55 protein-coding genes, 1 pseudogene, 1 riboswitch and 1 other annotated feature (2 of these 58 cut by a window edge) are annotated in these 57,671 nt (G+C 45.9%); of the genes and pseudogenes, 24 read left to right on the forward strand and 32 right to left on the reverse strand.

Annotation, left to right across the window (positions count from 1 at the left end):
• Window positions 1-1,192: the 3' portion of an MFS transporter gene (locus WA279_RS10140; RefSeq protein WP_103803649.1), read on the forward strand. Its footprint begins 11 nt before the window's first position; the window shows 1,192 of its 1,203 coding nt (coding positions 12-1,203); the start codon falls outside the window, past its left edge; it ends in the stop codon at window positions 1,190-1,192.
• A 33-nt stretch (window positions 1,193-1,225) separates the two neighbouring features.
• Window positions 1,226-1,423, forward strand: coding sequence for a YwbE family protein (locus WA279_RS10145; RefSeq protein WP_003227367.1), 198 nt, complete (start codon window positions 1,226-1,228; stop codon window positions 1,421-1,423).
• A gap of 34 nt (window positions 1,424-1,457) precedes the next feature.
• Here WA279_RS10145 and WA279_RS10150 read toward each other — a convergent pair whose 3' ends face one another.
• Entirely contained in the window at window positions 1,458-2,645 is a 1,188-nt protein-coding gene (locus WA279_RS10150; protein ID WP_336155327.1) for a class I SAM-dependent rRNA methyltransferase, read from the reverse strand.
• 120 nt (window positions 2,646-2,765) lie between these two features.
• On the opposite strand from WA279_RS10150, the gene glxA reads away from it, so the two are divergent.
• Window positions 2,766-3,146 (forward strand): glyoxalase GlxA, encoded by a 381-nt coding sequence (gene glxA / locus WA279_RS10155; protein WP_336155328.1) that lies wholly within the window; start codon window positions 2,766-2,768, stop codon window positions 3,144-3,146.
• A gap of 240 nt (window positions 3,147-3,386) precedes the next feature.
• Here the strand turns inward: glxA and WA279_RS10160 are convergent, their stop codons facing one another.
• On the reverse strand, window positions 3,387-4,064 hold the full coding sequence (locus WA279_RS10160) for a DUF2711 domain-containing protein (protein WP_336155329.1): 678 nt from the start codon (window positions 4,062-4,064) through the stop codon (window positions 3,387-3,389).
• A 78-nt stretch (window positions 4,065-4,142) separates the two neighbouring features.
• Window positions 4,143-5,478 (reverse strand): annotated as a pseudogene (celB, locus tag WA279_RS10165) (PTS cellobiose transporter subunit IIC).
• 227 nt (window positions 5,479-5,705) lie between these two features.
• Here celB and epr point away from each other — a divergent pair.
• From epr to sacY, 3 genes are all read left to right on the forward strand, one after another.
• On the forward strand, window positions 5,706-7,643 hold the full coding sequence (gene epr / locus WA279_RS10170; protein ID WP_336155330.1) for a minor protease Epr: 1,938 nt from the start codon (window positions 5,706-5,708) through the stop codon (window positions 7,641-7,643).
• A gap of 428 nt (window positions 7,644-8,071) precedes the next feature.
• Window positions 8,072-9,451, forward strand: a complete 1,380-nt coding sequence (gene sacX / locus WA279_RS10175; RefSeq protein ID WP_003243800.1) for a SacY negative regulator SacX — start codon at window positions 8,072-8,074, stop codon at window positions 9,449-9,451.
• A gap of 53 nt (window positions 9,452-9,504) precedes the next feature.
• Window positions 9,505-10,347, forward strand: a complete 843-nt coding sequence (gene sacY / locus WA279_RS10180) for a transcription antiterminator SacY (RefSeq protein ID WP_336155331.1) — start codon at window positions 9,505-9,507, stop codon at window positions 10,345-10,347.
• Between the two features lie 50 nt (window positions 10,348-10,397).
• Here the strand turns inward: sacY and WA279_RS10185 are convergent, their stop codons facing one another.
• Both WA279_RS10185 and WA279_RS10190 read right to left on the reverse strand, forming a co-directional pair.
• Window positions 10,398-11,258: a glycosyltransferase family 8 protein gene (locus WA279_RS10185; protein WP_128740831.1), complete on the reverse strand. Its 861-nt coding sequence runs from the start codon at window positions 11,256-11,258 to the stop codon at window positions 10,398-10,400.
• A gap of 110 nt (window positions 11,259-11,368) precedes the next feature.
• Window positions 11,369-12,082, reverse strand: a complete 714-nt coding sequence (locus tag WA279_RS10190) for a YwaF family protein (RefSeq protein WP_336155332.1) — start codon at window positions 12,080-12,082, stop codon at window positions 11,369-11,371.
• A gap of 149 nt (window positions 12,083-12,231) precedes the next feature.
• Between WA279_RS10190 and ywaE the strand changes: the two genes are divergently transcribed.
• From ywaE to ywaD, 3 genes are all read left to right on the forward strand, one after another.
• Window positions 12,232-12,747, forward strand: a complete 516-nt coding sequence (ywaE, locus tag WA279_RS10195; RefSeq protein ID WP_003227345.1) for a tyrZ transcriptional regulator YwaE — start codon at window positions 12,232-12,234, stop codon at window positions 12,745-12,747.
• Window positions 12,742-12,956: a binding site (T-box leader), on the forward strand. (Overlaps the previous gene by 6 nt.)
• Window positions 12,957-12,995: 39 nt before the next feature.
• Window positions 12,996-14,237, forward strand: coding sequence for a tyrosine--tRNA ligase (gene tyrS / locus WA279_RS10200; RefSeq protein ID WP_336155333.1), 1,242 nt, complete (start codon window positions 12,996-12,998; stop codon window positions 14,235-14,237).
• A gap of 156 nt (window positions 14,238-14,393) precedes the next feature.
• A complete protein-coding gene (gene ywaD, locus WA279_RS10205; RefSeq protein WP_336155334.1) occupies window positions 14,394-15,761 on the forward strand; it encodes an aminopeptidase YwaD in 1,368 nt (455 codons plus the stop codon).
• 29 nt (window positions 15,762-15,790) lie between these two features.
• On the opposite strand, the gene ywaC is transcribed toward ywaD, so the two are convergent.
• The 3 genes from ywaC to WA279_RS10220 all read right to left on the reverse strand — a co-directional run bounded on the left by ywaC (window position 15,791) and on the right by WA279_RS10220 (window position 17,796).
• Window positions 15,791-16,423, reverse strand: a complete 633-nt coding sequence (gene ywaC / locus WA279_RS10210; protein WP_003244564.1) for a GTP pyrophosphokinase YwaC — start codon at window positions 16,421-16,423, stop codon at window positions 15,791-15,793.
• Window positions 16,424-16,563: 140 nt separating this feature from the next.
• The gene (locus tag WA279_RS10215) at window positions 16,564-17,499 is read right to left on the reverse strand and encodes a 1,4-dihydroxy-2-naphthoate polyprenyltransferase (protein ID WP_009968370.1); all 936 of its coding nucleotides are present in this window, start codon (window positions 17,497-17,499) and stop codon (window positions 16,564-16,566) included.
• A gap of 162 nt (window positions 17,500-17,661) precedes the next feature.
• Window positions 17,662-17,796 (reverse strand): hypothetical protein, encoded by a 135-nt coding sequence (locus WA279_RS10220; protein ID WP_021480955.1) that lies wholly within the window; start codon window positions 17,794-17,796, stop codon window positions 17,662-17,664.
• A gap of 149 nt (window positions 17,797-17,945) precedes the next feature.
• On the opposite strand from WA279_RS10220, the gene WA279_RS10225 reads away from it, so the two are divergent.
• The 7 genes from WA279_RS10225 to WA279_RS10255 all read left to right on the forward strand — a co-directional run bounded on the left by WA279_RS10225 (window position 17,946) and on the right by WA279_RS10255 (window position 24,320).
• The gene (locus tag WA279_RS10225) at window positions 17,946-18,095 is read left to right on the forward strand and encodes a teichoic acid D-Ala incorporation-associated protein DltX (protein WP_003227330.1); all 150 of its coding nucleotides are present in this window, start codon (window positions 17,946-17,948) and stop codon (window positions 18,093-18,095) included.
• Window positions 18,096-18,112: 17 nt separating this feature from the next.
• Window positions 18,113-19,624 carry a D-alanine--poly(phosphoribitol) ligase subunit DltA gene (gene dltA / locus WA279_RS10230; RefSeq protein WP_336155335.1) on the forward strand — a complete coding sequence of 504 codons (1,512 nt, stop codon included), beginning with the start codon at window positions 18,113-18,115 and terminating at the stop codon, window positions 19,622-19,624.
• Complete coding sequence (dltB, locus tag WA279_RS10235) at window positions 19,621-20,808, forward strand: D-alanyl-lipoteichoic acid biosynthesis protein DltB (protein WP_003227327.1); 1,188 nt, start codon at window positions 19,621-19,623, stop codon at window positions 20,806-20,808. Before dltA ends, dltB begins: the two co-directional genes overlap by 4 nt.
• 16 nt (window positions 20,809-20,824) lie before the next feature.
• Window positions 20,825-21,061: a D-alanine--poly(phosphoribitol) ligase subunit DltC gene (gene dltC, locus WA279_RS10240; RefSeq protein ID WP_003227325.1), complete on the forward strand. Its 237-nt coding sequence runs from the start codon at window positions 20,825-20,827 to the stop codon at window positions 21,059-21,061.
• Window positions 21,061-22,239 carry a D-alanyl-lipoteichoic acid biosynthesis protein DltD gene (gene dltD / locus WA279_RS10245; protein ID WP_336155336.1) on the forward strand — a complete coding sequence of 393 codons (1,179 nt, stop codon included), beginning with the start codon at window positions 21,061-21,063 and terminating at the stop codon, window positions 22,237-22,239. Before dltC ends, dltD begins: the two co-directional genes overlap by 1 nt.
• 90 nt (window positions 22,240-22,329) lie before the next feature.
• Complete coding sequence (locus WA279_RS10250; protein WP_192858094.1) at window positions 22,330-23,088, forward strand: SDR family oxidoreductase; 759 nt, start codon at window positions 22,330-22,332, stop codon at window positions 23,086-23,088.
• A 140-nt stretch (window positions 23,089-23,228) separates the two neighbouring features.
• Window positions 23,229-24,320: a branched-chain amino acid aminotransferase gene (locus tag WA279_RS10255; protein WP_336155337.1), complete on the forward strand. Its 1,092-nt coding sequence runs from the start codon at window positions 23,229-23,231 to the stop codon at window positions 24,318-24,320.
• 33 nt (window positions 24,321-24,353) lie between these two features.
• Here the strand turns inward: WA279_RS10255 and licH are convergent, their stop codons facing one another.
• From licH to WA279_RS10290, 7 genes are all read right to left on the reverse strand, one after another.
• Window positions 24,354-25,682 carry a 6-phospho-beta-glucosidase LicH gene (gene licH, locus WA279_RS10260; protein WP_336155338.1) on the reverse strand — a complete coding sequence of 443 codons (1,329 nt, stop codon included), beginning with the start codon at window positions 25,680-25,682 and terminating at the stop codon, window positions 24,354-24,356.
• The gene (gene licA, locus WA279_RS10265) at window positions 25,679-26,011 is read right to left on the reverse strand and encodes a PTS lichenan transporter subunit IIA (RefSeq protein ID WP_003227313.1); all 333 of its coding nucleotides are present in this window, start codon (window positions 26,009-26,011) and stop codon (window positions 25,679-25,681) included. Before licA ends, licH begins: the two co-directional genes overlap by 4 nt.
• A gap of 18 nt (window positions 26,012-26,029) precedes the next feature.
• On the reverse strand, window positions 26,030-27,388 hold the full coding sequence (gene licC, locus WA279_RS10270; RefSeq protein WP_015250911.1) for a PTS lichenan transporter subunit IIC: 1,359 nt from the start codon (window positions 27,386-27,388) through the stop codon (window positions 26,030-26,032).
• Between the two features lie 15 nt (window positions 27,389-27,403).
• Complete coding sequence (gene licB, locus WA279_RS10275) at window positions 27,404-27,712, reverse strand: PTS lichenan transporter subunit IIB (protein ID WP_003218755.1); 309 nt, start codon at window positions 27,710-27,712, stop codon at window positions 27,404-27,406.
• Between the two features lie 128 nt (window positions 27,713-27,840).
• Complete coding sequence (gene licR, locus WA279_RS10280) at window positions 27,841-29,760, reverse strand: transcriptional regulator LicR (protein WP_063334872.1); 1,920 nt, start codon at window positions 29,758-29,760, stop codon at window positions 27,841-27,843.
• Between the two features lie 162 nt (window positions 29,761-29,922).
• Window positions 29,923-30,081: a hypothetical protein gene (locus WA279_RS10285; RefSeq protein ID WP_009968374.1), complete on the reverse strand. Its 159-nt coding sequence runs from the start codon at window positions 30,079-30,081 to the stop codon at window positions 29,923-29,925.
• Window positions 30,082-30,109: 28 nt separating this feature from the next.
• Entirely contained in the window at window positions 30,110-30,700 is a 591-nt protein-coding gene (locus tag WA279_RS10290; RefSeq protein ID WP_003227303.1) for a DNA-3-methyladenine glycosylase, read from the reverse strand.
• Window positions 30,701-30,828: 128 nt separating this feature from the next.
• Here WA279_RS10290 and katX point away from each other — a divergent pair, with 128 nt between their 5' ends.
• Both katX and WA279_RS10300 read left to right on the forward strand, forming a co-directional pair.
• Window positions 30,829-32,472 (forward strand): catalase KatX, encoded by a 1,644-nt coding sequence (gene katX / locus WA279_RS10295; RefSeq protein WP_336155339.1) that lies wholly within the window; start codon window positions 30,829-30,831, stop codon window positions 32,470-32,472.
• Between the two features lie 103 nt (window positions 32,473-32,575).
• Window positions 32,576-33,778 carry an MFS transporter gene (locus WA279_RS10300; RefSeq protein WP_336155340.1) on the forward strand — a complete coding sequence of 401 codons (1,203 nt, stop codon included), beginning with the start codon at window positions 32,576-32,578 and terminating at the stop codon, window positions 33,776-33,778.
• Here WA279_RS10300 and WA279_RS10305 read toward each other — a convergent pair.
• Genes WA279_RS10305 through sigY form a run of 6 tightly spaced genes read right to left on the reverse strand, consistent with a single transcriptional unit; the run spans window position 33,775 to window position 36,679 of the window.
• Window positions 33,775-34,551 carry an ABC transporter permease gene (locus tag WA279_RS10305; RefSeq protein WP_021480961.1) on the reverse strand — a complete coding sequence of 259 codons (777 nt, stop codon included), beginning with the start codon at window positions 34,549-34,551 and terminating at the stop codon, window positions 33,775-33,777. The genes WA279_RS10300 and WA279_RS10305 overlap by 4 nt on opposite strands.
• Window positions 34,548-35,435, reverse strand: a complete 888-nt coding sequence (locus WA279_RS10310) for an ABC transporter ATP-binding protein (RefSeq protein WP_032725109.1) — start codon at window positions 35,433-35,435, stop codon at window positions 34,548-34,550. Before WA279_RS10310 ends, WA279_RS10305 begins: the two co-directional genes overlap by 4 nt.
• A 6-nt stretch (window positions 35,436-35,441) precedes the next feature.
• Complete coding sequence (gene yxlE / locus WA279_RS10315; protein ID WP_003227293.1) at window positions 35,442-35,630, reverse strand: sigma Y negative regulator YxlE; 189 nt, start codon at window positions 35,628-35,630, stop codon at window positions 35,442-35,444.
• Complete coding sequence (gene yxlD / locus WA279_RS10320; RefSeq protein ID WP_060399803.1) at window positions 35,627-35,833, reverse strand: sigma Y negative regulator YxlD; 207 nt, start codon at window positions 35,831-35,833, stop codon at window positions 35,627-35,629. Before yxlD ends, yxlE begins: the two co-directional genes overlap by 4 nt.
• Entirely contained in the window at window positions 35,830-36,150 is a 321-nt protein-coding gene (locus tag WA279_RS10325) for a YxlC family protein (protein ID WP_336155341.1), read from the reverse strand. The genes yxlD and WA279_RS10325 overlap by 4 nt, the downstream gene beginning before the upstream one ends.
• Entirely contained in the window at window positions 36,143-36,679 is a 537-nt protein-coding gene (sigY, locus tag WA279_RS10330) for an RNA polymerase sigma factor SigY (protein ID WP_336155342.1), read from the reverse strand. Before sigY ends, WA279_RS10325 begins: the two co-directional genes overlap by 8 nt.
• A 211-nt stretch (window positions 36,680-36,890) precedes the next feature.
• Here sigY and WA279_RS10335 point away from each other — a divergent pair, with 211 nt between their 5' ends.
• The gene (locus tag WA279_RS10335) at window positions 36,891-38,264 is read left to right on the forward strand and encodes a cytosine permease (RefSeq protein ID WP_003244111.1); all 1,374 of its coding nucleotides are present in this window, start codon (window positions 36,891-36,893) and stop codon (window positions 38,262-38,264) included.
• 14 nt (window positions 38,265-38,278) lie between these two features.
• Here WA279_RS10335 and WA279_RS10340 read toward each other — a convergent pair whose 3' ends face one another.
• The 5 genes from WA279_RS10340 to cydA form a co-directional block, all read right to left on the reverse strand.
• Window positions 38,279-39,109 carry an NAD(P)H-hydrate dehydratase gene (locus WA279_RS10340; RefSeq protein ID WP_125121047.1) on the reverse strand — a complete coding sequence of 277 codons (831 nt, stop codon included), beginning with the start codon at window positions 39,107-39,109 and terminating at the stop codon, window positions 38,279-38,281.
• Window positions 39,110-39,451: 342 nt separating this feature from the next.
• Entirely contained in the window at window positions 39,452-41,179 is a 1,728-nt protein-coding gene (gene cydC, locus WA279_RS10345; protein WP_336155343.1) for a thiol reductant ABC exporter subunit CydC, read from the reverse strand.
• Complete coding sequence (gene cydD / locus WA279_RS10350; RefSeq protein WP_336155344.1) at window positions 41,176-42,879, reverse strand: thiol reductant ABC exporter subunit CydD; 1,704 nt, start codon at window positions 42,877-42,879, stop codon at window positions 41,176-41,178. The genes cydC and cydD overlap by 4 nt, the downstream gene beginning before the upstream one ends.
• Window positions 42,879-43,895 carry a cytochrome d ubiquinol oxidase subunit II gene (gene cydB, locus WA279_RS10355; protein ID WP_336155345.1) on the reverse strand — a complete coding sequence of 339 codons (1,017 nt, stop codon included), beginning with the start codon at window positions 43,893-43,895 and terminating at the stop codon, window positions 42,879-42,881. Before cydB ends, cydD begins: the two co-directional genes overlap by 1 nt.
• Window positions 43,879-45,285, reverse strand: a complete 1,407-nt coding sequence (cydA, locus tag WA279_RS10360; RefSeq protein ID WP_003243795.1) for a cytochrome ubiquinol oxidase subunit I — start codon at window positions 45,283-45,285, stop codon at window positions 43,879-43,881. The genes cydB and cydA overlap by 17 nt, the downstream gene beginning before the upstream one ends.
• Before the next feature lie 553 nt (window positions 45,286-45,838).
• Here cydA and cimH point away from each other — a divergent pair.
• The 3 genes from cimH to WA279_RS10375 all read left to right on the forward strand — a co-directional run bounded on the left by cimH (window position 45,839) and on the right by WA279_RS10375 (window position 49,256).
• Window positions 45,839-47,191, forward strand: a complete 1,353-nt coding sequence (gene cimH, locus WA279_RS10365; RefSeq protein WP_336155346.1) for a citrate/malate transporter CimH — start codon at window positions 45,839-45,841, stop codon at window positions 47,189-47,191.
• A gap of 121 nt (window positions 47,192-47,312) precedes the next feature.
• Entirely contained in the window at window positions 47,313-49,001 is a 1,689-nt protein-coding gene (locus WA279_RS10370; protein WP_336155347.1) for a M56 family metallopeptidase, read from the forward strand.
• Between the two features lie 57 nt (window positions 49,002-49,058).
• A complete protein-coding gene (locus WA279_RS10375) occupies window positions 49,059-49,256 on the forward strand; it encodes a hypothetical protein (RefSeq protein ID WP_336155348.1) in 198 nt (65 codons plus the stop codon).
• 13 nt (window positions 49,257-49,269) lie between these two features.
• On the opposite strand, the gene WA279_RS10380 is transcribed toward WA279_RS10375, so the two are convergent.
• The 3 genes from WA279_RS10380 to WA279_RS10390 form a co-directional block, all read right to left on the reverse strand.
• Window positions 49,270-50,109 (reverse strand): polysaccharide deacetylase family protein, encoded by an 840-nt coding sequence (locus WA279_RS10380; protein WP_336155349.1) that lies wholly within the window; start codon window positions 50,107-50,109, stop codon window positions 49,270-49,272.
• 105 nt (window positions 50,110-50,214) lie between these two features.
• Window positions 50,215-51,312 carry a maltodextrin ABC transporter ATP-binding protein MsmX gene (gene msmX, locus WA279_RS10385; RefSeq protein ID WP_003242648.1) on the reverse strand — a complete coding sequence of 366 codons (1,098 nt, stop codon included), beginning with the start codon at window positions 51,310-51,312 and terminating at the stop codon, window positions 50,215-50,217.
• A gap of 120 nt (window positions 51,313-51,432) precedes the next feature.
• Window positions 51,433-52,326, reverse strand: a complete 894-nt coding sequence (locus WA279_RS10390) for a PucR family transcriptional regulator (protein WP_336155350.1) — start codon at window positions 52,324-52,326, stop codon at window positions 51,433-51,435.
• 183 nt (window positions 52,327-52,509) lie between these two features.
• Here WA279_RS10390 and WA279_RS10395 point away from each other — a divergent pair, with 183 nt between their 5' ends.
• Window positions 52,510-53,967: an aldehyde dehydrogenase family protein gene (locus WA279_RS10395; protein ID WP_336155351.1), complete on the forward strand. Its 1,458-nt coding sequence runs from the start codon at window positions 52,510-52,512 to the stop codon at window positions 53,965-53,967.
• 41 nt (window positions 53,968-54,008) lie between these two features.
• Here WA279_RS10395 and WA279_RS10400 read toward each other — a convergent pair whose 3' ends face one another.
• Complete coding sequence (locus WA279_RS10400; protein WP_003242615.1) at window positions 54,009-54,845, reverse strand: YitT family protein; 837 nt, start codon at window positions 54,843-54,845, stop codon at window positions 54,009-54,011.
• Window positions 54,846-54,921: 76 nt separating this feature from the next.
• Window positions 54,922-55,024, reverse strand: a riboswitch (guanidine-I (ykkC/yxkD leader).
• A gap of 270 nt (window positions 55,025-55,294) precedes the next feature.
• On the opposite strand from WA279_RS10400, the gene WA279_RS20865 reads away from it, so the two are divergent.
• A complete protein-coding gene (locus WA279_RS20865; protein ID WP_442894663.1) occupies window positions 55,295-56,224 on the forward strand; it encodes a zinc ribbon domain-containing protein in 930 nt (309 codons plus the stop codon).
• A gap of 34 nt (window positions 56,225-56,258) precedes the next feature.
• On the opposite strand, the gene galE is transcribed toward WA279_RS20865, so the two are convergent.
• Window positions 56,259-57,281, reverse strand: coding sequence for a UDP-glucose 4-epimerase GalE (gene galE / locus WA279_RS10410; protein ID WP_336155352.1), 1,023 nt, complete (start codon window positions 57,279-57,281; stop codon window positions 56,259-56,261).
• Window positions 57,282-57,395: 114 nt separating this feature from the next.
• Window positions 57,396-57,671: the 3' portion of a YbhB/YbcL family Raf kinase inhibitor-like protein gene (locus tag WA279_RS10415; protein ID WP_015385045.1), read on the reverse strand. 231 nt of this gene lie beyond the right edge of the window; 276 of the gene's 507 nt are visible here — the last part of the coding sequence; its start codon lies off the right edge, out of view — the gene reads right to left on this strand; it ends in the stop codon at window positions 57,396-57,398.

Genomic DNA, 57,671 nt, shown 5'->3' on the forward strand with positions numbered 1-57,671 from the left:
GCAGGTGAGGCGGCATTACGCCGCGTTAAAAGGATTTTATTTATTTGCTTTTCTCGGTACGGGCAGCATAATTCCCTTACTCAGTATGTATTTAACGAAGGAACAGCATTTAAGCGGATCACAGGTCGGCTTGATCATGTCGCTGGGCCCGATTGTGATGATTTTCTTTCAGCCGTTTTGGGGCATGCTGAGCGACTATACGCAAAAAACGAAAGGCCTGCTGGCGGTTTGCACATCAATCACAGGCATCATTGGATTAGCCTATATTGCATTTGACAGTTTCCCTCTGTTTATTTTGATTGCGGCCTGTTTTGCAGCCTTTCAAAGCACGATTATTCCACTTTCGGACAGCATTTCACTAAGGTACACACAAGAAACAAACGGCAACTACGGCGGAATCCGCCTGTTTGGTTCTCTCGGCTTCGGTGTCGCGGTGTTTGCCATGGGACAGGTGACGAACCAGCTGTACCCCATTCACGTGATCTTTATCTTTGGCTGTGCCTTTCTGTGCATTGCCGCCATATTGGCTTCACAAATGCCCGGCCAGCAGAAAACAAAAACAAAGGTCAATATCCGCAAAGGATTCCGGGAGCTTATCAGCAACAAAACTTTCCTCATCTTTATGATCATCACCTTTACGACATTTGCTCCAAACTTAGCGAACAATACGTATTTCAGTCTTTTTCTGGACAAAAGCGGCGCGTCACTTTCCGCTATCGGCATTTTATTTTTCATCGGTGTCATTTCAGAAATACCATTTATGAGATTCGCCCAAACATTTATAGATAAAATGGGGCTGCTCAACGTCATTATGCTGTCAGGCGGAGTCTCATTATTCAGGTGGGCGCTCTATTTCACGGCGCCTTCACTATGGATCATTTATGCGACGGTCTTTCTTCAGGGAGTGGCCATCGGTTTATTTATCCCGGCAGCGCTTCAATATGTGAAAAAGATTACCCCTAGACACGTTGAAGCGACGGCGCTGACCATGTACGCCGCCATCGGCAACGGGTTCGGCAACTGGTTCTGCACATTTGCAGGCGGGTACATTTTTGACTACGTGTCGATCTTCGCAGTCTACTTGCTTTTTGGCATTCTGAGCATAGCAGGCTTTGGCCTGACATTATATTTAATGAAGGCTGAAAAAAACAAACATACACTTCATCAGCCGGCTGTTACTTTTAAACCATAATGACTATAATGAACAAAAGAAAGGATGTGCGTTATGAACGGGCAAGAGCGAAACAGCATTTCGAAAGGGTTGCAGGTTGATATTGTATTGAAAGCAGATCAAAAAACAGGAAAACTGACGAGAGGGACAGTGAAGGATATTTTGACGAAATCAAACTTTCATCCGCATGGCATTAAAGTCCGTCTTGAAGATGGCCGCATCGGCCGCGTCCAGCAGATCATTTCTACATAAAAAAAAGCTGCCCCTGAACAGGGCAGCTTTTTCATTATTTTTTCTGCAGAAGGACCACTTTTAGGTAGTTGCCTTCAGGAAATGCCGAAATCGTTTTGAAATCCTCCGGCAGCGTAAATTCCTCAATGATGCTGTAGCGTTCGTTTGTTTCTTTAAATGCGGCATCGATAAAGCCTTTGAATTTCTTCATGCCAAAAGCGCTGCTGTTTGTAGAGGCAACAATGACACCCTTGTCAGCAGTGATGGCGATCGTTTCCTTCAGCAGGTTTTTATAATCCTTGGCCGCGCTGAAGGTGCGTTTTTTTGTGCGCGCAAAGGAAGGCGGATCGAGAATAATCAGATCAAAGCGCAAATCCTTTTTTGCAGCATATGAAAAATAGTTAAACACGTCCATCACTTTAATGTCGTGCGCTTCGTAATCCAGCTTATTCACGCTGAATTGCTCGATCGTTTTGGCCAGGCTTCGATTTGCCACGTCGACGCTTGTTGTTTTCTCCGCTCCGCCAAGCGCCGCTGCCACGGAGAATGCACCCGTATAAGAAAACGTATTTAAAACGGTTTTCCCTTTTGCATAGCGGTCTCTGATCGCCTTGCGCACATGTCTCTGATCCAAAAAGATGCCCGTCATGGCGCCTTCATTCAGATCCACCGCGTATTGAATGCCATTCTCTTGGATGATGATCGGGAACTCGCCCTTTCTCCCTTTCACGAAGTCATCATCTTCTACGTATTGTCCAGCCGTGTCGAAGCGTTTCTTCTCGTAAATCGCTTTATAATCAAGATCCATCTCATCCAATGTGGAAATCAGCATGTCTTTAAAGGTGTAAATCCCCTTGCTGTACCATTGAATCAGCAGGTAGCCGTCATAATAGTCGATGGTGACGCCGCCGACACCGTCGCCCTCACCGTTGAACAGGCGGAAAGCTGTTGTATCTTGAGCCTCAAATAGTTTGGCGCGCGCTTGGGCCGCTTTTGTTAATTTGGTGAGAAAAAATGCCTGGTCAACCTGTTCATGTTTATTGCGGGTAAGCGTCCAGCCGACCCCTTTGTTTTGCAGGCCATAATAGCCCCGCGCGAGAAACTCGCCGCTCTCAGACACGATATCAACGAGGTCTCCTTCTTTCATGTGCCCCGCACTCCCTGCGAGAGCTTCTTTTTCAATAAGGGGATAGCCTTTTTTTATTTTGGCAGCGTGTGCTTTTTTTAGGGTGAGTAGCTTCATATATGTCGTCCTCTTTCCGTTTGCTTTCTCTTATGGTACCACAAAACGCCAAGATGTCTGCATTGACAGAAAGGAAAGGTTTTTCTACGATAGACAAAAAGAGTTACGAGGAGGAGCAGCATGGCAAAACGAATTGACCATACAGGCATCATGGTAAGAGATATTAACGCGTCCATCACATTTTATGAAGAGGTACTAGGCATGAAATTGAAGGATCGCATCACTCACACGAACGGTGTAATCGAGCTTGCTTTTCTTGGCTTTGAAGACGGCCCGGAAACAGAAATTGAACTGATTCAAGGCTACAGCAGCGAGCTTCCCGCTGAAGGAAAAGTGCACCACATTGCCCTGCTGACTGATGACATCGCGGCTGAATATACAAAAGCGGAAAGAATGAACGCGAAATTTATCGACGAAGAGATTACAACTCTACCAAACGGGTACCGTTACTTTTATATCGAAGGTCCTGATGGTGAGTGGATTGAGTTGTTTCAGCGATAAAAATAAAGAACGTACATTTTGTGATGTACGTTTAGATTGTTGATAAAATCATAAAATGGTTTTCATTTTATGATTTTGTCATCTATTCAACGTGATTGAAAACCCTTGAAGTCTAGGAAGGACGAGCATCGGAGCACAGCGAATGTTCTAATTCGTGAGCACCGACGCGCAGGCCTGACAACGAATGCGAGGGTTTGTCGACACGCGCTGAACGTACATTTTGTGATGTACGTTCTTTTTTTATCTATACCAACTGATATACGTTGACTCATCGCAAATCATAGCTTCCCAGCCCATATGCTCAACCAATTCATGGATGTTTTTATCTTTGGCTAAAAAGACATTAATGAATGAGTCATATACACTCATAAACACAAAATCCATTTTCTCATCAGTTAAAACGAGCTCTGCTGCGGCTTCATCAAGAACCGTCCGCAAGTTGGCCTCAGTTATGTCCAAAACGCCGCGGTTTTCCACAATCGGTTCTGCGTAATAAAACCGATTGGATCCGTTCGCACCTAACATCTTTACCAAACTCGGAATATGAAAATTTGAAATATGATCCTCACTGGGATAATAGAGGTCTCCATTTATGTTTTCATGTAAAAGCTCAGCCAAATCCTCTCTCGCGCACTCGTCCCTTAAGGCGCCTATCGATGTCATTAAAGCCAGCGCCAGCTCAGCATGTGTTTGCAAGCCGCAAGAGGACATAACCTTCTTCCAGGAAACAGCCTTGCCTTTTCCTCTTATTTCATCATCGTTTGGATAAATATGCTCATAATCATGTTTTCTTTTTGCTTTCTCCCATCCTTCAGGCATTTGGATAAAAGGAGAAAGGATAAGAGCGGCAGATGAGTATTCAACTGGTACTTGTTGTAAGATCGGTGATTCGTCATCTAACCATATATAATCTAGCATGCGCACCTCCTTTACATATTCTAACATTCCCTTTCAATTGAAAGAAGATGATCAGCCCTATGACAGGCTGATCATCTATCACATCACATTTTTATCCCCCAGATTCAACCGCACTCTCTTCCCGCCATTTTTGATGATCCCATATTCTGAAAAACGGATAGTAGATGGCACAGGTGATCAGCAGATTCACCAGCTGCATAACGGCTCCCGACACCTTTCCGCCTGTCGCCAGGTAACCTGATATGAGTGGCGGCATCGTCCATGGCACCGCGATTCCGGCCGGTCTTGCCACCAGCCCGGTGCTCATGCCGATATAAGTCGCGGTAATCGTGAGGAGCGGTGCGATGATAAATGGGACAATAAGGAGCGGATTCATGACAATCGGCATGCCGAAAATGATCGGCTCGTTGATATTAAATAGCGCAGGGCCGATTCCTAATCGTCCAAGCTGCTTCATTTGTTTGCTCCGGGAGCGCACCAGCATCGTCAGGACAAGCGCCAGCGTCGCCCCGCTCCCGCCGACATTGATCCAAATTTGAAAGAACTGAGTCGTAAAAATACTCGGCAGCGCCTCGCCCGCTTGGAAGGCAAGACGGTTGGCATCCATCGCGCCATACCAAATCGGCGCCATGATTCCGCCAATGATGGAAGCCCCGTGAATCCCGCACGACCAAAGCAGCATCTGCACAAATTCAGCGATCAGGCTTCCGCCGAGACTGCCGCCAAGGATGGAAAGCGGTGTGCCAAGCAGGTCTCCTACGACATTGTGCAGACTCTGAAAAGGTGTCATTTCAATCAGAAGGCGCGCCAGCCACACAAGAAACACAATGATAAAGCCGGGAATCAGCGCGACAAACGATTTGCTTACCGCAGGCGGCACACCGTCTGGCATTTTGAAGACGATATTTTTTTGAATAATGTACCGATAGATTTCGGTTGAAAACAAGGCGATCAGCATGGCGACAAATAAGCCCTTGCTGCCGAGCAGCGTGATCGGGATTCCGCCCCCTACCATGATGGACTCCGTTGAGCCATGCGGTGTAAACGGCACCTCAAACGGCGTTGCCAGCAGAAATGCGGCAATTGAAATCGCTCCGGCAGAAAGGGCATCGACACCATAGCTTTCTGCCAGCCGATAGGCGATCCCAAAAGCGGCAATCATCGCCATAATATCAAACGAAGCGTTAACAGGATATCCGAGCTTATCGGCCCACTCGTTCCCAAACACACTCGCCATGAAATCAGCATACCCCGGAATCGGCAGGCTCGTTAAAATCAAGAAGACAGACCCGATAATAATCAGCGGCATGGTCAGGATAATTCCGTCACGCAAAGCGCTGAGATGCCGCTGCCCGGCAATTTTCCCGGCGACAGGCATTATTTTTTCCTCCATCACCCGAGTGAATGTGCTCATCTTAAAAGCCCCCTTTTCTCATTGCTTTGTGAACAACCTCCGCAATGTTTTCTTTATCTTATTTTGAAAACGCTTACAAATTCATTTGGAAAATTTCCTTTTCATGCGGAAAAAATCTGTATTTTGCTAAACAACCCTGCCCATGAAAAATTTTTTCCTTCTTACTATTAATCTCTCTTTTTTTCTCCGATATATATATCAAACATCATAGAGTAAGGAGATGAATCATGAAAAACATGTCTTGCAAACTTGTTGTATCAGTCACTCTGTTTTTCAGTTTTCTCACCATAGGCCCTCTCGCTCATGCGCAAAACAACAGTGAGAAAGAGGTTATTGTGGTTTATAAAAACAAGGCCGGAAAGGAAACCATCCTGGACAGTGATGCTGATGTTGAACAGCAGTATAAACATCTTCCCGCGGTAGCGGTCACAGCAGACCAGGAGACAGTAAAAGAATTAAAGCAGGATCCTGATATTTTGTATGTAGAAAACAACGTATCATTTACCGCAGCAGACAGCACGGATTTCAAAGTGCTGTCAGACGGCACTGACACCTCTGACAACTTTGAGCAATGGAATCTTGAGCCCATTCAGGTGAAACAGGCTTGGAAGGCAGGACTGACAGGAAAAAATATCAAAATTGCCGTCATTGACAGCGGGATCTCCCCCCACGATGACCTGTCGATTGCCGGCGGGTATTCAGCTGTCAGTTATACCTCTTCTTACAAAGATGATAACGGCCACGGAACACATGTCGCAGGGATTATCGGAGCCAAGCATAACGGCTACGGAATTGACGGCATCGCACCGGAAGCACAAATATACGCGGTTAAAGCGCTTGATCAGAACGGCTCGGGGGATCTTCAAAGTCTTCTCCAAGGAATTGACTGGTCGATCGCAAACGGGATGGACATCGTCAATATGAGCCTTGGCACGACGTCAGACAGCAAAATCCTTCATGACGCCGTGGACAAAGCATATGAACAAGGTGTTCTGCTTGTTGCCGCAAGCGGTAACGACGGAAACGGCAAGCCAGTGAATTATCCGGCGGCATACAGCAGTGTCGTTGCGGTTTCAGCAACAAACGAAAAGAATCAGCTTGCCTCCTTCTCAACAACTGGAGATGAAGTTGAATTTTCAGCGCCGGGGACAAACATCACAAGCACTTACTTAAACCAGTATTATGCAACGGGAAGCGGAACATCTCAAGCGACACCGCACGCCGCAGCCATGTTTGCCTTGTTAAAACAGCGTGATCCTGCCGAGACAAACGTCCAGCTTCGCGAGGAAATGCGGAAAAACATCGTTGATCTTGGTACCGCAGGCCGCGATCAGCAATTTGGCTACGGCTTAATCCAATATAAAGCACAGGCAACAGATTCAGCGTACGCGGCAGCAGAGCAAGCGGTGAAAAAAGCGGAACAAACAAAAGCACAAACCGATATCAACAAAGCGCGAGAACTCGTCAGCCAGCTGCCGGGCTCCGACGCCAAAACTGCCCTGCACAAAAGACTGGATAAAGTACAGTCATACAGAAATGTAAAAGATGCGAAAGACAAAGTCGCAAAGGCAGAAAAATATAAAACACAGCAAACCGTTGATACAGCACAAACTGCCATCAACAAGCTGCCAAACGGAACAGACAAAAAGAACCTTCAAAAACGCTTAGACCAAGTAAAACGCTACATCGCGTCAAAGCAAGCGAAAGACAAAGTTGCGAAAGCGGAAAAAAGCAAAAAGAAAACAGATGTGGACAGCGCACAATCAGCAATTGGCAAGCTGCCTGCAAGTTCAGAAAAAACGTCCCTGCAGAAACGCCTTAACAAAGTGAAGAGCACCAATTTGAAGACGGCACAGCAATCCGTATCTGCGGCTGAAAAGAAATCAACTGATGCAAATGCGGCAAAAGCACAATCAGCCGTCAATCAGCTTCAATCAGGCAAGGACAAAACGGCATTGCAAAAACGGTTAGACAAAGTGAAGAAAAAGGTGGCGGCGGCTGAAGCAAAAAAAGTCGAAACTGCAAAGGCAAAAGTGAAGAAAGCGGAAAAAGACAAAACAAAGAAATCAAAGACATCCGCTCAGTCTGCAGTGAATCAATTAAAAGCATCCAGTGAAAAAACAAAGCTGCAAAAACGGCTGAACGCCGTCAAACCGAAAAAGTAACCAAAAACCTTTAAGACTTGCATTCCAGGTCTTAAAGGTTTTTTTTACATTCTAAGAACACCACACACAACCTTTTTCCCATCCATTGTACAGGCTTTTCATACTATTGCTATACAGCCATGAACAGCATAAAATGAACGTTATTACAGTTATCACCACATATGGCGGGATTGTGACTGGGCAGGCAGGCAAGACCCAATGATGCAAAGGGAGTATTAGTGCCTAAAAAGCAGGGCATTTTAACTCTTCTTTTCGTGTTGGGCTCATAACGGCGCCTTGGACAACCCCTATTCTCATGCTCCGTCGTCGACGCGGGCATTTTTGTCATTTTCAGCCGGTATTTCTCACTTTTTTCATTTTGATTGTCAACTTTTCATTTGATACGATGAACAAGCCGACTTTTCTTCAGCAAAGGAGGTTTTGATTGCTTGCATAAAGAGATTGCAAAAGAATTACTGCTGCTCGCAGGAGGAAAAAACAATATTATCAGCATCAGCCATTGTACGACCCGTCTTCGTTTTGATGTAAAGGACGAGACGAAAATTGATATACATGCCATTGAGAACCTGCAAGGTGTGCAGGGCACCTTTTTCCGCTATGGGCTTTTCCAGATTATCTTCGGAGCAGGCGTCGTCAACAAAATATATAAAGAAGTCGTTCATGTATGGGAGACCGCGCCTTCTGAAGAGCCTGTCCACCAGAAAAAAGCCAGCCGGAAACTGAACCCTGCCGCAGCTTTTGCGAAAACACTGTCCGATATTTTTGTGCCGATCATTCCGGCAATAACAGCAAGCGGCCTGCTCATGGGGCTGATCGGCATGATTAAGGTGTTTCATTGGTTCGCTGCCGGCAGCCCATGGATTAAAATGCTCGACCTCGTGTCCAGCACAGCCTTTATTTTACTGCCGATTTTAGTCGGCTTCAGTGCTGCACGGCAATTTGGCAGCAACCCATACCTAGGGGCAGTGATTGCAGGGCTTTTGACGCATCCTGATCTGCTGGACCCGTCTATGCTCGGCAGCAAAACCCCGTCTTCTTTAGACATATGGGGGCTTCATATCCCAATGATGGGCTATCAGGGTTCCATGATACCGATTCTTCTTTCCGTTTTTGTCATGAGCAAAATTGAGAAGCTATTAAAATCGATTGTGCCGAAGTCGCTTGATGTCGTGATCATTCCCTTTATTACGGTCATGGTGACAGGGTGCCTCGCGCTGATTGTGATGAATCCCGCCGCGTCCATCATCGGCCAGATCATGACACAATCGATCGTCTATATTTATGATCACGCCGGCATTGCCGCCGGAGCTCTTTTCGGCGGCATCTACTCCACCATCGTCCTATCTGGATTGCATCATAGCTTTTATGCAATTGAGGCAACGCTGCTTGCTAATCCGCATGTCGGTGTCAACTTTTTAGTGCCGATATGGTCGATGGCGAATGTGGCCCAAGGCGGAGCGGGGCTTGCGGTATTCCTCAAAACGAAACAATCAAGCCTGAAGAAAATTGCGCTCCCCGCTTCTCTGACCGCGTTTTTAGGCATTGTTGAGCCGATTGTATTCGGGGTAAATCTCAAATTGATCCGTCCCTTTATCGGAGCAGCCATCGGCGGTGCTATTGGCGGAGCATACGTGGTTGCGGTACAAGTTGTGGCAAATTCCTACGGGCTGACAGGCATTCCGATGATTTCAATTGTGCTGCCGTTTGGCGCCGCGAATTTTGTTCATTATATGATCGGTTTCTTGATCGCAGCCGTCTCTGCTTTTATAGCTACATTGTTTCTCGGGTTTAAAGAAGAGACAGAATAACTGGATTTATTCGTTTTCATTCATAAAACGGGGGATGAAAGGACAAAAAAGCTATGAAAATTAAAAGAATCTTAAATCATAATGCTATCGTCGTAAAGGATCAAAATGAAGAGAAGATTCTCTTGGGTGCAGGAATTGCGTTTAACAAAAGGAAGAATGACATTGTCGATCCGTCAAAAATAGAAAAAACCTTTATCAGAAAAGATACACCTGACTATAAGCAGTTCGAAGAGATTTTAGAAACATTGCCTGAAGACCACATTCAGATTTCTGAGCAAATTATCTCTCATGCCGAAAAAGAGCTGAACATCAAAATCAACGAGCGCATTCATGTCGCTTTTTCAGACCATCTTTCTTTTGCGATTGAACGCTTGAGCAATGGGATGGTTATCAAAAATCCGCTGCTGAATGAAATCAAAGTCCTTTATCCAAAGGAGTTCCAGATCGGCTTATGGGCCAGAACACTGATTAAAGATAAACTGGGGATTCACATTCCTGATGATGAAATCGGCAATATCGCCATGCATATCCACACAGCAAGAAACAATGCCGGCGATATGACACAAACGCTTGATATTACAACAATGATCCGTGATATTATCGAGATTATCGAAATTCAATTGTCTATTAATATCGTTGAAGATACCATCTCTTATGAACGGCTTGTGACCCATCTCCGCTTTGCCATTCAGCATATCAAAGCAGGCGAATCCATTTACGAGCTGGACGCAGAAATGATCGACATCATTAAAGAGAGGTTTAAGGATGCCTTCCTGTGTGCCCTAAGCATCGGCACCTTTGTGAAGAAGGAATACGGCTTTGAGTTTCCTGAAAAAGAATTGTGCTACATCGCCATGCATATTCAGCGGTTCTACCAACGGTCAGTCGCACGCTGAGACAAACAAAAAACGCTTTTGATCATCTCAAAAGCGTTTTTTTATCTGATTTATTGGTTGATTGCCGGATTCCCAATCGTATTCCACTTCGTATAGGACATGTAATGGAAATACTCATCGCGATACGGATGTTTTGTATTGGAGTTCCAAGGCTTTTCTCCGCCGCAGAAGTGCACGATTGCCGGGTTTTCTCTCGTTTCATTATATTGCTTCCGCCCTAACAGAGTCGATGGGGTTTTCAGCTTTAACATGATATAGGTTTGAGCGTTCCAGCGCGGATGAAGTTCATACCACTGATCATACAAGATCGCATTCAGTGCATCTTGGTCATGCAGCACAAGAAAGTCTTCGTCTGGGTGTTCATTGATAAAGTTGATGACTTTTTCTGTGATGTTTTGCTTTCTCCAAGACTCAAAATCAATAATCATGATACCTGAGTTAAAATACTTCCCTGTATCAGTGACGTTCATTTCTTTCAGGCGTTCATGCTGCCCCGCATCCTCAACAGCGGCTACGGTGTATGGCGCAATGTCTAAGTCCCATAGCTTAGAAATATCCTCTAGGACAAGCGCATCACAATCGATGTAAATCATTCGTTTGATGCTTTCATCCTTAATTAAGTCGGGAATCGAAATGCGGTAATACGCGGCTTTTGTAATATGGCTGCTCTCTACCGCATGTTCATACATGTTGGTATCCACTTCTAAAAACTCAATCGGCACTCCGAATTTCAAAGTGGTTTCTTCCAGTCTTTTTTTGTTATCAGGCTTAATTCCGCCATCAATGACGTATAATTTTACCTCTCTCTCCTGATCCATGTTAGTCAATAAAGAAACGAACATCCCACCTAAATGACGAGCATAATTATCATCTGCGCATGATACGATATGCATAACTTCATCTTTCTTCAATGATATTCATCTCCCTTTGTGTTGTACAAATTACATTCCCGATTTCAGAAAATTAAACACTATTCTTCAATATTTTTTTAGACAGAATGTGCTATACAACAAAAAAGGTGTCATTTTTTGAACATGCGATAAAGCCAATAAAGGATGTAAAAGCTGGCGATCGTTATGGCTTCAGCCGAAGCGATGTACCACGGCCAAGGCCCGAGAACATCTAAAAGAGAAGAGCCGCCCGGTTTTTTCGTCAAATACATATAATTCGCGCCAAGCCACCGATCAAGCAGATAAATGCAGATGCCGTACACATTGACAATCAGGACTGTCACCCATAAAGAGCGCTGGCCCATTCTGTAGGTGCCAATCACAGCCATCAGCAGACAGGATAAAAACACAGACCCGTGAGAAATAAAAAAGAGGATATATCGGATATGCGGAAATGAAAACATACCGAGGTCAGGAGTGGCAAGAGCCTGAATCGAACTGCCGATGCCGACAAAAAACAAAAACACAAACAGCTTTCTGCTTTTTGTCACTAACATAATAGCTGACAAATACACCGACAGGTCACTAAGCTGGAGAGGCAATGAAGTGCGCACCGACCACCTGCCCGTGGCGACCATCCATATTTGATAGCCGATTTGCGAACCAAGCAAAAGAAACACAAACAGAGAACGCAAAAACCGGCTGGCCCTCGGCTGCTTGACCCCATCTTGGAACAAAAACAACAGAATGGCCAAAAGGGCGATAATCGCTAACGTCACTACATGCTCTGTCGAAAACAGATGAAACGGATCATGCTTATAGACGGATTGAACATATTTTTGCAAGATTGCACCCCGTTTGCGAGTTTTTGTTTATTTTGGCGTTGTTTGGGCTTTTTTTATTCAACCGATATATGGGCTTGAAGTTCACATCAGACTCTGTTACAATTCGTTTCATAGCTAATGATTCTGATAATTTAAGGCAGGCCTAAAAAATGGAACGTTCACATCAACATCAGCAGCTTCGGAAGGAAGAACACGATACACTTTCTAAGCTCAAACAAATGCCCGTCGAGTCACTCAACCTGGAAGCCATTTCGATCGCTACGAATCTGTATCGGTCTGCACAAAGGCTCCGTGTCAAAATGGAGACTGAGGTTCTTTCTTCCTATAACCTTTCTTGGACCGCTTTCTCCATTCTTTATGATCTATGGGTATGGGGAGCGCTCGAAACGAGAAAAATCGCTGAGCTGTCAGGGATATCTACAGCTACAGCAAGCAACGTGATCAAAACGCTCGAAAAAAAGAGTTTTTGCCGTAAAAGCATCGACACAAGAGATCGGCGACTCGTGTTTGTCTCCATCACCGATTCCGGCAAACAAGCGATCGAAGAACTCTACCCGGAGTTTCACAAAGGGGAAACAGAGCTCATTGCGGGAATGACGAAGGACGAACAGAAAATATTGACAGGGCTGCTTAGAAAGGTAGCTGACAATCTTCATACAACATAAGCTTTGACGGGAATCCAGTAGCGGTTTGTCTCCCTGTTTCAGAGAGCCGGCGGAAGGTGCGAGCCGGCACACAGCAAACGTGAATTACCTCCCTGAGCTTTCTTTGTGAACCTTAAACGTAGCAAAGAACGGGAAACCGTTATTCGAATGAGCGGAAGACGATGTCTTCAACCAGGGTGGTACCGCGTGCATTGAGCCACGTCCCTTATCGGGATGGGCTCTTTTTGTGTTTGTAAAAAGGAGGAAGAATGATGAAAACATTTGAGCAGCTCACAGCAGCACAGCAAAAAGAGGTAGAAAGACAGCTACAGCTATACATGACAGGCGCCCACGAAGTCATACCGCCGGAGGAATTAAAGGCAAAGCTCGTGAAATCAATTTCCACGGGCACGCCGCTTAAAATTAAGCTCGGATTAGATCCGTCTGCACCGGATGTACATTTGGGCCATACGGTTGTGTTAAATAAGCTTCGCCAATTTCAAGAAAACGGCCACATTGTCCAGCTGTTAATTGGGGATTTCACAGGAAAAATTGGTGATCCGACCGGAAAATCGGCAGCCAGAAAGCAACTGACTGATGAAGAAGTTCAGCACAATGCCAAAACCTACTTTGAGCAATTCGGAAAAGTGCTTAATCCAGAAAAAGTCGAGCTTCACTATAACTCAAAATGGCTGAAAACATTGAATCTGGAAGATGTCATTGAATTAGCAGGGAAAATAACGGTAGCCCGCCTGATGGAGCGCGACGACTTTGAAGAACGCATCGCCATGCAAAAACCAATCTCACTGCATGAATTCTTTTACCCATTGATGCAGGGATATGATTCTGTCGTTCTCGAAAGTGATATTGAATTAGGCGGAACGGATCAGCATTTCAATGTCCTCATGGGACGGCATTTCCAAGAACGATACAACAAAGAAAAACAAGTCGTCATCCTGATGCCGCTCTTGGAAGGCTTGGATGGCGTCGAGAAAATGTCGAAGTCGAAACACAACTACATCGGCATTGACGAACATCCAAACGACATGTACGGAAAAACGATGTCACTGCCCGACAGCCTGATGAAAAAATACATCCACTTGGCGACAGACTTAGAGCTTGAAGAGAAAAAACAGCTCGTAAAAGACTTAGAAACCGGCGCCGTTCATCCGCGTGATGCCAAAATGCTTTTAGCCAAAACAATCGTCCGAATGTATCACGGAGAGAAAGCAGCAGAAGCTGCCGAACACTCGTTTAAAACAGTCTTTCAGGAAAACAGCCTGCCGGAAGATATACCGGCCGTAAACTGGAAAGGCGAAAAAACGATAGCGATGATTGATCTGCTCGTCAAGCTAAAGCTCCTCTCTTCGAAGAGCGAGGCGCGCCGCATGATTCAAAACGGAGGTGTCCGCATCGACGGAGAGAAAGTAACAGATGTTCACGCCAAAGCAGAGATAAGAGAGAATATGATCATCCAAGTCGGCAAACGCAAGTTTTTAAAGCTCCAATAATCTGATATTCCGAAACGCTTATGACCCTTCATTCATAAGCGTTTTTTTTGCAGGTATAAAGCACTGTCTTTTCAAAAACGCTCTCCATCTTGCAGGAAACTCCTTTAGCATCCCGAAATATTCCCCAACCATACATTTAGGGGAGGTTTATTTTTGATGAAAAAGCTTTTGACTGTCATGACGATGGCTGTTTTAACTGCCGGCACACTGCTCTTGCCGGCACAGAGTGTCACCCCTGCCGCGCACGCTGTACAAATATCAAATAGCGAGCGCGAGCTTCCATTCAAAGCAAAGCATGCGTACTCTACCATTTCTCAGCTAAGTGAAGCAATCGGCCCCAGAATAGCCGGAACTGCATCTGAAAAAAAGAGTGCCCTATTGATCGCCTCATCCTTGAGAAAATTAAAGCTTGATGTGAAGGTTCAACGATTCAACATTCCTGACCGACTTGAGGGAACACTGTCTTCAGCAGGACGCGATATTCTTCTCCAAGCGGCGTCCGGTTCAGCTCCGACTGAAGAACAAGGGCTGACGGCCCCGCTTTACAATGCGGGATTGGGCTATCAAAAGGACTTTACCGCTGACGCCAAGGGCAAAATCGCCTTAATTTCCAGAGGAGACCTGACTTATTACGAGAAAACCAAAAATGCCGAAGCCGCCGGAGCAAAAGCTGTCATCATTTATAACAACAAAGAAAGCCTAGTTCCTATGACGCCAAACCTGTCGGGAAATAAAGTCGGCATTCCGGTCGTCGGCATTAAGAAAGAAGACGGCGAAGCACTTACCCAGCAAAAAGAAGCCACCTTAAAACTAAAAGCATTCACAAACCAAACCTCCCAGAACATCATCGGAATCAAAAAACCAAAGAACATCAAACATCCAGACATTGTGTACGTGACGGCCCATTACGACAGTGTTCCTTTTTCACCCGGAGCAAATGACAACGGCTCAGGAACCTCTGTTATGCTGGAGATGGCGCGTGTCTTAAAAAGCGTTCCATCTGATAAAGAAATCCGCTTTATCGCTTTCGGCGCCGAAGAGCTCGGCCTGCTCGGCTCCTCTCACTATGTAGATCATCTATCGGAAAAAGAGCTGAAACGAAGCGAAGTGAACTTCAACTTAGATATGGTAGGCACAAGCTGGGAAAAAGCGTCTGAGCTGTATGTCAACACATTGGATGGCCAATCTAACTATGTTTGGGAATCCAGCCATACGGCTGCTGAAAAAATTGGTTTTGACAGCCTGTCTCTGACACAGGGAGGATCATCTGATCATGTGCCATTCCACGAAGCCGGCATTGATTCCGCGAACTTTATTTGGGGAGACCCGGAAACAGAAGAAGTTGAGCCGTGGTATCATACCCCTGAAGACTCGATCGAACATATCAGCAAAGAACGCCTCCAGCAAGCAGGCGATCTTGTGACAGCCGCTGTCTATGAGGCTGTGAAAAGAGAGAAGAAACCAAAAACCATTAAGAAACAAATGAAAGCCAAAGCAACTGACATTTTTGAAGATATCAAATAAAAAAAGACGGCACTTGGGTGCCGTCTTTTTTAATCCACTTCTTTCTTAATCCCCAGCATTTTCTCATCTAGGTAATGGGCAATCTCCGCGGCTTCCTTCAGCTCATCTGTTAATTGCTTAGGAACGTCATTGTTCAATTTATAATAAATTTTATGTTCAAGGCTCGCCCAGAAATCCATCGCGATTGTCCGGATTTGAATTTCTGCTTTGACGTATTCCACACGGTTCGTTAAATTCACAGGCATCTCAATGATTAAATGCAGGCTTCGATAGCCATTCGGTTTGGGTGTCTGGATATAATCCTTTACCTTTACGATTCTCAAATCTTCATGCTGCTTCAACACATTCACGACATTATAAATGTCAGAAATAAAGGAACAGATGATGCGCACGCCGGCAATGTCGTGAATATGCTCCTTCATTTCCTTCGTCGTAATCTCACAGCCCTTTCTCATTAACTTATTCACGATGCTTTCAAAGCTTTTGACACGGGATTTTGTATGTTCAATCGGGTTGTGTCCGTGAATGAGGTTATATTCCTGGCTGATAATTGAGAACTTTGTATCGAGCGCATCTAGCGCAAATTTATAAACTAATAATTCATTTTTCCAATCTTCCATTACTGTTTTTAAATCGTCCATATGTGTTACAGATAAATCCATGTTCGTCATCTCCTTTAACGGAACTTTATCCGCTGTCCATGTACTAGACGTCCCTGTCTGCTGCAAGGTTCTATGAATTTTTTTACAAAATGCGGTCGATTGTAACAAAAAAGACCGCACGAAACGAGCGGTCTTTTTTATTATCGGAAGTAGCTGATCAATAATCCGATCGAGAGCAGGAATCCGAAAAATGTATTTGTTTGGGCTGTTGATTTCATTGCGACAATCATATTCATCGGCATTTCGTTCTGGACGAAGCCCTTCACTGCCTGAACCGGCTTAGGCACGCTCAAAAAGACGACAAACAGCCATGGGCTTGCGGCACCGGTAATCACCAAGCCGACAACCCAGATATAAGCGACGGCAAACGACGCAGCTAACAGAGTAACAGCTCCCTTATGCCCCATCAAAATCGCCAATGTTTTGCGGCCGCCTTTTTTGTCCTCTTCAATATCGCGAATATTGTTCGACAGGTTAATCGCGCCGACAAGAATCGCAATCGGGATGGAAATCAAAATGCTCTGCATATTGATCTTATCTGTCTGAATAAAAAACGAAATCAGCACAAACACCGAACCCATGCAAATGCCTGAGAATAATTCACCGAACGGCGTGTACGCAATCGGCAGCGGCCCGCCTGTATACAGGTAGCCGATCGCCATGCCGACAAGGCCGATCAGCGCAAGCCACCAGCTGCTGCTCGCACAAATATAGACACCGAGCAAAATGGCAATCCCGTATGATGCGAGAGCTAATTGCAAAATCGTTTTAGGCTTCATTCCGTGGCGTACAATTGCCCCTCCGATTCCGACTGATTCTGCTGTATCTAACCCGCGTTTAAAATCATAATATTCATTAAATAAGTTCGTCGCGATCTGGATCCATAGGCAAGAAAACAGCATAGCCAAAAACAGCAGCAGATCAACCTTCACATAAAACATCGCCAAAACGGTTCCGAGCAGCACAGGCACAAACGATGCGGTTAACGTATGAGGACGGGTTAACTGCCAAAGGATCTGCCCCATGCTTTCTTTTTGCGGCGCTGTCTGACCCTCACCCTTATTTGTTTGGTTCATCTTCCTCTTCCTTTCTATTAAAAGGCTTACTTTTTTTCAGCCGGCAGCTTAATAAAAAACTCCTTTTGCTTCCTTATCTATCATAATGACTTCTCCCTTATTTCACAAGATACCGCAAGAAGGCGTTTTCTTTCTTATTATACGCTTCTCGCCCTGATTTCATTAGGTTTCTGCTTTCACTTGAACGAACAGGTACAGAAAAATTTTTTTAAGTACATTACACTTTTTAAAAGTTAAAAAGATCTTTTGACTCCAGCTATCTTTTCCTTTATTATGAATCAGCTCGAAACATTCCATTCTTGCCCTTGCAGGTATAAAGATTCATTTTCAAAAACATACGCCGATATATTAATTTGAGGGAGATTAGGGAAAAAATGAAACTTTTTGAGCATCTGATCGTCAAATAATCATGTGATTGTCGAAAAAACGGGAAGGGAATTTTTGATATGCTGCAATTAATGAAACAGCTGTATGAAAAACCCGCTGTCAAGTGGACATGTCATACAGGCTTTTATTTGATGATACTGCTTGTTTTGTTTTTTATGTATGGTTTTCACACCGCGAATACCGGTTCATATATTTATAACGATTTCTAATTGGAGAGAGAATAACTATGAAACTTTTACATGCTATTCAAACACATGCGGAAACGTATCCGCAAACCGATGCCTTCCGCTCTCAAGGCCAGTCGCTCACGTATCAGGAATTATGGGAGCAGTCTGACCGCGCGGCTGCCGCGATCCAAAAACGCATTTCTGGGGAAAAGAAATCTCCTATCCTTGTGTACGGCCACATGGAGCCGCACATGATCGTTTCCTTCTTGGGAAGTGTCAAAGCGGGACACCCTTATATTCCGGTTGACCTGTCCATTCCGTCCGAACGGATTGCGAAAATTATCGAAAGCTCTGGAGCAGAATTGCTGATCCATGCAGCAGGACTCTCAATTGATGCAGTCGGCCAGCAGATTCAGACAGTTTCTGCGGAAGAACTGCTGGAAAACGAAGGCGGCACTGTCAGCCAAGATCAATGGGTCAAAGAACACGAAACGTTTTATATCATTTACACTTCCGGAAGCACAGGAAATCCGAAAGGCGTGCAGATTTCCGCTTCGAATCTTCAAAGCTTCACAGACTGGATTTGTGCAGACTTTCCAGTCAGCGGAGGAAAAATATTTTTAAACCAAGCGCCGTTCTCATTTGATTTGTCTGTCATGGACCTATATCCGTGCCTTCAATCAGGAGGGACATTACATTGCGTGACAAAGGATGCTGTGAACAAGCCGAAAGTCTTATTTGAAGAGCTGAAGAAGTCCGGACTGAATGTGTGGACATCAACACCTTCCTTTGTGCAAATGTGCCTGATGGATCCGGGTTTTTCACAGGATCTGCTGCCTGGTGCGGACACATTTATGTTTTGCGGAGAGGTTCTTCCGGTTTCTGTGGCAAAAGCGCTGCTTGAGCGTTTTCCGAAAGCGAAGATTTTTAATACGTACGGCCCGACTGAAGCGACAGTGGCTGTCACATCGGTTGAAATTACGGATGACGTCATCAGCCGCAGCGAATCGCTTCCAGTGGGCTTCGCCAAACCAGATATGAACATTTACATTATGGATGAACAGGGACAGCCGCTTCCTGATGGAGAAAAAGGAGAAATCGTCATTGCAGGGCCGAGTGTAAGCCGAGGCTACCTTGGTGAGCCAGAGCTGACGGAAAAAGCGTTTTTCTCTCATGAAGGCCAGTGGGCATACCGAACTGGCGATGCCGGCTTTATTCAAGACGGTCAGATTTTCTGCCAAGGACGTTTGGATTTTCAGATTAAACTTCACGGCTATCGAATGGAGCTTGAGGAAATCGAGTTCCATGTCAGACAGTCACAGTACGTTCGCTCTGCTGTCGTGATTCCTTATCAGCCAAACGGAACAGTTGAGTACCTGATCGCTGCTATTGTGCCTGAGGAGCATGAGTTCGAGAAGGAATTCCAGCTGACAAGCGCTATTAAAAAAGAGCTTGCCGCTTCTCTTCCGGCATATATGATCCCGAGAAAATTTATCTATCAGGATCACATTCAAATGACGGCTAACGGCAAAATTGACCGAAAACGCATTGGCGAAGAGGTTCTTGTATGACGCCTTACAGCTCGTTTTTATTCTTTATACTGCTTGGCATTCTTCTTCTGCCGACGATCATTCTCGGCTTAAACGGAAAAAGATTTCAAGCATACAACATGTTCATATCTATCATTATATTGGCTTTAATTTTTTCGCACGACTTACACGGGGTCATCGCGCTGTGCCTGTTTACAATATGGCAGGTGCTCCTGATCAGCGGCTATCTGGCATACCGGCAGAAAGCGAACAGCGGCTTTGTCTTTTGCGGAGCTGTTATCGCGTCTATTCTGCCTTTATTTCTGTCAAAAATATGGCCGTTTCTTTCACACCCGCAGCCGCATCATCCGCCACATAACCTGATCAGCTTTTTAGGTATCTCATATTTAACCTTTAAAGGCGTTCAGCTGATTATGGAAGCAAGAGACGGACTGCTGAAAGAACAGCTGCCATTGCACCGCCTGCTGTATTTCATCCTGTTTTTCCCGACGATTTCCTCCGGCCCGATCGACAGATACCGCCGGTTCGTCAAGGATGAACAGAAGGCTTGGACGAAAGAAGAATACGCCGACCTGCTGTATACGGGAATCCATAAAATCTTCATCGGTTTCCTGTATAAATTTATTATCGGCTACGCGATCAATACGTACTTCATCATGAATCTTCCCGCAATCACGCACAATAAGATTCTTGGGAACCTGCTGTACATGTACGGCTACAGCATGTATTTATTCTTTGATTTCGCCGGCTACACGATGTTTGCCGTCGGGGTCAGCTACATTATGGGTATTAAATCACCGGAAAACTTTAATAAACCATTTATCAGTAAAAATATTAAAGATTTCTGGAATCGCTGGCATATGTCTCTGTCATTTTGGTTCAGAGATTATGTGTTTATGAGATTCGTATTTTGGATGACTAAGAAAAAGTGGATCAAAAACCGTATGGCCGTCTCAAACATCGGGTATTTCCTGCTGTTTATGCTGATGGGGGTTTGGCACGGGCTCGCGCCGCAATATATCATTTACGGCCTCTATCATGCCGTTCTGATGACGTGTTACAACTTTTTCGAGAAGTGGAATAAGAAATATAAATGGCTGCCGTCCAACCGCTGGACAACCATTCTCGCGATTGTGATCACATTCCATTTCGTTTGCTTCGGGTTTTATATTTTCTCAGGAAAACCATTTCATCACCACCATTAAAGGAGATTAGAAAGCTATGGATTTTAAACAAGAGGTATTAGACGTTTTAGCAGAGGTTTGCCAGGATGACATCGTAAAGGAAAATCCTGATATTGAAATTTTTGAAGAAGGTTTGCTTGATTCTTTTGGAACAGTAGAATTGCTGCTTGCGATTGAAAACCGTTTTGATATTTTAGTGCCGATCACTGAATTTGACCGGGACGTTTGGAATACACCTAACAACATTGTAAATCAGCTGTCTGAGTTGAAATAATGAAAAAGCGTTTTTTCGGTCCAATTATTTTGGCGTTTATTCTATTCGCAGGCGCCATCGCAATTCCATCTTCATGGCTGACAGGCTTCATCACCGATAAACGTGTGAAAGAGTCAGCAACAGCCTTGAATCCGAGTATGTTTCAAGGGCTATATTTACAAGATCAGATGCTCAAAGATCCGACATATCTTCCGATTTACGGGTCTTCTGAGCTTTCTCGGCTGGACGAGTTCCACCCATCTAATTATTTTCAGGTAAACAATGAGGGATTCACGCCATACCTTGTCGGCAAAGGCGGATCCCAGTCATTGATTCATTCTTTAAACTTCGCTGCCCATATGGATCAGCTGAAGGGCAAAAAAATCGTATTCATCGTGTCTCCGCAATGGTTTATTAAGCGCGGGTCTGATGAACAGCATTTCGCGCCGAACTATTCTGCGCTGCAAGGGCTTGATTTGGCATTTAACGATCAGATCGACCCTGAAATTAAAAAGAAAATGATGAAACGCATGCTGCGCTTCAAGGCTGTGCAAAACGATGCCATTCTTTCTGAGCTGTACAAAGCAATAGTAAACGGCCAGACGTGGAAAGTGAACGCGCTGAAGCCGGCGGCGAAAGTGTATTACAGCATGCTGGAAAAGAAAGATCTGTATTATTCAACGACAGAATCATCCGGGCCAAAGCGTTATATCTCGCAGTCAGTAAAGGATAAGTCATGGTCTGAATTGAATAAACTGGCGGATCAATCAGGCAAACGCCACTCCGGGTCTAACGATTTTCACATCGACAACCCTGTCTATAAAAAGCTGAAGCCGAAAGTGCCTAAGCTGAAAGGGAAAAACAAAGGAAGATCGTATGCGGTGTCACCGGAATATGGCGACTTTGAAATGATGCTCGATATCCTGAAGGATGCGGGCGCAGAGCCTATGTTTGTCACCATTCCGGTTAACGGGAAATGGTACGATTACACGGGCTTCCCGAAAAAAGGACGCACTGACTATTACAAAAAGGTAAATAAACAAATCAGAGCGAAGGGCTTCCAGGTTGCTGATTTCTCAAGGCATGAATATGACCCGTATTTCATGAAAGACACCATCCACATCGGCTGGAAAGGCTGGGTGTATGTCGATAAAGCAATTGACGAATTTTATAAAACCGGAAAAGTCACTTCATCCTGAGCATCTCATAGGACGCGGCTGCATATTTCCTGCTAAGATTTGAAATAGTAAAGGAATTACAGCCAACTTAATTAAGAGGTGTTACATCCAATGAAGATGACAGGCAATACGGTTTTAATCACAGGGGGTTCTGCTGGCATCGGGCTTGAACTGGCCAAGCGCCTGCTGGAGCTCGGCAATGAAGTTATCATTTGCGGACGCAGCGAAGCGCGTCTTGCAGAAGCGAAGCAGCAGCTCCCAAACATCCATACAAAGCAATGTGATGTTGCAGACCGTTCGCAGCGGGAAGCATTGTATGAATGGGCTTTAAAGGAATATCCGAACTTGAATGTTCTCGTCAACAACGCCGGCATTCAAAAGGAAATTGACTTTAAAAAAGGGACAGAGGAGCTTTTTGTGGACGGCGATGAAATTGAACTTAATTTCCAAGCTCCTGTCCATTTATCCGCCCTTTTCACACCTCATTTGATGAAGCAGCCTGAGGCGGCAATCGTTCAGGTCACATCCGGGCTTGCGTTTAACCCGTTAGCTGTTTATCCGGTGTACTGCGCAACAAAAGCAGCACTTCACTCGTTCTCGCTTACGCTCAGACACCAGCTCCGCGACACGAGCGTGGAAGTGATTGAAATGGCACCGCCTATGGTGGACACGGGCTTAAACCAAAAATCACGCGATAAACAAGGCCTGACGTACCGGGGCATTTCATCTGAAGAATATGTTCAATATTTCTTGGACGGCTTGAAGGAAGGCAAACAGGAGATTACAAATGAACGTGTTGAAGGTCTTCGGGATGCCACTCGCGCCGATTATGACAGGTTATTCGATCAAATGAACACGCAGGAGAATTAATTTCTCCTGCTTTTTTCATATGAATTTCTTACAAATTTGAGCAAACCTATTGCGATTATTTGTTGAAGGTATACAATAGAATATAATTATTTTCAAATAAGTTTGATAATATAAACAATTTAACAGCAGGGAGATTGACCATGACTAAACAAACAATTCGCGTTGAATTGACATCAACAAAAAAACCGAAACCAGACCCAAATCAGCTTTCGTTCGGAAGAGTGTTTACAGACCACATGTTTGTAATGGACTATGCGGCAGATAAAGGTTGGTACGATCCAAAAATCATTCCTTATCAGCCCTTATCAATGGATCCGGCCGCAATGGTCTATCACTACGGCCAAACCGTGTTTGAAGGGTTAAAGGCTTACGTGTCAGAGGATGACCATGTCCTGCTTTTCAGACCGGAAAAAAATATGGAACGCCTGAATCAATCAAACGACCGCCTCTGCATCCCGCAAATTGATGAAGAACAGGTTCTTGAAGGCTTAAAGCAGCTTGTCGCAATTGATAAAGACTGGATTCCAAATGCGGAGGGCACGTCCCTTTACATCCGTCCGTTCATCATCGCAACCGAGCCTTTCCTTGGTGTTGCGGCATCTCATACGTATAAGCTCTTGATCATTCTTTCTCCGGTCGGCTCTTATTACAAAGAAGGCATTAAGCCGGTCAAAATCGCTGTTGAAAGTGAATTTGTCCGTGCGGTAAAAGGCGGAACAGGAAATGCCAAAACCGCAGGGAACTACGCTTCAAGCTTAAAAGCGCAGCAGGTTGCCGAAGAGAAAGGATTTTCTCAAGTGCTTTGGCTGGACGGCATTGAGAAGAAATACATCGAAGAAGTTGGAAGCATGAACATCTTCTTCAAAATCAACGGTGAAATCGTAACGCCGATGCTGAACGGAAGCATCCTGGAAGGCATTACGCGCAATTCAGTCATCGCCTTGCTTAAGCATTGGGGCCTTCAAGTTTCAGAACGAAAAATTGCGATCGATGAGGTCATCCAAGCCCATAAAGACGGCATCCTGGAAGAAGCCTTCGGAACTGGTACAGCAGCAGTTATTTCCCCAGTAGGCGAGCTGATTTGGCAGGATGAAACACTGTCAATTAACAATGGCGAAACAGGGGAAATCGCAAAAAAACTATATGACACGATTACAGGCATTCAAAAAGGCGCTGTCGCAGACGAATTCGAATGGACGACCGAAGTTGCAGCGCTGACTGAAAGCAAATAAGAAAAAAGCCGGCCCATTACAGGCCGGCTTTTTTTACGCTTCAATTTTGTTGAAAAACTGCGGCAGATACGCTTTGTGCGCCTCCAGCATTTCGTCTAAAATCTGTTTGGCCACAGTATCGGACGGGACAAGCGGGTTAATCGTCATGGCAAGGAGCGCAATTTGATAGTCACCTGTAACTGCCGCTTCTGCCGCGACACGTTCAAAGGATTTGATTTGCTGGACAAGGCCGCGGACAGACACCGGCAAGTCGCCGACAGCAATTGGCTTAGGGCCGGTTTTCGTCATCACACAGTTCACTTCAACTGCGGAATCGTCTGGAATACTCGCTATTGCACCATTATTGATCGTGTTCACCGGCTGAATGTCATGTTTATCATTATAAATGGAGCTGATTAAGTTACATGCTGCATCACTGTAGTAAGCCCCGCCCCGTTTTTCCAGCTGCGGCGGTTTGATCGCAAGGTTAGGATCTTTATAAAGCTCGAACAGCTCTTTTTCGACCTTCTGTACGACTTCAGCGCGGGTGCCCTCTGTTTGTGAAGCTTCCAGCTCGTGCTCCAGCATCTCTTTTGTTTTGAAATAGTAACGGTGGTAGCCGCAAGGGATGACATTGAGCGCTTTTAAGAAATCCGGTTCCCATTCGGCGCCCGAGATGTTTTTCATCGTCATCGCGTTTTTCGGGTCGCCCATCGCCTCGATGACTTGCTCCTTCACACTTACGCCGTCCAAGAAAACATCCAGCCCAAATACCATATGGTTCAGTCCGGCGAATTGGACTTCTACGCGGTCCACATCTACATCAAGCGCTTTGGCTACGCCCATTTTGATGCCAATTGGAACATTACAGAGACCGACGACTTTCTTCAGGTTGGAGTAGCGAAGCAAGGCTTCTGTTACCATGCCGGCAGGGTTTGTGAAGTTAACAAGCCAAGCGTTCGGGCAAAGCTCTTCTATGTCCTTTGCGATCTCAAGGATGACCGGAATTGTGCGCAATCCTTTAAACAGGCCTCCCGGGCCGTTTGTTTCCTGGCCAATCACTCCGTATTTTAGTGGAATGCGCTCATCCTTTGCTCTTGCCTGCAAAAGTCCGACGCGAAATTGAGTCGTGACAAAGTCTGCGTCTTTCAGCGCTTTTCTCCGGTCGAGCGTAAGATGAATGTCAATCGGGACGCCAGCTTTTTCAACCATCCGTTTGGCGAGTGTGCCGACAATATTCAGCTTTTCTTCGCCCTCAGGGATATCGACGAGCCATAATTCGCGCACAGGCAGCTCATCATACCGTTTAATAAACCCTTCCACTAGCTCGGGCGTATAGCTTGAACCTCCGCCAATCGTTACAATCTTCAATCCTTTTGTCATATGCTTGCTCCCCTTTGCTCGGTGATTTTTTCATATAACTCAATGATCTCTGCAGCCATATCCTTCACTGTCATTGCATTCATTAAATGATCCTGTGCATGAACCATCAGAAGCGTCATTTCTGTCTTTTCTCCGCCCGCTTCATTTTGGATCAGCTCTGTCTGATAATGATGGGCTTTTGACAATTCTTCAGCAGCGTCTTGAAGCTTTTTCCGCGCTTCTTCTGCGTCACCGCTTTTCGCAGCGGCAATGGCCTCCATTGCGGAGCTCCTACCGTTTCCTCCGTGAAGGATGATTTGAAAAATGATTTGTTCCATTTCCTCATTCACGCGATTCACTTCCTTTCTCTACAGAGCCGCTTCTTTGTCATCTGATGCTGCAGGCGTTTGGACCAGCTCCAGATCGTTTTCTTCTTTCAGCTTCTGCTTATCCCACATTCTGAAGAATGGATAGTAGACAACAAAGGACACGGCAATATTAATGGCTTGCATGACCGCGCCTGAGACTTTTCCTCCTGTCGCCAAGTAGCCTGAAAAGATCGGCGGCATGGTCCACGGCACTGCGATACCCGCCGGTTTGGCGACAAGGCCGGTGCTCATTCCGATGTACGTGAGTGTCACTGTGACAAGCGGCGTGATGATAAACGGAAGTAAGAGCATTGGGTTCATGACGATCGGCATTCCGAATATAATCGGTTCGTTAATATTGAAGATGGCCGGGCCGACCGCAAGCTTCCCGAGCTGCTTCATTTGTTTGCTTCGGGCGCGCAGGAACATCGTGACAACCAGTGCCAATGTGGCGCCGCTTCCGCCGATATTGACCCAGATATCGAAAAATTGCTGGGTGAAAATCTTAGGAAGCTCCTCACCGGCTTGGAATGCGATTCGGTTGGCATCCATTGCGCCGTACCAAATCGGTGCCATGACGCCGCCGACAATGTTAGCACCGTGAAGGCCGCAGGCCCATAAAAGCATTTTGACGGCTTCGGCGACAAGGCTTCCTCCCAGGCTTCCTCCCAGAATGGAAAGCGGAGTCCCCAATAAAACGCTTACAATATTATGAAGACTTTCAAACGGTGTCGCTTCAACAATCAGCCGGGCTGCCCAAATCAGGAAGATAACGGCAAAGCCGGGGATTAACGCGACAAATGACTTGCTTACCGCCGGCGGAACACCGTCCGGCATTTTGAAGACTAAATTGCGCTGGATAATGAGGCGGTAAATCTCTGTGGACACCATTGCGATAATCATGGCGACAAACAGGCCTTTGCTTCCCATGAGCGAAAGCGGAATCCCGCCGCCAACCATGATTTCTTTCGTCGCGCCATCCGGCATAAACGGCACTTGATAAGGTGTTGCTAATAAAAATGCCGCAAGGGAAATGGCTCCGGCCGACAAGGCATCAACGCCGTATTTCTCGGCGAGCCGGTAGGCGATGCCGAACGCGGCGACAAGACCCATAATTTCAAAGGTCGCGTCGACTGGGTAGGCCAGCTTTTCAGACCAGGAGCTGCCAAACGTTTTTGCCATAAACTCAGCGTATCCCGGGATCGGGAGGTTGCCAATGATGAGGAAAAAGGAACCGATGATAATCAGGGGCATCGTGAGGATGATACCATCACGCAGCGCCTGCAAATGACGCTGTCCCGCAATTCTTCCCGCTATAGGCATGACCTTTTCTTCTAAGATCTGATTGACTTTATTCACATAGCCCGCCCCTCTCTATGACACATGTCCAAGCTGTTCAGCTGATTTCAGCACTTCCGCCCCGTTGCACGTGCCATAATGGACGGTATTAATGACGTCTACCGGAACCCCCTTTGACTCTCCTAATTTTTTGAGCTGCGGAAGCATGTAACGGACTTGCGGACCGAGAAGCAATACATCCGCTTTATCGATATGATTTTGTACAGAATCGCCTGAAACTGCCCAAATGGTATAGTCTTTTCCCTGTTCCTGCGCACTTTTTTCCATCTTGCTCACCAGTAAACTAGTAGACATGCCTGCTGCACAAACGAGTAATATATTCATGTAAAAGACCCCCTAGAGTTTGATCAATTTTGTAATGTCCTGCTGTTGCTATCATCATATTATGAAATCGCTTTCATAAACACTCAGGGTTTTTCCGCAGGCAACGGAAAAAAGGTATATACAGGCTGTCAGCTCAGCATTTTTTGGTCAAACACATCCGAAAGCTCTTGATATGAACGGCATTTGACCAGCTGGTTCACCGCCGCCGGGTCATCCAAAATGCTGCCAAGCAGTTTATACATGCTTTGCAAATCCGCTTTGTTCTCCTTTTCGACACAAAGCAGACAGACAAATTGAACTCGCTGACTCTCCCAATCGATCGGTTTTTTGAGCGTACAAACGGCCCAAAACGTTGTTTTCGTCTGTGGAACAAGCGGGTGCGGGATGGCAACAAGATTGCCAAAACACGTAGGCGACATGTCTTCTCTTTCAAAAATGGAATCTATGATTTCTTCATCGGCAAAGCCGCATTCGACCGCTTTCTGCCCTAAAAATTGAATCACTTCTTCTTTTGAGCGCAGATCCTCCTGAAAAAAAACGAGTTCTTTTTTTAGGTAGCGATTGGCTTTTTCCTTTTCATCACTCAGAATAGATTCTATTTTTGTAAAGTCAGTTCCGCCTAAGATGGTGTTAACCTTCAGTACTGGTACAGGGAGCTCTTTTTTAATCGGAATGGTGCTGATGACAAAATCAATTGATTCGTAGGACATTTGATCAAGACTATAATATTCAGCCGTTCCAAGAATATCGAGCCGCTTGCCGAAATGGGAACGCAGTTTTTCGCGCAGAAGCTGGGCGCTTCCGGCACCCGATGCGCATACAATGATACAGCGTTTCGGCGGACTTTCTGTTTTTTTTCGTTCAATCGCGGCGCCAAAGTGGAGGGCCAAATATCCAATTTCGTTTTCATGAATCTCAATACCCGTTTGTTCCTTTATCACGATTCCGGCTATGATCCCGGCTTCAAAAGCGAGTGGATAATGTTCCTTGATCGCTGCGAGCATCGGATTTCGAAGATTCATGCCGTATCGGTTGCGGCTGATCGCCGGCTTCATATGCAGGGCCAAGCCGATTTTCAGCTCTTTGTCATGCAGGATGCCAAGCTTCAGTTCACGATCAACAGCTTTGATCATGGCAAGTGTCAGCTGATCGGTTTCTTCTTCTATTGAAAATGTGTCCTCTCCGCATTGTGTCATTCGTTTTGTGCCAAGGAGATGCATGGCGATGTAGGCCGTCTCGTCTTTCGGAAACGTAACGGCAAGCGCTGATTCCAGCTCTTTTACGATGGCTTCTGCAGCCCGGTATTCTTTTTGATGCAGGATATGATCCATATCTTTCGGGAAAAGAGATACATAGTTTTCCGTTCTGATCCGTTTACAGGCGATAGCAATATGGATAATGAGGTTATTCAGTCCCATGTTGGACAGAGGGATGCGGTCGTTTTTCATTTTTTTCAAGATGGCGGAACGGATGATCTCAATTTCTTCTTTTGGCAAAATATCAGCCTTTTCATTCAAAACATCTATCTCCGTTTCTCTTTCATCAACAATGTACTCCGCCATACAGTACCTCATCTGTACCTCGTCCCCGCGCAGCTTGAAGCCGTAATTCGGGCGTGTTTCCATGACAATGCGGTAAGGCAGCAGACGTTTCTTTACTTCCTTTAAATCCGTTTGGAGTGTAGATTTTGAGATAAATAGTTCTTCAGCCAGTTCATCGAGCTTGAGATAATGGTCCGCCAGCAGCAGACGTTTCATAAGATAGGCCATTCTCTCCTCCGGCAATACCGGCAGGCCCTTTTTTTGCTGAAATACATCTTGCAGCAGTGTTCTGAATACTTGCTCGTCATCAATGCGGAGCTTGTAGCCGGAGCCTCTTACAGATTGTACAAAGGCACCGTGGCCGCTTAGCACACCTTGCAGTTCCTTTATATCATTGCGGACTGTCCGCGTCGTTACGTTTAATTGCGCGGCAAAAAACGAACTTGTCACCGGGGCTTCAGCCGCCATCAGCAAGCGCAGAATATCACGAAGTCGCCCATGAAGCATGAGAAAAACCTCCTATCTAGTCGATGCAGGGATTCAGTGAATAGGCAGAAAGGATGATGAAGGGATGCGAAATGTATATAAATTCTATAATGGAGAGAATGGCAAGTCAATGAACATCCGGAGGACTAGAGGGAAAACTGACCTATAAAAAAACAGCCGGGATCAGCCGGCTGTTCTAGATGCGGACATATTCTTTTGTTTAGACGCCTTTCGGTCCTTCATGATTTTTCGAACAATCGGGTAAATGACCGGCGCCCATTTGATAACGGTTTTGATCATCTTTTTCAAAGCTCCGATTCTCCCTTCTTTTTTCTCAACCATTCCCCTGATTGCCTCTTCCTTAAACATGCTAACGCGACACGTACCTGTTTCCCGTCACCCAGAAACGCCATGGATAATCGCGTGCCTCCCCGCTGTTGTCAATGCCGATGCGCGGGCCGGTTGAAATTGCTTCCGGTGTGTACCCGCTTTCGATGTAAAGCGGCTGTTCCGTGATCCAGCGTCCGTAGTCATTCATCGTGACGCCAAGCGCTTTCGTCAGCTTTCCAGGCCCGTTTGTCCATTCCCTCGGACTCCTGCCCGGCCTTCTCTCCTCCATTAACAGCTGGCCTTCATGCGGCTCAATCGCCCTGATTAATACCGCTTGCGGGACATCCTCTTCCGCGGCAACGACATTCAGCAATGTATGGGTGTGCATCACATATGTATATACCCGCCCAGCTTCTGCAAACATGATCTCAGTCCGCTTCGTCCGGCGGTTGTTAAAACTGTGTGCCGCTCTGTCTCCAGCCCCCATATAGGCCTCTGTTTCCACAATATAGCCTGACGCTGTGCCTTCGTCTGTTTCTTTTACAAGAAGGCAGCCCAGAAGCGATGGGGCAAGCTCAAGAGCGGTTTTTTGATAAAACGTGATGGGCAGCGGATTTTTTTCTCTTGTCACGAATCGACCTCTCCTTTTACCGATTTTTGTACATTGTACCATTCCCGAAGCAGATCAAAAAAAACGGCTGTTTTAAAATCTTTCCATTCAGGGAATATTGTTACCGTTCAAAAAAGGAGGGCCAACCATTGAAAGATGATCATCAAAACAAGCAGCACCAATCAAATGCCCAAGGGAGCGAGGAAGCGCTTTCTCATAAGACATCCGGGAAAAACGAGTCAGAGGATACCTTAACGAATAGGCAGGGGCATCCTGTTACTGACAACCAGAATGTGAGAACCGTCGGGAATAGAGGGCCTACAACACTTGAGAACTATGATTTTCTCGAAAAGATCAGCCACTTCGACCGGGAACGCATGCCAGAGCGGGTTGTTCATGCCAGGGGAGCAGGTGCACATGGATATTTTGAAGCGTACGGAAGCTTCGGAGACGAACCGATTTCAACATATACACGGGCCAAACTCTTTCAGGAAAAAGGCAAGAAAACACCGGCATTTGTCCGTTTTTCAACTGTGAATCATGGAAAACACTCGCCTGAAACATTGAGAGACCCGCGCGGTTTTGCTGTAAAGTTATATACAGAAGACGGAAACTGGGATTTGGTCGGAAACAACCTGAAAATCTTTTTTATCCGCGACCCGCTGAAATTTCCGGATCTTGTGCACGCATTTCAGCCTGATCCAGTGACCAACATCCAGGATGGTGAACGTATCTTCGATTTCATTTCTCAATCTCCTGAAGCCACACACATGATCACCTTCTTGTTTTCGCCTTGGGGCATTCCGGCCAACTACCGGCAAATGCAGGGTTCAGGCGTACATGCCTATAAATGGGTGAATGAGGAGGGCAAGGCCGTTCTCGTGAAATACCATTTTGAACCGAAGCAGGGCATCCGCAACCTGACACAGAAGGAAGCAGAAGAGATTCAAGGGAAAAACTTTAACCATGCCACACAGGATTTATATGACGCGATTGAAAATGGCGATTATCCAGAGTGGGAAGTGTATGCTCAAATCATGAGCGATGATGAGCATCCTGAACTGGACTTTGATCCTCTTGATCCAACAAAACTGTGGTATAAAGACGATTTCCCATGGAAACCGATCGGCAAATTGGTGCTGAACAAAAATCCGGAAAACTACCATGCGGAAGTGGAGCAAGCTTCATTTGGAACGGGGGTGCTTGTCGACGGGCTTGATTTTTCCGATGACAAACTGCTTCAGGGACGGACGTTTGCCTACTCTGATACGCAGCGCTACCGTGTAGGCGCAAATTACCTGCAGCTTCCGATCAACTCGCCAAAAAAGCATGTCGCCACCAACCAGGAAGGCGGGCAAATGCAATATCGGGTCGATAGAGCAGAAGGACAAAACCCGCACGTCAACTATGAGCCATCCATTATGGGCGGGCTGAAGGAAGCGAAGCAGGACGGAAAAGACCATACGCCGCATGTCGAAGGTGATGTAAAGCGTGAAGCGATTGACAGAACAAACAACTTCGGACAGGCTGGAGAAACGTACCGGAGATTTACTGAATTTGAGCGGAACGAATTGATTACGAATTTGGTGAATACGCTTTCTACGTGCCGAAAAGAAATTCAGGATCAAATGATTGAGAATTTCACAAAAGCTGATCCTGACTACGGAAAACGCGTAGCAGAAGGGCTAAAAAAGGTTTCCGAGAACAACAGCAACGGGCCGATCGGCACAACTGAAACGGAACAGGCTGCAAAGCAGGCTGAACAGGAGAGCCACCCATCTGATCCGTATTAACAACAGCGAACAGGGCTTTTTTTGAAGCCCTGTTTTTTTATTTTTCTATTGAAACGCTTTCAACAATTGTGTTGTACTGGAAGGAAAGGGGTGGAGAGATACGATGGAATTACAGCAGGACTTGATTCCTCAGAAAAAAACAATCGGCGCTTTAGATCACGCCGTTTTTTTATGCATGGTATTTTGTTTCTGGTTTTCAGGCTATATTTACGTTCCTGTATTCAGTCTGTATTTGGAGGATCTGCACTTTTCATATGGCGCAATCGGCATCATTCTCGGCAGCTACGGGGTCACGCAAATCCTTCTGCGATTCCCACTCGGCCTTTTGTCAGACATCCTATTTTCCTTGCGCAAGCAATTGTTAATTTCCGGGTTCGGCTTTTCTGTCCTCAGCAGCCTGCTTTTTCTGATGTTTGATTCTTTCTTCTTCGTGCTGGCCGCCCGGCTTTTCGCGGGAATCACTGCTTCTATGTGGGTGATGGCGACCATTTTATACGCACATTATTTCAACAATGGCAATGCATCAAAAGCAATGGGCATCATGCAGTTTTTTACCGTCATGCCTCAGTTTGCCAGCATTGTGTTCTGCGAGCTCGCCGTAGCCCATTTAGACAGGCAGCTTCCATTTTGGATGGCGCTGGCAGCCTCTGCCGCAGGTTTGGTGATCTGCTGCTTTATTAAGGATCCGTCTGCTCCTCCCGCAAACCGTGACACCATTCGTGTCAATCAATACATCAAAGATACATTACGGCTGCCAAAGCTGAAGCTTTTCACCATCCTGTCTATGACGGCCCATGCCGTATTATTTATCACAGTGTTTGGTTTTACGCCGCTTTACATGAATCAGCTCGGAATGGGCGACGCGGAGCTGCTTTGGGTGATGAGCGCCTTTTTCCTCCCACACGCAGCCGCCACATTAAGCTTTGTGTTTCTGCGCTTTACAAGACGTATCGCTTACTCCGTGATGCTCATTAGTTTCGCTGTCACCGGGGTCTGTTTGCTATACGTTCCTTATTCAGCTGCATTGTTCACGGTTTGCATCACACACGCCTGTATTGGGCTGGCGCTCGGCTTCGTTTTTCCTCTGCTGCTAAGCCATGTTGTCGAAATCAGTTCTGCCCGATTAAAAATGTCAGTGATGGGGTTTTATCAATCATTTTATGCGCTAGGCATCTTCCTCGGGCCCCTTCTTGCCGGAAAAATCGCACAGCTTATCGGGCTTGCGGGAGTTTTTTATGGAGCCGGGTCTCTGGCATTTGCCGCCTTTTTTGTGATGCTCGCGCAAAAACGTAACATGATCAATTAATAGCTTTCATACCGCCGGAAGCGCCACACAGAAAACACGGCCAGAAGCATGATGCACAGAATGGAGAAAGTGAGTGACCATCCGAAAAAATCTGCCCGCTCTCCATGAAGAAGGATATGCTCCGCCTGCTTGCAAATCTCAGCCGGAAGCCACTTCGCACCATCTGGAAATAGTGAAACAGCAAAGGAAACGGCTGCTGTGAGCCCGATCCCGCAAGCGGCAGCTGCTCCGACAGACCGGAATATCGTACTTCCGGCAAGGCCGGCGGTCACAATAAATATCACCCAAAGCGCGTAAAGGCCAAGGCTTGCGGCAAAGCGGCTGAATGATGCGTCCTCAAACAGCAGCCGAACGTAATAATAAGCAAGCCCGTATCCAGCTGCAAACGACATAATGCCGATCACGCTTTGGATGAGCCATTTACTCACGATATAATGGGCTGCCGTCACAGGCCGCGACATAATCAGCGCTGTTACCCCTTGATTTCTTTCATTGGCTACACTGCCCATCACGCTGAAGATGACCAGAGCCATGCCAAGCGTGTTGAATTGAGAAAGCGTGCTAACCATCACTTCAGACCCGGAGGGCGTCGTAAAACTAATTTTCATGCCGTCAGGAAGGTTCCCTCCATGTGCGATGATTTCCGGCATATAATAAATGGTCAGCGGCTGTGTCAGCCCCACGATCATCATCGCAATCGGCAGCCAGATCAGCTTGCCGCTTTTCCACCCTTCCAGCCATTCTTTCTGCAATAGCGCCATCATCACCTTCATGCGTGCACCACCTTTAGATAGACGTCTTCTAGAGACTCCGTTTTCTGTTCAAATCGGGTGACGGTCAATCCCTTTCGGATACAGTCACTTAATAATGACCGGCCAGCGTGTATATCAGGCAGCTCGAAAACAGCTTGGGACGGATTCTTATAGACAATAGCTGAGACGTAAGGCTTCTCTTCAAGCCAGCCTTCCAGCTTCTCTTTCACTGAAAGGGTAAAAACGTTCGTTTGCTGCTGTTGTTTCAGCTCCTGTAACTCGCCTTTCCATGAAATTTCACCGTTTTTCATAATCACCACTTGATCACACACCTGCTCTGCATCGTGCAAAACATGTGTAGAAAACAGAACGGCCATATGCTTTTTCAGCTCCCGCATCATGTCCAGCACCTCGAATCGCCCTGTCGGATCAAGTGCAGACACCGGTTCATCCAATATCAAAAACTTCGGTTTATGGAGCAGTGCCTGTGCCAGACCGAGTCTTTGTTTCATGCCTCCTGAATAGCCTCCGATCCTTTTGTGCGCCGCTTCGTGCAAACCGACAAATTCCAGCATCTCGCCAATTTCCTCTTGGCATTTTCTCTTCGAAAGGCCGGACAGTCTTCCGGCAAATGTTAAAAATTCGTTTGCGGTCATCCATGAATAAAAAGCAGGATACTGCGGGAGATACCCAATCAAACGCCGATCCAGCTTTTTTTCTCCTAACAGCTTAATGTTTCCGGAGGTTGGCGAAAGCAGTCCGGCAAGCATTTGCAGAGTCGTGGTTTTGCCGGCTCCATTAGGTCCTAATAGTGCGACACACTCATTTTCATTCACGTGAAAACTAACATTCTTTACAGCTTCATGATGCCTGTACGATTTGCATAATGATTCAATAGACAGCATATCGGCTTACCTTTGCTTTCTGCCGACGGTAAAAAACAAAATCGGCCCGATAATATTGATACATACGATGATTGCAGCCCACATCCACTTTGGCCCGTTCGTCCGCTCTTCTTTTATACAGCTGATGAGGGCAAACACCGCCAAAGCCAGCTGTAATACAATCAGAGGCAAAATCATTTCCCAAGAAATATTCATTGCTTGATCCCCCTTTTCTTCCGATCCGGCCTAATGACAAAAAAGTAATAACAAATCAGAGGCATCGGTGCTGTAATCAGTCCGACAATCCCCCAAACCCATGCCATGCGATTTCGTTTTTTCGCATCAATAAATAAAAAGATTCCCTGCGCCAATACGATGAGATAAGCCGCAACCATGATGACAATTTCTGTTTGTGTCATCGGCGCTCCACCTCGCATTCACCGAGATGTCTTTTTTTCTCAGCCGCAATCAAAATCGGCAGCACCGCAAGCACACAAACCTGAAGCACAATAAACACAGCAGGAACTTGAGTGAAAGCTAAGATTGCAGCACTCACAACCATCAGCGCACAAAATACAAATAAAATGATCTCTTGAAGAAGTTTTTTTCTGTATTCAGCTTTCATTTGTGACAGCTGGTGAAGCAGTTCTTTTTGAGTCGGTATAGAGGGATTGGCTGTTTGATCAATTTTTTTCCATTCTGACTTTAAATGATCAGAAAGCTTTTCTTTATTCATCGTCCCACTCCTTTCTGATTTGCTGGAGCCCTTTATGAACTCTGGACTTTACAGTGCCTTCTTTGATTTGAAGCATCATCCCTATTTCGGCATAGGTATAGCCGTAGTAATGCCTTAATAAAACTGGTGTGCGCAGTTTAGGGTCCAGCTTTGAAAACAGATCGAGCGTTTCGCTCCACACTGCCCCTTTCGCCGACACGTCCCACTTGATCTTGCGGATTGTTTCCTCCGTAACTGTCTGATTCCGTTTCCATTCTCTCTTTCTCTTTTTCTGGTGATCGAGATAGAGCCGCGATGCAATGGAGATCAGCCATGTGGAGAATTTTGAACGGCCCTGAAAGCTTCTTAAATGGATGTACCCTTTCAGAAAGGTTTCCTGAACAAGTTCCTCGCTGAGATCGGGGCGAAGGGAAAGCTTTAACAAATATTTATATAAAAAAGAATAGTGATAGTGGAAAAGGGCTGTAAACGCCTCGTCGTTTCCCTCTTTCGCCTGCTGGATCAGCCGCTGTTCTTCATGTGTATCCAATGACCGTGATCCCCCCTTTTTTGTTTTTCTGCCTTATGAGACGACACCGGATTCAAAAGCGTTCATCTTTTTTACAATTCTTTTCAGCCATTGACAGATCAAGCTTCCCGGCCGTTTGGCTGCATATCCTTATTTGTAAACCCCCACATAGTCTGTTAAGCTATGACTTTATGTCGATTTCAAAAAAACATCCAATATGGAGGACGATGCATTGAAAGTAGAAAGGCGAACGATTGAATATATTCCGAATGAAGAAAGACATGGTAAAGCGAAAGATTTATTTCCCGTATGGTTCGGGGCTAATATGCATATCACCACGTTAGTGACTGGCACGATTCCCGTTGCAATGGGACTTAATCTGTTTTGGAGTGTTGCCGCTATTATTTGCGGAACCTTAATCGGTGCCATATTTATGGCGTCTCATTCCGCGCAAGGCCCTCAGCTTGGCATCCCGCAAATGATTCAAAGCCGTGCCCAATTCGGCGTAATCGGAGCGATTCTTCCCCTCTTCTTAGTCATGTTTATCTACCTTGGTTTCTTCGCAAGCAGCACGATTCTGGCGGCCGGAACCTTAAGCAGCTTTGTTCCCATCCCGGGATCATGGAGCATTATAGGCTTAAGCGCCGTATGTTTTTTACTCACGATTTTCGGCCATGATTTGATTCACAAAATGCAAAAAATCCTTTCTTGGACCTCTTTTGCTGTATTTTTTGCTGCAACGATTCTCATTTTTCAATTGCCGATTCCAGCAGGCAGCTGGATTCCCGGAGCGATTGATCTGCCAATTTTCTTGGTGGCAGTCAGCGCAGTTGCGACGTGGCAGCTTGCCTACGCGCCGTATGTTGCCGATTATTCAAGATATCTGCCAGTTAAAACACCGGCTTCAAAAACATTTTGGTACAGCTATGCAGGTACATCTGTCAGCTCCATCTGGATGATGCTGCTCGGCGCATTGCTGACAACCTCACTTCCTGACTTTACGGCAAACTCAGGCAGCCAGATTGTCCAATTGTTCGGTCCCTTCTCGTTTATTATGCTGATCATTGTGCTATTTGGGCAAATGGCAATCAATGTTTTTAACCTTTATGGGGCTTTCATGTCCACGACAACAACGCTGGAGCCGTTTCTGAAATTAAAAGTCACGCCCAAAGTCAGAATCATCATGATCCTGGGTGTCACGCTTGTCGGCACAGTCTTAAGCCTACTGGGACAGAGCAATTTTATGGAACTGTTTTTGAATTTTATCTTTTTCATCAGTTATTTCTTAATTCCGTGGACGGCAATCAATTTAGTCGATTACTACTTCGTCCGCCACGGAAAGTATCAAGTCAAAGCCATGTTCGACGTAAACGGGCCTTATGGAAAGGTCAATTGGATCACCACAATTGCGTTCGTTCTGTCTATCTTGCTGGAAATTCCGTTTATCAACACAAGCTTTTACATCGGACCGCTTGCCAAAATGTTTGGCGGCGGAGACATCGCATGGATTATCGGCTTGGCCGTGCCTTCTGTGCTTTACTATGTATTAATGAAACCGCGTCTGAAAAAACGGGCGGGGTATCAAGAAAAGCTGTCTTCTCTCTGAAGACAGCTTTTTTATCATTCAAATCGTTTCCACACGCGGGGCAGGATGTCAGATAGCTCATGAGCGAGCAACGTATGAGCGGAGTGCTCGTCCGTCCAGAGCTCGGCGCACGCACCATGCAAATAGACCGCGTTTAATATGGCGTGCTTTGGATCTTCATGGCAGCAGAGCATGCCTAATATCATGCCCGTCAGTGTGTCACCGGTTCCGCCCTTGGCGAGCGCCCCGTTTCCGGTTGGATTGAGCCAGCAGTCTCCATCAGGAAACGCGATGACGGTTTGGTTTCCTTTTAACACAATGACAGTCTGCAGCTGAGCCGCCCATTCCTTTGCATATTCCGCTCTTTTTTTCTGCAATTCGTTCACGGGCATCCCTGTCATTCGGGAAAACTCGCCCGGGTGCGGCGTAAGGATGACGGGGGCCTCCCGTTTCGGATATGTGCGCTTCGCCAGCGCTCCGGCATCCAAAATAACAGGGCAATCAGCCGTAAGCACATGATCGACTGCCTGCTGTACGCTTTCCGTTTGCGGAAGGCCCGATCCGATGGCAATGGCCCGGTACGTCTCTTCAAGCTGAGCATCCGCCGCCTTTTTCCAACCGTCACGCCAATAGGTCGCCTCGGGCAAAACAGGAACAATTAGCGGAATTACGCTTTCTGATGTACCGATGACAAGCTTGCCGAGACCGCTCCGCATGGCCCCAAGCCCTGCAAGCAGCGCTGCCCCCGGCATGTCGTCACTTCCAGCCAGCAGCAAAGCCGTACCGTACGTGCCTTTATGGCTCTCCGCATCTCTTTCAGGAAGCGTGGCCCTTACATGCTCTTCCGTCCAAAATGGAACATTCATCTCTATCCCTCCTCTGCTTTCTTTTCCTATTTTTCCTGTCCCTTTTCTTTTTCAAACAAAAAAGACAGCCTTTTAGGGCTGTCTTCCAGATTGTTGACAACATCCTAAAACAGTTTTTGTTTTAGGATGTTGTCATCTTTTCAGCGTGATTGAAAACCCTTGAAGTCTAGAAAGGACGAGCATTGGAGCAGACTTTCACAGGATGTGATGACAGCGGTGTTTGGGCAGGACGCCTAAGCATTTAGCCGCTGTTCCTTAGTCATTCGTGAGCACCAACGCGCAGGACTGACAACGAATGCGAGGGTTTGTCGACACGATGAAAGACAGCCTCAGGGCTGTCTTCTATTTTACAGGAACATCAAGGTGATATAGGCGGCTGTACCGTTCGTTTGCCGCCAGAAGCTCCTCATGGGTTCCTTCCATTTCTGTTTTGCCGTTTTCGAGAAATACGATTTTATCAGCCGCTTCCACTCCCGCGAGATGGTGGGTAATCCATAAAATCGTTTTTCCTTTCAGCACCTCAAACACCGTTTCCATCATTTCACGTTCGGTAATAGGATCGAGGCCGACTGTTGGCTCATCGAGGATGATGATCGGTGTATCCTGCAGCAAAATCCTCGCAAGTGCGATCCGCTGGCGCTCTCCACCGGAAAAACGGATGCCGGTTTCTTGTACAGAGGTATGATATCCGTCAGGCAATGACTCAATGTAGTCATGCAGCTTGACCTGCTTTGCGGCGCGGCGCACATCCTCGTCGCTTGCTTCTCCGTTTCCGAGCCTGATGTTGTTCAAAATACTTGTATCAAACAGGTGCGGTTTTTGATTTAACACGGCCACCGCATCCGCAATCTGATCCTTTAACAGCGCTGTCTCCACTCCGTTTAACGTCACAGAACCGGAGTCCGGTTTCAAGGCGCCTTCGATTAATGCAAGCGATGTTGATTTCCCAGACCCGCTTCGGCCGAGCAGCGCCATTTTTTCTCCTTGGCGCAGCGTAAAGGAAAAGTTGTCAAGCACTTTGCTGCTGTTGTCATAAGAAAACGTCACATCACGAAAGGCCAGAGTGACATCTTGAAGATCGAGCATTTGAGCCCCTGATTCTGTTTGTGACGCCTCCGGCTGAGGAGCCACCTTGTTCATGCGTCTGATAGAATCCTGATAGCCCGGCACTTCGCCTAAGGCATCCGAAAGCGGCAATAAGGCTTCCGTCAACGGAAACACCACTAGCACAAAAGCGGCAATCATCGTTTTAGCGAGCTCGCCGTCCGCTTGCTGTCCCGCTGTCCAAAACAGCATCAGCAAAATAAGGCCGGCGACAAGGCATTGCGCAGCAAAGTCCCGCCATCTCGTAAAACGTTGTTTTTTCCGTTCAAGCTCAAACCAATCATGTTCCTCTTTTTCATAGGCATCAATAAACGCATGCCGGCGTCCGCTGAACATCCAGTCGCTGACACCCATCACAGCATCTGTCAGACGGCTGTACAGCACATTCCGTCCGCTTTTCAGCTTCGCATTCTTCGCTCTCGTCACGAGCAAAGACACAACCGGAAACAATACAACAAGAACAAACAAATAAAGCGCAAGCAATATGGCAAACGGCCAAGAGAAGAAGCCGAGCGCTATCACTGACACAGCATACAGGAGCAAGGCTGAGATTGCAGGAAAAATCGTTTTTAAGAAAGCATCCTGCAAATGCTCAATATCCTCAGACAAAATGCCGAGCATATCCCCCGTGCGAAAACGGGAACGCAGCATCAAAGCACCCGGCTCAAGCATATTGTAAAGGCGGACGCGCAGGTCGGATACGATTTTCAAAATGATGTGATGCCCGACGAGCCGTTCCACATATCGCGACACAGACCGCGCAATCCCAAAGGTGCGCACTGCGACAATCGGCACATAAATGAGCAGAATGTTTTCCGGCCTTGTCGCCGCTTTAGAAATCAAAAAACCTGAGGTGAACATGAGAAAAGCAGCAGAAAAAATCGTCACCCCGCCCAAAAAGATAACCAGAACGAACAGGCGGGCATTTTGCTTGATATACGGCAAAATCCATTCTTCTTTCTTCATGCTCTTTCCCCCAGTTGTGCCTTCACGAGTTTGGTATACACACCGTTTTTCTCCAGCAGTTCATTGTGAGTCCCGATTTCCGCAACCCTGCCCCCGTCCAGCACGATAATTTCGTCCATATCGAGCATCCAGTGAAGGCGGTGAGTCGCGAGAAAGACGAGCTTATCCTCAAATAAATCCAGCATCGTTTCTTTTATTTCATATTCTGTTTCGATATCAAGATGGGCGGTCGGCTCATCCAGCAGCAGGATCGGACGGTTTCCCAAAAAGGCGCGGGCCAGCGCGACACGCTGTGCCTGGCCGCCGCTGAGCGCCCGGCCGCCTTCCCCGATCCGCCCCTCTAATCCTTCAGGAAGGCTATCCACCAGCTCCGCCAGTCCCGCCGCAGCAGCAGCACGGGCTGTATCCTCTGCCGAAGCGCTTGGATGGTAGAAGCGAATGTTGTTCCCAAGCTTATCATCAAAAATGTACGGATGCTGAGGGATGTAAAGAAGGTTCTTCTGCCAGCTGCCGTCCTGCAAATGGGACCGGCTTGTACCATTAACCTCAATCATCCCGCCATCCGGCTCTAAAAATCCGCCGAGAATATCAATTAATGTTGATTTTCCGGCGCCGCTTGCACCGATAATGCCGATTTTTTTCTTGCCCTTAAATGAGAGATGAATATCAGACACCGAACGGCCGACTGACACGCCTGACAGCTTCAGCTCATCCTGATCGGACCAAGCTTCGAGCTGAAGCGGCGTCTCTTCTTTAAAACCAGGTTGCGACAAAATCTCTTGAATGGTTTTTCCTGCTTCCTGGCCGTTCAGCGTTGCATGATAATCATTCCCCACTTCCCGCACCGGCAAAAAATACTCAGGCGCCAGAATAAGCGCCGTTAAAGCAGGGCCAAGCAAAATATCGCCGTCAATAAGGCGCAGGCCCAGAAATACTGCGACTGTCGCCACCGACAGCATCGTGAAAAAATCGAGGGCGAATGATGACAAAAACGCCACCCGGAGTGTGCTCATCGTTGCCTTGCGATACCGCTCACTCACATAGAAAATATTTTTGCTGTGTGACTTGCTCAAACCTAGGAAACGCAATGTCTCCAGCCCGCGAAGAGAATCAACAAAATGATTGGAAAGTCTCTGATAGGATTTCCACTGACGATCCGCTTTTCTCTGCGCGACAAGTCCGAGGAGAATCATAAAGATGATCAGAATCGGCATAGCAACGACTAAAATGATGGCTGATGTCTGATCCTGAAAAAACACATAAATGACAACTGCCGCAGGCACAATCGCCATGCTGACCATTTTCGGCAGAAACAGCTCCAGGTAGCGGCGGAACTGGCTGATGCCTTCCATCGCCAGCGTCACCATTTGCCCCGTCCCCTCTTTCTTTGCAAAGCGGGGGCCTAATCGGAACAGCTGATCAAGAAAACTTTTTCTCAAATCTGCTCCTGTCCGGGCGGCGTATTGATAGACGATTTTCTGGCGCGCCACCGTCACCCCGTGCCGGGCGATAAAAGCGATGAGGAAAAAGCCGATCACCGGAAAAAGGGAGGTAATGCCCTTCCCGTTGAACAGTCCGGTTACGGCCTCACTCAGCCACTCTGCCTGCATAATAATGGCGGCTGTCTGAATCAACGTTAAACTAGTAATCAAGGTGAGAATCCGCTTCATTCCTTTATATCGAAACAGGTCTTTTCCCATTAATAAGTCATAGGCTCCTTATGGCTGACGCGCTTCCGGAAGACATAATAGCTCCAGATCTGGCTGCCGATGACGAACGGCAATAGCGTTAATGCTGCAATTGACATGACTTTAAGCGAATAATCTCCGGAAGAAGCGTTAGCTACTGTTAAATCGTATGCGCTATGAAGCGAGCTGACCATTACGCGAGGGAATAGGGAAATAAAGATCATTCCCACAGTCAGCGCCAGACCAGCGCCTGTCATCCCAAATGTCCAGCCGTCTTTTTTCTTACGAATAAATACAGCCGCGAGCATAAAGCAGATGACAATCAAAACAGTGAGCGGAATGGTAATCTCGCCGCGGCGTGTAAACATGTCTGTCTGATACGCAGAAAGGGCCGCGAAGGCAAGAACCGCTATAAAAACAACACCCATTATCTTTTGCGCCATTTTCCGGGCGCGGTTTTGCAAATCACCAATCGTACGCAGCGTGATAAACATTAATCCATGCTGGAAGCAAAGAAGTGTTACCGTCACACCGCCAAGTATAGAATATACATTGATATAATCAGATACATGTGCGTGAATGTTCATGTCGGCATCAATCGGCATCCCGCGGAATAATGTCGTGAACAGCACACCAAGCACAAACGGAGGAATCAGACTGCCGAAGAAAACGACCCAGTCCCAAACCTTTACCCATTTTAAATGATCCACCTTGCCGCGGAACTCAAACGCGACCCCGCGGCCCATTAACGCAAGCAGCACTATGACAAACGGGATGTAGTAACCGCTCAGCATCGTTGCATACCAGTTTGGGAATGCCGCGAAGATGGCGCCTGCGCCAGTCAAAAGCCACACTTCATTCGCGTCCCAGAACGGCCCGATCGTATTGATCAGCACTCTGCGATCTAATTCATTATGGCCAAGAAAACGTGTCGCCATGCCGACACCGAAATCAAAGCCCTCCAAAAAGAAGAATCCTACAAACAATACAGCAACGAGTATAAACCAAAGATCATGAAGAGATGCCATGGTATACCTCCTGACTAAATGGATCTGTTGATACAGGCACATCATGATGATTATCATGCTCCGCACCTTTTTTAATCTCACGGATAAACAAGAAGACAAGCAGCGCGCCCAGAATCATGTACATCACACCGAATGCGATGATTGAGAATAACAGGGAGCCCGCAGTTACGTTAGGCGACACAGATTGAGCGGTTGTCATTAAGCCCATAACCGTCCAAGGCTGACGTCCGATTTCTGTCATAATCCAGCCCGCGGAGTTCGCAAGAAACGGGAAGGAAATCAACGCGATCATGATGCGCAAATACCATTTGCTGTTTTCAAGCTTTTTGCGGCGGTTCAGCCAGAGGCCGCCTAACGCAGCAAGAATCATGACAACGCCTGCGCCAACCATGATGCGGAAGCTCCAGAATGTCGTTTTCACTGGCGGAATGTAGTCGCCTTTTCCGTATATTTTTTCGTACTCAGCCTGAAGGGTTTTCATCCCTTTGACACTTCCGCTGAATTTCTGATAAGCCAAGTAGCTCAAGGCATAAGGAACTTTGATTTCATTTGAGCTTTTTTCATTTTTTGTATCGATCGTCGCAAAAGCGGTCCAAGCAGCAGGGTCACCGCTGTCTTCCCATAGGCCTTCACTGGCAGCCATTTTCATCGGCTGTGATTCCATCAAGTGCTCAGCCTGCATGTGTCCGCTAAGGCCGACGCCAAGACCGGCACAAAGGCCGACGATCATTGCGAGTTTAAAAGATTGTTTAAAGAACGGCACTTCTTTTTTCTTCAGCAGTTTAAAAGCACTCACTCCGGCAATAAAGAAAGCTCCAGTGGCAAGCGCACCGAAAATGACGTGCGGGAATTCAACCCAGAGCTGAGGGTTTGTAATCAACGCGCCAAAATCATTCATTTCCGCGCGGCCGTTTTTAATCGTAAAGCCGACCGGCTCCTGCATAAAGGAGTTTGCTGTTAAAATCCAGAAAGATGACATGATCGTTCCGAATGATACGAGCCATATGCAGAGAGCGTGAATTTTCTTCGGCAGGCGGTCCCAGCCAAAAATCCATAATCCGATAAAAATAGATTCCATGAAAAACGCCAATAATGCTTCAATCGCAAGCGGAGCGCCAAATACATCTCCGACAAAACGGGAGTAATCAGACCAGTTTAGTCCAAACTGGAATTCTTGCAAAATCCCCGTTACAACACCGACTGCGAAATTTATTAAGAATAAGTGTCCCCAAAACTTTGCCATTTTGAGATACAGCTCATTTTTCTTTACAAGATAAAGAGTCTCCATCAACGCAACCATAAACACAAGCCCGATAGACATCGGCACAAACAAGAAGTGAAACAACGTTGTTGATGCAAATTGTATGCGGGCTAATACCAATTCACTCATGCTTTCTCCTCCATTTCCGGTTGAAACTGTTAATTTGCTCACTACTTCACAAATAGAACCGAGACTTTGATCAGCAATTCACAAAATAGACGAAAAAATATTGCTCAATATTTCACAAATGTGTCAAAAAGTCATCCAATATGATGCAAGATTGCCAGACTGACCAAATGACACAATCTCTGACTGGTTCATATTAAGTACTTTACAACGATTCATTTCAAAAATAAAGCCTAAAATACCTAAAAAGTCCCGCCCTATGTGACGGATTTTTGTCTATTTTGTTGCTTATTTATGTCGGATGCTAGGATAAATGACCCTTTATTATCGTACATCAACACATCGTTCCTTGCGAACAAAATGCTTGCCCCGCACCAGCACTCGTTTCTCAGCACTCCGTCATAAACAGATTTTAGGCAGGATGCCTCTTTTCATTTGAAGCGGCAAGTGGAGAAAAGTTGAATAGTAAATTTTTAATATATTAATAATTTCAATTTTTAAGTATACTTAACATAGTGAACAATTTCACTGCATCAAGAATAGGGGAGGTTTTTCAATGGGAGAGCTTCAAACACACATGCAATTGCAAACGGATACAATTCACGAAGGGGTTCGAAAAGAGAATTGGTTTGCGAAAGCCATGAATATAAAAGTAGGCATCATACCGCTTCCTGTGTATGCCTTGCTGTTTATATTAATCACTGTTTTTGTTATGCATCACGATGTAAAAAGTGACATTTTGACATCCATTGCCGTCATGGCGTTTTTCGGATTTACCTTTGCCCAAATCGGCAAATCGATACCGATTGTTCGTTCTATCGGCGGCCCGGCCATCCTAGCTACTTTTATTCCGTCCGCTGTCGTGTACTATCACCTGCTGCCTAATGATATCGTCAAATCCACCACAGAATTTACAGAAAACTCAAACTTTCTATATTTGTTTATCGCCGGTATTGTCGTCGGAAGCATTCTCGGCATGAAAAGAGAAACACTCGTAAAAGCATTCATGAAAATCTTTATTCCGCTTATTGTCGGTTCTGTCACAGCCGCTATTGTCGGACTGGCTGTCGGGACATTGCTCGGACTCGGATTTCAGCATACCCTGCTGTACATTGTCATTCCGATCATGGCTGGAGGAGTCGGAGAAGGCGCTATCCCGCTGTCCATCGGATATTCTGACATCATGCCCATTTCTCAAGGGGAAGCGTTTGCACTTGTTCTGCCATCGATTATGCTGGGCAGCCTGTGCGCGATTATTCTAGCGGGATTGCTGAACCGCATCGGAAAGAAAAAACCGGAATGGACAGGCAACGGCAAAGTGGACCGCTCCGAAGAAGAGTCCCCTGCGCTGGAGGAATCACAAAGCGGACAGCAAATGTTCAACCTTTCTTTATTTGCGTCAGGCGGTATCCTTGCTGTTTCTTTATACTTAGTTGGCATGCTCGCTCACGATTTTTTCGGTTTTCCGGCACCCGTTGCCATGCTGTTACTGGCTGTTCTAATCAAGCTGTTCAGATTGGTGCCTGCCTCAATTGAAAATGGCACGTTTGGAGTGTCCCGCTTTTTTTCAACAGCTGTGACCTACCCGCTTCTCTTTGCGATTGGGGTATCCATGACGCCGTGGGACAAGCTTGTCGCCGCTTTTAACCTCAGCAATATTATTACGATTCTGTCTGTCGTTGTGACCATGATGGCCGTCGGCTTCTTCACTGGAAAATGGCTGAACATGTATCCGATTGAAACCGCCATTATTAATGCATGCCATTCTGGGCAAGGCGGCACCGGTGACGTTGCCATTTTAAGCGCCGCTGAAAGGCTTGAGCTAATGCCTTTCGCCCAAGTGTCTACCCGCATCGGGGGCGCGATTACAGTATCCTTAACCTTATTGCTGCTGCACCAGTTTTATTGATCCCCGCAAGCAAGTTCTTCGTCAAACGAAAGAGCTTGCTTTTTTGCATGTCCATGTTTTTGCAAGTTCCCGCCTCATGCTATAGTAATAGTTGGAAATACTAGATAGAAAGGAATATGGCATGCCTATGGGAACTCATCTATTTCTCTTTATGCTTCTCGGGCTGGGATTTTATTTGATATCAGCCCTGGCAGCAAAACTCATTCCGGCCGTAGACTTCTGGATTGATATTGTTCTTTGGGTCGGCGCTGCAGTTTACATCTTCTCTCATCTCTCATTCATGGACGGCATTGTCTCAATCGCGACAATGTTCTTCTGCTATTGGACCGCAATGGATCTCATTGTTTCAGAGCGTGCGGAAAAACCTTCGGGAGACTGGCAGGAAATCGAGCTTGCCAAAAACAAAACACGCCTCCTGTCAGACATTACGCTGACCGCCATTGTGTTTGCAGGGGCTGTTATTTTTTTCATCTATGGACCTGACACAAGCCCTCTCAAATATGTGATCCTTCTCGGCATGATCTCCGGCGGAGGGGCACTGGTGAAGCGTATACTGAATGTTTTTAGCGTAAAGGTTTTTTATTCAGCAGCCTTAGAAAAATTGCATATCAGCTCACACTATGAAACCCGTACATACCCGCTTTCCGATTTGAAGGACATTCAACTTGAATCAACGGCTGATCTCTTAAAGCTCCATCCGCTTCTGACGATGTATTCATCACGTTTAGATTTGACAACAAGCTTTCAGCAAGTCATTAAACTGTCTCTACCCGGCGAAACACTGTTTTTGACGGTGAAGGAACCGCAAAAATGGAAAACAATTCTCCAGGAATACACAGATGCAGAAAACAATGTGGACAATGTGATTTCTGTTTTGCCGTTTTATCATAGAAAAAATGTGAAGCGGCTGCTCGGGAAGCTTTATTTTGCCGCCAGCGTAAAAGGGGTATCCGCTTACGCCTTATTGGTGCTCGCGTTATACGCATTACATGCCTCTCCATGGGTCATGGCTGTTGCCGTAATCCTGTATTGGGTATTCAACATGTATATGTCAGACCGTGTGTTGCGGGCGGCGATGGACGCCAAGCCTTGTCATCATCCGCATGTACAGGCAGCGGCCGATAAGATTTTCCGATCGGCCGGCATTTCCCATGTCCGTATATACGAAATGGAGAGTGATGATTACAACGGGATGGCAGTAGGCATGAATGTCGGGAGGTCAATGGTCATCCTGACAAGCGCCACACTAACACTTCCACAGCGTGTCATCGAAGGCATTCTGGCCCATGAGGCAATTCATATCAAAAAACGTGACGTTCTGTCATCACAGCTTTTGCGTTTTCTATTTCTTGGAGCTGTCGTTGGGATTTTCCTCTTGTTTGGGCAGCATATCACCCATCCCGCGGCCCACAAAATTGCGCTTTGGGCTTTCATTATGGCAATCATTATCCTGTTCCAGCTCTATCAATCCTTTTGTTCACAATGGATGGAGGTGCGTGCTGACAACCTTGGCGCATCATTGCTGGAGGGCGGTTACAAACAAATGGCTGAAGCCTTAAGAATCTTGGCGGTTCGGCAGGATGAGGACATACAGAAACAAAGCGCCTACAGCTCTAAAATAGGTGAAGACGAGCTTCAAATTGACTCTCTCACCCGTGATAAAAGCTGGTTTTTCAGATTGATTGATTTTCAGTTCGCTCCTCATCCCCCTATGTATTGGCGTGTCGGCACTTTATTGTCAAACAAAGGACATGGGGTGCTAAAGCGCTGGCTCAGAGACCGCCTGAAAGAATCAATCACTTTGAAATGAAACCGGTCAGCGTTTCATCCGTATAACAGATATGGTGAAAAAAGGGAGTGACCAGAAGTGATAGTGATATTATTGATAATAGCTATTATTGTTTTTCTTTCGGTCATTCAGCCGCAGCCATCGGATAACAAAAGCCGCCAGCAGGCGGACAGCGGGTATTTCGGTTATTCAAATCATAGCTCGCACCATGATGGATGCGGCAGTGACGGAGGTTTCAGCGATTCCGGCTGTGGCGGCGGAGGGGGCGGCGATTAAACGCCGCCTTTTTTTATTTCATTGATTCGATGTACGCACCAAAAGCCGAGCCTGACATGCCTGGGGACACGCGCACACGATGGAGGGCATACATTCCCTGGTCTCTCGAAGCCGCGCCCGGTTCTGTCGTCACGCCCATTTGATAGCCTGTTTTTTCAGCGGCCTTCAGCGTCTCCTCATTGTAGCGCCCTACCGGATAGCTGATGATGGTGGTTTGCTGATGAAACATGTGGTCGAACAGCTTTTTCGAATCAGCCATCTCACTTTGCTGCTGTTGAGGCGTTAATCCGTTCAGCTCAAGGTGGTCAATCGTATGGCTTTCAATCGATATGCCGTGCTGTGCCATTTCCTTCATTTGTTCCTCTGTCAGATGGTGCTTATGTCCGATCGATTTGCCGATCATAAAAATCGTTGCCTTCATCCCATACTTTTTCAGCACCGGAAACGCATCTTGATAATTGTCGGTGTACCCGTCATCAAATGTGATCAGCACGCACTTCTCACTCGGTTTTTTATCCTGCGTCAGCATGAGATATGCCTCTTTCGGCGTTAATGTCTGATAGCCGTTATCATGAAGCCACTTCATATGCGCCTCGAATTCTTTCTTTGGCACACGGAGGCTGTTTCCTGAAGAAATGCTGTGGTACATCAAAATCGGCAGCTTTGCCGGTTTCTCTGTTTTGATCCATGCGGATGTATCGTCTTCTTTTTTCTGAACTTGTACTGCCTTTTTTTCCGGTTTCTTTTGTTCCGCTTTTGGCATCGGCTGCTCTGCATTCGCCTCTTGATCAGCGCAAGCCGCAAGAGCCAAGCAGCTTCCCAAAAGAAAGATGCTTAAAAACAATCGTTTCATCGTTCTCCTGCTTTCTGTCTATTTCTTCCTCCTTTTTCATCGGTTTGATTCTGAGATTTTCAATAGCAAAAAACCGGACATGTCTCCATGTCCGGTTTTTTGATCTTATCGGATTCTCACTTCTGTCTCACTGTCAAAGAAATGGCCTTTGTTCATATCAAATGCGACCGTCAGCTCATCGCCCGATTGAATATCGAGGCGGGCGTCGATCCGCGCAATAAAGTCTTGGTTGTCGATCTGCGAATAAATCATGATTTCAGAACCGAGCAGCTCTGCAACATTGATTTTGGCCTTAATCGAAGAGTTCTTATATGATTCCACGACAATCAATTCATCATGTATATCCTCAGGACGGATGCCGAAGATGACCTCTTTGCCAATGTAGCCTTTTTCACGCAGCACTTTCATTTTTCCTTCCGGGACGGTTAATGCCGCAGAACCGATTTTGATTAAGCCATCCGTGAGCTTCCCTTTGAAAAAGTTCATCGCTGGTGATCCGATAAACCCGCCGACAAAGACGTTTTCAGGGAATTCATATACATCCTTCGGCGTCCCGATCTGCTGAATTTTCCCATCTTTCATGACTACGATCCGTGTCGCCATCGTCAGCGCTTCTGTCTGGTCATGCGTCACATAAATCGTAGTAGTCTGCAGTCTCTGGTGGAGCTTAATGATTTCCGCCCGCATTTGCACCCTCAGCTTCGCGTCCAGGTTTGACAAAGGCTCATCCATCAGGAACACCTTTGCATCCCGCACGATTGCCCGGCCCAGCGCAACCCTCTGTCTCTGTCCGCCTGACAGCGCTTTCGGTTTACGGTGCAAATATTCCTCCAGCCCGAGAATTTTAGCCGCTTCTTCTACTCTTTTTTTGATTTCAGGCTTCGGCATTTTCCGAAGCTTGAGCCCGAAGGCGATATTATCGTAGACCGTCATATGCGGATAGAGCGCGTAGTTCTGAAATACCATCGCGATATCCCTGTCCTTTGGCGCTACATCATTGACCCGTTTTCCTTCAATATAAAAATCGCCTTTCGAAATTTCTTCAAGTCCTGCGACCATTCGCAGCGTCGTTGATTTCCCGCAGCCGGACGGGCCGACGAATACGATAAATTCCTTATCGGCAATATGAAGGTTAAAGTCATCAACCGCCGGTTCCTTTTGATCATAAAATTTATAAATATGCTCCATCCTCAATTCAGCCATCTAACATCCCCCTTTGTTATTGTAAACGCTTTCTTACATTGAGTGTAACAGCAATTTCCTCTCGCTAAAATGGGCAGCGTTCATAAAATCACCCAGCCGTTTTTCGTGCATATTTCCAATTTATTCTGAACTTTCACTTTGCAGGCAGATAAAATAGGCAAGAAGCGCGCCTTTGTACGATTTGATATCTATCCCTGACCGCTCAATAAATTTATCAATCCGATATTGCAGGCTGTTGCGATGCAGATGCAGCTTTTTCGCTGTTAATGTAACGTTTGAGTTGTTTTCAATAAACAGCTTAATGGTCTTCCTTAGCTCAGCTTCACTTCCAAATAAAAGCTCAGCTTCTTCAGAGAGCAGCGTTTCCAGTTTTTCTTTTTCTGTTTCTAATAATAGAAAAGGAAAGATCATCTCAAAGGTCACACTCTGCACCTGAGGCAGCCGTTTTTCAGCAAACAGGAAATACGCCTGTTCACGGGCATAATGTTTTCGCAGACACTCATCCGGCTCGTAAAATCTTCCGGCGTAAAAACGGACACTGAAGTAGAAATCACTTTCAAGAACCTTTGCGAGCGATTCCAGTTCGTCCTTCTCCGCCGCCGCTTCACTTTCCTGCTCGACAATCACGCCTCTGTCCTCATGGATCCACACAATCACAAAAGACACCGGCCAAAAATGGCGAACCGCTTCCGTAAAGGACGTCCTTTCTATTTTGCCGAATAAATGAAATTGAACAAATCTCGTCCGTTTCTTTATGTACGCCGGCAATTCCCCTCTGGAAAAAAGGAACGAAAACCACTTGTTTTCCTCAGGTGATTTCATAGACATTTGATTGCCCTCATCCGCAGGCGTCAAAAATGACTGCAGCACCAATACTTCTTTTTCACTGATCTCTGTTTTCGGAATGGAGATATATCTCTGATTGCTCTCATCAAAAAAACATAGACAGCCTTCCCTTATGCAAAGCTCCTCAGACACAATCGAACCGGGATAAATAGCCAGCAGCGATTTCATAGAGTCTCCTCTCTTATGTAAGGATCTGTATATTCAGTATAAGGCGAAACACACATGTTCTCCACTAAAAAAGAGTATATCCGGTATAGATAGACGAGAAACTGAAAGGGAAACCTCATTCGTTTACATATTGGCTTCAGCGGAAATAGAAGAGGATATGCAGGACCAAAGGAGGGTCATCTTATGAGTTTCGAAACGTTAAACAAAAGTTTTATCAACGGAAAATGGACTGAGGGAGAAAGCGGACGTACGGAGGACATTTTGAATCCGTATGACCAGTCTGTGATCACAACAGCATCTTTGGCAACGGGCAAACAGCTGGAGGATGCGTTTGACATTGCACAGAAAGCCCAAAAAGAGTGGGCCAAGAGCACGACGGAAGACCGAAAAGCCGTCCTGCAAAAAGCGCGCGGCTATTTACAGGAAAACCGTGATGACATCATCATGATGATCGCCCGCGAAACTGGTGGAACGATCATTAAATCAACAATCGAGCTGGAACAAACGATTGCGATTTTAGATGAAGCCATGACGTATACTGGTGAATTAGGCGGCGTCAAAGAGGTTCCATCAGACATTGAAGGGAAAATCAATAAGATTTACCGCCTTCCGCTTGGTGTCATTTCATCGATTTCTCCATTTAATTTTCCAATGAATTTATCTATGAGATCCATTGCGCCCGCAATTGCACTGGGTAACAGTGTTGTTCACAAGCCTGATATCCAAACCGCTCTTTCCGGCTGGACCATCATTGCGAAAGCGTTTGAACACGCCGGTCTTCCTGCCGGTGTCCTTAACGTCATGCTGACGGATGTAAAGGAAATCGGGGACGGCATGCTCACCAATCCAATCCCGAGATTAATCAGCTTTACGGGATCAACCGCAGTCGGGCGCCACATCGGTGAAATCGCCGGTCGCGCCTTCAAACGAATGGCCCTTGAACTCGGCGGCAACAATCCATTTGCCGTTCTTTCAGATGCGGATGTCGATCGTGCTGTGGATGCCGCGATTTTCGGTAAATTTATTCACCAGGGACAAATCTGTATGATTATCAACAGGATCATCGTTCATCAAGATGTGTACGATGAGTTTGTAGAAAAGTTCACCGCCCGTGTCAAACAGCTGCCGTACGGCGATCAAACCGATCCGAAAACCGTTGTCGGCCCGCTGATCAACGAGCGCCAAATCGAAAAAGCACTGGAGATCATTGAGCAGGCAAAGGCAGACGGCATAGAGCTTGCGGTTGAAGGAAAACGCGTCGGAAACGTGCTGACGCCGTACGTCTTTGTCGGTGCGGACAACAACAGCAAAATTGCCCAAACGGAGCTGTTTGCCCCAATCGCAACCATTATTAAAGCTGCCAGCGACCAGGAAGCGATTGACATGGCAAATGATACTGAATACGGCCTCAGCTCTGCGGTTTTCACTTCTGATTTAGAAAAAGGCGAAAAGTTCGCCCTGCAAATTGACAGCGGCATGACCCATGTCAACGACCAGTCCGTCAATGATTCGCCGAATATTGCCTTTGGCGGAAACAAAGCAAGCGGTGTCGGCCGCTTCGGTAATCCGTGGGTCGTCGAGGAATTTACCGTGACCAAATGGATTTCGATACAGAAGCAATACCGCAAATATCCGTTCTAAATGAAAAAATCCCTCTGCTTCAAGTACAGAGGGATTTTTCTTTATTTAGATATATCCACAAACCCTTCGCCAAACACATCGCGTACGTCATGAACGATCACAAACGCTTTTTTGTCGCAGCTTCTAATGATTTTTTTCAGCATAGACAGCTCCTGTTTGTTAATGACGATATACAAAATCTCTTTTGATTGGCCCGTATAATTTCCCTTCCCTGATAAAATCGTCACGCCCCGATCCATCAAGGTATTTACCTGCTCTGCAATCTCACTCTTATTTTCTGAAATCACCGTAATGGCTTTTTTCGTATTCAAACCTTCAATAATGAAGTCCATCACTTTGGTACCGATATACAGCATCACGATCGTAAACATCATTTTTTCTGCACCAATAATAAAATAAGAGCTAAATACTACGATTAAATCAAAAAACAAGAGTGCATAGCTGATATTCCAGTCTAAATATTTATTGGCAATTCTGGCCAGAATCGCGGAACCAGCCGTCGTCCCGCCGACCCGGATAATCATGCCGATCCCGACTCCGGCAAATACACCTGCGAAAATCGTATTAATGATCAATTCATCAGACGGAATGCTCCACCCATGTGTCAGATGAAGAAAAAGCGAATTTGCCGCAACCGCAATGATCGTATAAACCGTTGTTTTTCCATCAAGAAACTTGTAGCCGATTAAAAGCAAAAACGCATTTAAGATAAAGTTCGTGACACCAGGAGACCATTGAAACAGATAATACAAAATCAGCGTAATCCCAGTGACTCCGCCTTCCCCAAGATCATTGGGAATCGCAAATAAATTAACCGCAAGCGCGAAGAAAAAAGCGCCAATCACAAGCATAAGTACATCCAGCATTCTCTTTTTCATCACGAAAACACTCCTTCTCATTGTTCTGTTCTAGCAAATAAAAAAACCCAGGAGAACGCTCTCGAAAAAGAGCAGAAACTCCTGGGCTTTTATCCCACCGTGTCATAACAGCCAAGCTGCTATGTGTTTTCTCTCGGTCACAGTCCAATTTGCATTGCGGAACCCTAGAAAACCACTGTTTTTATCATATCCTTTTCACTTTCCAATATTAGCATTATAAGGGACGGTTCGAATTGGTTCAAGGGGTATTTGCGGAGATTTAATCGGTAAATTAATAGGAATAAAAAAGATGACTGCTGTTAATAAATGAAAAATTTGACCGATATAATACAAAGTACCTTTTTTAAGAAAAAACTAAAATAATATTTCTGATTTATCATTGACTACACATAAATATATAGGCAAAATAGAATATATATTAAACATTTAATTACATAGGAGGAAATATAATGTCAGGTAAACTAACACACTGTAAAGCTTGCGGTCAAGAGATTGCAAAGGGTGTTAAAAAATGTCCGAACTGCGGTAAAGACCAACGTAATTTTTTTATGAGACATAAAATCATTACGATCATTCTAGCGATAGTACTCATTATCATTATTGCAAACATTGGAAACAGCGGAGATTCCCAAGCTTCTACTACAACAACCAGCTCCGATTCTAAAAAGTCGACAAAAACAGTACAAAAGACTGATATAGAAAAACTATATACCAATGCCGATCAATTTAAAAATTATAAAGTTGATCTGTATGTAAAGGTTTTTGACGTTGAACAAGACGATGATGGTACATATCTTCAAGGCTACAACAATCCAGAAAAGTTAAGCAAAAATACGCTTATAATGAGCGACGACCCTGAATTAGACATTAAAGATGACGACATTATTCATGTAGTCGGTACGGTGAAAGACAAATATGATGGTGAAAACGCTTTGGGCGGTTCTGTTTCAGCACCAAGAATCATTGCTGATTCCATTGAAAAAAGCGACTATGCAACAGCGTTTGCTCCTGCTAAAAAAACAATTAACGTGAATAAAACCCAAAACCAGCACGGATTTGCACTCACGCTTCAAAAAGTTGAACTTGCTGAAAAAGAAACTCGCCTTTATGTAAAGATAGAAAACAAATCACAAGATGAAATCAGCTTTTATGACTTCAATGCCAAAATTACAGCTGATAATAAACAAATTGAGCCTAAATCCGACCTATCAGAATATCCTGAAATTCAAAGCGAAATCTTACCTGGGGTTAAAACTGAAGGGATTATTGTTTTCCCTAAAATCGATAGCAAAACAGCAAACGTCATTTTAGAAGGATCTTCCGAAAACTATGATATTACAATCAATCCATTTACCTTTGAAATAAACTTAGATAAATAAAGAGAAGGGCTAGGGAAAAACCCTGCCCTTCTTTTTATGATTTTACACTCTTATACCCATTCACATTAGAAGACTGCCATCTCCAGGAATCAGCACACATTTCCTCAAGGCCGCGTTTCGCTTCCCAGCCCAGTTCCCGCTTGGCTTTCGCAGGATCTGCAAAGCATGTGGCGATGTCTCCCGGACGGCGGTCCGCAAAACGGTACGGAACCTCTTTCCCTGACACTTTTTCAAAGGCTTTGACCATTTCAAGCACGCTGTAGCCTGTGCCTGTTCCAAGGTTGTATGCATCGGCTCCTGTAGAGTTCAATACTTTTTCCAGCGCCTTGACGTGGCCTTCTGCGAGATCAACGACGTGAATATAATCGCGTACGCCTGTCCCGTCTTTTGTCGGATAGTCATTTCCGAATACGCTTAATTGCTCGAGCTTCCCGACTGCTACCTGGGCCACATACGGCATAAGGTTATTTGGGATTCCGTTCGGGTCTTCACCGATCCGTCCGCTTGGATGCGCGCCGAACGGATTAAAGTAACGAAGCAGCGCAACGCTCCACTCGTTGTCAGCTGTATGCAAATCACGCAATATTTGTTCCAGCATGAGCTTCGTCTGTCCATAAGGGTTTGTCGCACCTAATGGAAAGTCTTCCGTAATCGGCGATGTTTCCGGAACGCCGTACACTGTCGCAGATGAACTAAATACGATTTTCTTGACGCCGAATTTCTCCATGGCCTCGCATAAAATAAACGTTCCTGTCAGATTGTTATGATAATATTTGAGGGGAATCGCAACAGATTCACCGACTGCTTTTAACCCTGCAAAATGAATCACAGCTTCGATTTCATTTTCAGCAAAAACGGAATCTACCGCTTCCCGGTCCAATAAATCCGCTTCGTAGAACGTTAAATCTTTTCCCGTAATCTCCTTGACACGGTTCAGCGCCTCAGCCGAACTGTTGGACAGATTATCAAGAACAACAATCTCGTAGCCGCTGTTCAATAATTCAACACATGTGTGGCTGCCAATGTACCCGGCACCGCCAGTAACAAGTATTGCCATGATGTAAACCCTCCTAAAAAATGACCTGTTTTCATTATATAGTGTTTAGAACCGGTCCACATCCATTTTTAAGAAGTTTAATCGTTTATTAATAGTTTTTTCATATTTTTTAGCTTAAACCCTTGCCAGCAATTCGATAGAGGCTTCAGCAAGAATGTGCTCTTTCATTTCTTGGTAGAGCTCGTTCAAGTAAAAGCCCGGCTGAAGATTCAGCTCAGCATCTAAAGCATAGACCGTCAATGTATACGCATGATCCTTGTCAGGCGGTGTCGGCCCGCAATACTGGTGAATCACCTTTGGATCGTTGCTTCCCGCAAGCGGTGAAGCAAAGCTGTTTTGCCCTTGTATCATCAAGTCCTGTCTTTCCTCACTCGCATGTTCAGGAAGCTC

Source organism: Bacillus sp. 204(2023), assembly GCF_037027505.1.
Taxonomy (GTDB): Bacteria; Bacillota; Bacilli; order Bacillales; family Bacillaceae; genus Bacillus; species Bacillus subtilis.

Coding starts and splice junctions, on each gene's coding strand:
- WA279_RS10145 (WP_003227367.1), top strand. CDS start 1,226: ATGAACGGGCAAGAGCGAAACAGCATTTCGAAAGGGTTGCAGGTTGAT.
- WA279_RS10150 (WP_336155327.1), bottom strand. CDS start 2,645: ATGAAGCTACTCACCCTAAAAAAAGCACACGCTGCCAAAATAAAAAAA.
- glxA (WP_336155328.1), top strand. CDS start 2,766: ATGGCAAAACGAATTGACCATACAGGCATCATGGTAAGAGATATTAAC.
- WA279_RS10160 (WP_336155329.1), bottom strand. CDS start 4,064: ATGCTAGATTATATATGGTTAGATGACGAATCACCGATCTTACAACAA.
- epr (WP_336155330.1), top strand. CDS start 5,706: ATGAAAAACATGTCTTGCAAACTTGTTGTATCAGTCACTCTGTTTTTC.
- sacY (WP_336155331.1), top strand. CDS start 9,505: ATGAAAATTAAAAGAATCTTAAATCATAATGCTATCGTCGTAAAGGAT.
- ywaE (WP_003227345.1), top strand. CDS start 12,232: ATGGAACGTTCACATCAACATCAGCAGCTTCGGAAGGAAGAACACGAT.
- tyrS (WP_336155333.1), top strand. CDS start 12,996: ATGATGAAAACATTTGAGCAGCTCACAGCAGCACAGCAAAAAGAGGTA.
- ywaD (WP_336155334.1), top strand. CDS start 14,394: ATGAAAAAGCTTTTGACTGTCATGACGATGGCTGTTTTAACTGCCGGC.
- ywaC (WP_003244564.1), bottom strand. CDS start 16,423: ATGGATTTATCTGTAACACATATGGACGATTTAAAAACAGTAATGGAA.
- WA279_RS10215 (WP_009968370.1), bottom strand. CDS start 17,499: ATGAACCAAACAAATAAGGGTGAGGGTCAGACAGCGCCGCAAAAAGAA.
- WA279_RS10220 (WP_021480955.1), bottom strand. CDS start 17,796: ATGGAATGTTTCGAGCTGATTCATAATAAAGGAAAAGATAGCTGGAGT.
- WA279_RS10225 (WP_003227330.1), top strand. CDS start 17,946: ATGCTGCAATTAATGAAACAGCTGTATGAAAAACCCGCTGTCAAGTGG.
- dltA (WP_336155335.1), top strand. CDS start 18,113: ATGAAACTTTTACATGCTATTCAAACACATGCGGAAACGTATCCGCAA.
- dltB (WP_003227327.1), top strand. CDS start 19,621: ATGACGCCTTACAGCTCGTTTTTATTCTTTATACTGCTTGGCATTCTT.
- dltC (WP_003227325.1), top strand. CDS start 20,825: ATGGATTTTAAACAAGAGGTATTAGACGTTTTAGCAGAGGTTTGCCAG.
- dltD (WP_336155336.1), top strand. CDS start 21,061: ATGAAAAAGCGTTTTTTCGGTCCAATTATTTTGGCGTTTATTCTATTC.
- WA279_RS10250 (WP_192858094.1), top strand. CDS start 22,330: ATGAAGATGACAGGCAATACGGTTTTAATCACAGGGGGTTCTGCTGGC.
- WA279_RS10255 (WP_336155337.1), top strand. CDS start 23,229: ATGACTAAACAAACAATTCGCGTTGAATTGACATCAACAAAAAAACCG.
- licH (WP_336155338.1), bottom strand. CDS start 25,682: ATGACAAAAGGATTGAAGATTGTAACGATTGGCGGAGGTTCAAGCTAT.
- licB (WP_003218755.1), bottom strand. CDS start 27,712: ATGAATATATTACTCGTTTGTGCAGCAGGCATGTCTACTAGTTTACTG.
- licR (WP_063334872.1), bottom strand. CDS start 29,760: ATGCTTCATGGGCGACTTCGTGATATTCTGCGCTTGCTGATGGCGGCT.
- WA279_RS10285 (WP_009968374.1), bottom strand. CDS start 30,081: ATGGTTGAGAAAAAAGAAGGGAGAATCGGAGCTTTGAAAAAGATGATC.
- WA279_RS10300 (WP_336155340.1), top strand. CDS start 32,576: ATGGAATTACAGCAGGACTTGATTCCTCAGAAAAAAACAATCGGCGCT.
- WA279_RS10305 (WP_021480961.1), bottom strand. CDS start 34,551: ATGAAGGTGATGATGGCGCTATTGCAGAAAGAATGGCTGGAAGGGTGG.
- WA279_RS10310 (WP_032725109.1), bottom strand. CDS start 35,435: ATGCTGTCTATTGAATCATTATGCAAATCGTACAGGCATCATGAAGCT.
- yxlE (WP_003227293.1), bottom strand. CDS start 35,630: ATGAATATTTCTTGGGAAATGATTTTGCCTCTGATTGTATTACAGCTG.
- yxlD (WP_060399803.1), bottom strand. CDS start 35,833: ATGACACAAACAGAAATTGTCATCATGGTTGCGGCTTATCTCATCGTA.
- WA279_RS10325 (WP_336155341.1), bottom strand. CDS start 36,150: ATGAATAAAGAAAAGCTTTCTGATCATTTAAAGTCAGAATGGAAAAAA.
- WA279_RS10340 (WP_125121047.1), bottom strand. CDS start 39,109: ATGAATGTTCCATTTTGGACGGAAGAGCATGTAAGGGCCACGCTTCCT.
- cydC (WP_336155343.1), bottom strand. CDS start 41,179: ATGAAGAAAGAAGAATGGATTTTGCCGTATATCAAGCAAAATGCCCGC.
- cydD (WP_336155344.1), bottom strand. CDS start 42,879: ATGGGAAAAGACCTGTTTCGATATAAAGGAATGAAGCGGATTCTCACC.
- cydB (WP_336155345.1), bottom strand. CDS start 43,895: ATGGCATCTCTTCATGATCTTTGGTTTATACTCGTTGCTGTATTGTTT.
- cydA (WP_003243795.1), bottom strand. CDS start 45,285: ATGAGTGAATTGGTATTAGCCCGCATACAATTTGCATCAACAACGTTG.
- cimH (WP_336155346.1), top strand. CDS start 45,839: ATGGGAGAGCTTCAAACACACATGCAATTGCAAACGGATACAATTCAC.
- WA279_RS10370 (WP_336155347.1), top strand. CDS start 47,313: ATGCCTATGGGAACTCATCTATTTCTCTTTATGCTTCTCGGGCTGGGA.
- WA279_RS10380 (WP_336155349.1), bottom strand. CDS start 50,109: ATGAAACGATTGTTTTTAAGCATCTTTCTTTTGGGAAGCTGCTTGGCT.
- msmX (WP_003242648.1), bottom strand. CDS start 51,312: ATGGCTGAATTGAGGATGGAGCATATTTATAAATTTTATGATCAAAAG.
- WA279_RS10390 (WP_336155350.1), bottom strand. CDS start 52,326: ATGAAATCGCTGCTGGCTATTTATCCCGGTTCGATTGTGTCTGAGGAG.
- WA279_RS10395 (WP_336155351.1), top strand. CDS start 52,510: ATGAGTTTCGAAACGTTAAACAAAAGTTTTATCAACGGAAAATGGACT.
- WA279_RS10400 (WP_003242615.1), bottom strand. CDS start 54,845: ATGAAAAAGAGAATGCTGGATGTACTTATGCTTGTGATTGGCGCTTTT.
- WA279_RS20865 (WP_442894663.1), top strand. CDS start 55,295: ATGTCAGGTAAACTAACACACTGTAAAGCTTGCGGTCAAGAGATTGCA.
- galE (WP_336155352.1), bottom strand. CDS start 57,281: ATGGCAATACTTGTTACTGGCGGTGCCGGGTACATTGGCAGCCACACA.